43 protein-coding genes are annotated in these 55,764 nt (G+C 74.7%); 26 read left to right on the top strand and 17 right to left on the bottom strand.

The genetic code is table 11. From position 1 onward, the window contains the following. Positions 1-127: 127 nt before the first annotated feature. From ACFXHB_RS17410 to ACFXHB_RS17400, 3 genes are all read right to left on the bottom strand, one after another. Positions 128-829 carry a TIR domain-containing protein gene (locus tag ACFXHB_RS17410; RefSeq protein ID WP_380575139.1) on the bottom strand — a complete coding sequence of 234 codons (702 nt, stop codon included), beginning with the start codon at positions 827-829 and terminating at the stop codon, positions 128-130. Between the two features lie 82 nt (positions 830-911). Further along, positions 912-2,483, bottom strand: coding sequence for a hypothetical protein (locus ACFXHB_RS17405; RefSeq protein ID WP_380575138.1), 1,572 nt, complete (start codon positions 2,481-2,483; stop codon positions 912-914). Positions 2,484-2,603: 120 nt separating this feature from the next. Beyond that, on the bottom strand, positions 2,604-3,446 hold the full coding sequence (locus ACFXHB_RS17400) for a hypothetical protein (protein WP_380575137.1): 843 nt from the start codon (positions 3,444-3,446) through the stop codon (positions 2,604-2,606). Positions 3,447-3,833: 387 nt separating this feature from the next. Here ACFXHB_RS17400 and ACFXHB_RS17395 point away from each other — a divergent pair, with 387 nt between their 5' ends. Beyond that, positions 3,834-4,208: a hypothetical protein gene (locus ACFXHB_RS17395; protein ID WP_380575136.1), complete on the top strand. Its 375-nt coding sequence runs from the start codon at positions 3,834-3,836 to the stop codon at positions 4,206-4,208. Next, positions 4,165-5,040 (top strand): NB-ARC domain-containing protein, encoded by an 876-nt coding sequence (locus ACFXHB_RS17390; protein ID WP_380575144.1) that lies wholly within the window; start codon positions 4,165-4,167, stop codon positions 5,038-5,040. Before ACFXHB_RS17395 ends, ACFXHB_RS17390 begins: the two co-directional genes overlap by 44 nt. Positions 5,041-5,223: 183 nt before the next feature. Here ACFXHB_RS17390 and ACFXHB_RS17385 read toward each other — a convergent pair whose 3' ends face one another. Continuing rightward, positions 5,224-5,898 carry a TetR/AcrR family transcriptional regulator gene (locus tag ACFXHB_RS17385; RefSeq protein WP_380575134.1) on the bottom strand — a complete coding sequence of 225 codons (675 nt, stop codon included), beginning with the start codon at positions 5,896-5,898 and terminating at the stop codon, positions 5,224-5,226. A gap of 140 nt (positions 5,899-6,038) precedes the next feature. Between ACFXHB_RS17385 and ACFXHB_RS17380 the strand changes: the two genes are divergently transcribed. After that, on the top strand, positions 6,039-8,303 hold the full coding sequence (locus ACFXHB_RS17380) for an MMPL family transporter (protein WP_380575133.1): 2,265 nt from the start codon (positions 6,039-6,041) through the stop codon (positions 8,301-8,303). A gap of 178 nt (positions 8,304-8,481) precedes the next feature. On the opposite strand, the gene ACFXHB_RS17375 is transcribed toward ACFXHB_RS17380, so the two are convergent. Beyond that, entirely contained in the window at positions 8,482-9,819 is a 1,338-nt protein-coding gene (locus tag ACFXHB_RS17375; protein ID WP_380575132.1) for a GH1 family beta-glucosidase, read from the bottom strand. A 400-nt stretch (positions 9,820-10,219) separates the two neighbouring features. On the opposite strand from ACFXHB_RS17375, the gene ACFXHB_RS17370 reads away from it, so the two are divergent. Next, entirely contained in the window at positions 10,220-10,570 is a 351-nt protein-coding gene (locus tag ACFXHB_RS17370) for a hypothetical protein (protein ID WP_380575131.1), read from the top strand. A gap of 319 nt (positions 10,571-10,889) precedes the next feature. On the opposite strand, the gene ACFXHB_RS17365 is transcribed toward ACFXHB_RS17370, so the two are convergent. Both ACFXHB_RS17365 and ACFXHB_RS17360 read right to left on the bottom strand, forming a co-directional pair. Next, the gene (locus ACFXHB_RS17365) at positions 10,890-11,864 is read right to left on the bottom strand and encodes a quinone oxidoreductase family protein (RefSeq protein WP_380575130.1); all 975 of its coding nucleotides are present in this window, start codon (positions 11,862-11,864) and stop codon (positions 10,890-10,892) included. 105 nt (positions 11,865-11,969) lie between these two features. After that, positions 11,970-13,388, bottom strand: a complete 1,419-nt coding sequence (locus ACFXHB_RS17360; RefSeq protein ID WP_380575129.1) for an MFS transporter — start codon at positions 13,386-13,388, stop codon at positions 11,970-11,972. Positions 13,389-13,580: 192 nt separating this feature from the next. Between ACFXHB_RS17360 and ACFXHB_RS17355 the strand changes: the two genes are divergently transcribed. From ACFXHB_RS17355 to ACFXHB_RS17325, 7 genes are all read left to right on the top strand, one after another. Then, entirely contained in the window at positions 13,581-13,910 is a 330-nt protein-coding gene (locus ACFXHB_RS17355) for an ArsR/SmtB family transcription factor (protein ID WP_380575128.1), read from the top strand. Between the two features lie 873 nt (positions 13,911-14,783). Then, the gene (locus ACFXHB_RS17350; RefSeq protein WP_380575127.1) at positions 14,784-15,542 is read left to right on the top strand and encodes a hypothetical protein; all 759 of its coding nucleotides are present in this window, start codon (positions 14,784-14,786) and stop codon (positions 15,540-15,542) included. A gap of 563 nt (positions 15,543-16,105) precedes the next feature. Continuing rightward, positions 16,106-17,500, top strand: a complete 1,395-nt coding sequence (locus ACFXHB_RS17345; protein WP_380575126.1) for a fatty acid desaturase — start codon at positions 16,106-16,108, stop codon at positions 17,498-17,500. A 141-nt stretch (positions 17,501-17,641) separates the two neighbouring features. Then, a complete protein-coding gene (locus ACFXHB_RS17340; RefSeq protein WP_380575125.1) occupies positions 17,642-18,157 on the top strand; it encodes a cobalamin-dependent protein in 516 nt (171 codons plus the stop codon). Positions 18,158-18,162: 5 nt separating this feature from the next. Next, positions 18,163-19,686: a methylaspartate mutase gene (locus tag ACFXHB_RS17335; protein WP_380575124.1), complete on the top strand. Its 1,524-nt coding sequence runs from the start codon at positions 18,163-18,165 to the stop codon at positions 19,684-19,686. Further along, on the top strand, positions 19,683-21,623 hold the full coding sequence (locus ACFXHB_RS17330) for an FAD/NAD(P)-binding protein (RefSeq protein WP_380575123.1): 1,941 nt from the start codon (positions 19,683-19,685) through the stop codon (positions 21,621-21,623). Before ACFXHB_RS17335 ends, ACFXHB_RS17330 begins: the two co-directional genes overlap by 4 nt. An 82-nt stretch (positions 21,624-21,705) precedes the next feature. After that, complete coding sequence (locus ACFXHB_RS17325) at positions 21,706-22,707, top strand: methyltransferase (protein WP_380575122.1); 1,002 nt, start codon at positions 21,706-21,708, stop codon at positions 22,705-22,707. Between the two features lie 185 nt (positions 22,708-22,892). Here ACFXHB_RS17325 and ACFXHB_RS17320 read toward each other — a convergent pair whose 3' ends face one another. Further along, positions 22,893-23,426, bottom strand: a complete 534-nt coding sequence (locus tag ACFXHB_RS17320) for a winged helix-turn-helix transcriptional regulator (protein WP_380575120.1) — start codon at positions 23,424-23,426, stop codon at positions 22,893-22,895. Positions 23,427-23,547: 121 nt separating this feature from the next. On the opposite strand from ACFXHB_RS17320, the gene ACFXHB_RS17315 reads away from it, so the two are divergent. Together ACFXHB_RS17315 and ACFXHB_RS17310 are read left to right on the top strand one after the other, a co-directional pair. Continuing rightward, the gene (locus ACFXHB_RS17315; RefSeq protein WP_380575119.1) at positions 23,548-25,047 is read left to right on the top strand and encodes an MFS transporter; all 1,500 of its coding nucleotides are present in this window, start codon (positions 23,548-23,550) and stop codon (positions 25,045-25,047) included. Beyond that, the gene (locus tag ACFXHB_RS17310) at positions 25,040-25,480 is read left to right on the top strand and encodes a DUF427 domain-containing protein (protein ID WP_380575118.1); all 441 of its coding nucleotides are present in this window, start codon (positions 25,040-25,042) and stop codon (positions 25,478-25,480) included. Before ACFXHB_RS17315 ends, ACFXHB_RS17310 begins: the two co-directional genes overlap by 8 nt. A gap of 183 nt (positions 25,481-25,663) precedes the next feature. Here the strand turns inward: ACFXHB_RS17310 and ACFXHB_RS17305 are convergent, their stop codons facing one another. Then, positions 25,664-26,374, bottom strand: a complete 711-nt coding sequence (locus ACFXHB_RS17305) for a TetR/AcrR family transcriptional regulator (protein ID WP_380575117.1) — start codon at positions 26,372-26,374, stop codon at positions 25,664-25,666. A gap of 153 nt (positions 26,375-26,527) precedes the next feature. Here ACFXHB_RS17305 and ACFXHB_RS17300 point away from each other — a divergent pair, with 153 nt between their 5' ends. Beyond that, a complete protein-coding gene (locus tag ACFXHB_RS17300) occupies positions 26,528-28,264 on the top strand; it encodes an amidase (RefSeq protein WP_380575115.1) in 1,737 nt (578 codons plus the stop codon). Positions 28,265-28,436: 172 nt separating this feature from the next. Here the strand turns inward: ACFXHB_RS17300 and ACFXHB_RS17295 are convergent, their stop codons facing one another. Next, positions 28,437-28,862, bottom strand: a complete 426-nt coding sequence (locus ACFXHB_RS17295; RefSeq protein WP_380575114.1) for a hypothetical protein — start codon at positions 28,860-28,862, stop codon at positions 28,437-28,439. Between the two features lie 357 nt (positions 28,863-29,219). Between ACFXHB_RS17295 and ACFXHB_RS17290 the strand changes: the two genes are divergently transcribed. Continuing rightward, positions 29,220-32,285: a BTAD domain-containing putative transcriptional regulator gene (locus ACFXHB_RS17290; protein WP_380575113.1), complete on the top strand. Its 3,066-nt coding sequence runs from the start codon at positions 29,220-29,222 to the stop codon at positions 32,283-32,285. 111 nt (positions 32,286-32,396) lie between these two features. Here the strand turns inward: ACFXHB_RS17290 and ACFXHB_RS17285 are convergent, their stop codons facing one another. Next, positions 32,397-34,406 carry a serine/threonine protein kinase gene (locus tag ACFXHB_RS17285; protein WP_380575111.1) on the bottom strand — a complete coding sequence of 670 codons (2,010 nt, stop codon included), beginning with the start codon at positions 34,404-34,406 and terminating at the stop codon, positions 32,397-32,399. Positions 34,407-34,722: 316 nt separating this feature from the next. On the opposite strand from ACFXHB_RS17285, the gene ACFXHB_RS17280 reads away from it, so the two are divergent. The 3 genes from ACFXHB_RS17280 to ACFXHB_RS17270 all read left to right on the top strand — a co-directional run bounded on the left by ACFXHB_RS17280 (position 34,723) and on the right by ACFXHB_RS17270 (position 38,304). Then, entirely contained in the window at positions 34,723-36,081 is a 1,359-nt protein-coding gene (locus ACFXHB_RS17280) for a CAP domain-containing protein (RefSeq protein WP_380575110.1), read from the top strand. 270 nt (positions 36,082-36,351) lie between these two features. After that, entirely contained in the window at positions 36,352-37,227 is an 876-nt protein-coding gene (locus ACFXHB_RS17275; protein WP_380575108.1) for a universal stress protein, read from the top strand. 180 nt (positions 37,228-37,407) lie between these two features. Then, entirely contained in the window at positions 37,408-38,304 is an 897-nt protein-coding gene (locus ACFXHB_RS17270; RefSeq protein ID WP_380575106.1) for a universal stress protein, read from the top strand. 227 nt (positions 38,305-38,531) lie between these two features. On the opposite strand, the gene ACFXHB_RS17265 is transcribed toward ACFXHB_RS17270, so the two are convergent. The 4 genes from ACFXHB_RS17265 to ACFXHB_RS17250 all read right to left on the bottom strand — a co-directional run bounded on the left by ACFXHB_RS17265 (position 38,532) and on the right by ACFXHB_RS17250 (position 44,015). Next, positions 38,532-39,899: a hypothetical protein gene (locus ACFXHB_RS17265; protein WP_380575105.1), complete on the bottom strand. Its 1,368-nt coding sequence runs from the start codon at positions 39,897-39,899 to the stop codon at positions 38,532-38,534. Positions 39,900-40,344: 445 nt separating this feature from the next. Further along, on the bottom strand, positions 40,345-41,166 hold the full coding sequence (locus ACFXHB_RS17260) for an SDR family NAD(P)-dependent oxidoreductase (protein WP_380575104.1): 822 nt from the start codon (positions 41,164-41,166) through the stop codon (positions 40,345-40,347). Between the two features lie 441 nt (positions 41,167-41,607). Further along, on the bottom strand, positions 41,608-43,491 hold the full coding sequence (locus ACFXHB_RS17255; RefSeq protein ID WP_380575142.1) for an amino acid transporter: 1,884 nt from the start codon (positions 43,489-43,491) through the stop codon (positions 41,608-41,610). 233 nt (positions 43,492-43,724) lie between these two features. Continuing rightward, positions 43,725-44,015, bottom strand: coding sequence for a hypothetical protein (locus ACFXHB_RS17250; protein ID WP_380575103.1), 291 nt, complete (start codon positions 44,013-44,015; stop codon positions 43,725-43,727). 372 nt (positions 44,016-44,387) lie between these two features. On the opposite strand from ACFXHB_RS17250, the gene ACFXHB_RS17245 reads away from it, so the two are divergent. The 3 genes from ACFXHB_RS17245 to ACFXHB_RS17235 all read left to right on the top strand — a co-directional run bounded on the left by ACFXHB_RS17245 (position 44,388) and on the right by ACFXHB_RS17235 (position 46,071). Then, positions 44,388-45,065 (top strand): TetR/AcrR family transcriptional regulator, encoded by a 678-nt coding sequence (locus tag ACFXHB_RS17245; RefSeq protein WP_380575101.1) that lies wholly within the window; start codon positions 44,388-44,390, stop codon positions 45,063-45,065. 126 nt (positions 45,066-45,191) lie between these two features. After that, the gene (locus ACFXHB_RS17240; RefSeq protein WP_380575099.1) at positions 45,192-45,386 is read left to right on the top strand and encodes a DUF1918 domain-containing protein; all 195 of its coding nucleotides are present in this window, start codon (positions 45,192-45,194) and stop codon (positions 45,384-45,386) included. Positions 45,387-45,435: 49 nt separating this feature from the next. Next, positions 45,436-46,071, top strand: a complete 636-nt coding sequence (locus ACFXHB_RS17235) for a DedA family protein (RefSeq protein WP_380575098.1) — start codon at positions 45,436-45,438, stop codon at positions 46,069-46,071. A gap of 50 nt (positions 46,072-46,121) precedes the next feature. Here ACFXHB_RS17235 and ACFXHB_RS17230 read toward each other — a convergent pair whose 3' ends face one another. Further along, positions 46,122-46,865, bottom strand: a complete 744-nt coding sequence (locus tag ACFXHB_RS17230) for a PIG-L deacetylase family protein (RefSeq protein WP_380575097.1) — start codon at positions 46,863-46,865, stop codon at positions 46,122-46,124. A 206-nt stretch (positions 46,866-47,071) separates the two neighbouring features. Between ACFXHB_RS17230 and ACFXHB_RS17225 the strand changes: the two genes are divergently transcribed. The 3 genes from ACFXHB_RS17225 to ACFXHB_RS17215 all read left to right on the top strand — a co-directional run bounded on the left by ACFXHB_RS17225 (position 47,072) and on the right by ACFXHB_RS17215 (position 50,729). Then, on the top strand, positions 47,072-48,091 hold the full coding sequence (locus tag ACFXHB_RS17225; RefSeq protein ID WP_380575096.1) for an MDR family NADP-dependent oxidoreductase: 1,020 nt from the start codon (positions 47,072-47,074) through the stop codon (positions 48,089-48,091). 105 nt (positions 48,092-48,196) lie between these two features. After that, positions 48,197-48,616, top strand: a complete 420-nt coding sequence (locus tag ACFXHB_RS17220) for a MerR family transcriptional regulator (RefSeq protein ID WP_380575095.1) — start codon at positions 48,197-48,199, stop codon at positions 48,614-48,616. Positions 48,617-48,713: 97 nt separating this feature from the next. Beyond that, on the top strand, positions 48,714-50,729 hold the full coding sequence (locus ACFXHB_RS17215; protein ID WP_380575094.1) for an FUSC family protein: 2,016 nt from the start codon (positions 48,714-48,716) through the stop codon (positions 50,727-50,729). 240 nt (positions 50,730-50,969) lie between these two features. On the opposite strand, the gene ACFXHB_RS17210 is transcribed toward ACFXHB_RS17215, so the two are convergent. Then, positions 50,970-52,373 carry an amidase gene (locus ACFXHB_RS17210; RefSeq protein ID WP_380575093.1) on the bottom strand — a complete coding sequence of 468 codons (1,404 nt, stop codon included), beginning with the start codon at positions 52,371-52,373 and terminating at the stop codon, positions 50,970-50,972. Positions 52,374-52,614: 241 nt separating this feature from the next. Here ACFXHB_RS17210 and ACFXHB_RS17205 point away from each other — a divergent pair, with 241 nt between their 5' ends. Together ACFXHB_RS17205 and ACFXHB_RS17200 are read left to right on the top strand one after the other, a co-directional pair. Beyond that, positions 52,615-53,583 carry a carbohydrate kinase gene (locus tag ACFXHB_RS17205; protein WP_380575092.1) on the top strand — a complete coding sequence of 323 codons (969 nt, stop codon included), beginning with the start codon at positions 52,615-52,617 and terminating at the stop codon, positions 53,581-53,583. Positions 53,584-53,825: 242 nt separating this feature from the next. Then, positions 53,826-55,619: a beta-galactosidase family protein gene (locus ACFXHB_RS17200; RefSeq protein ID WP_380575091.1), complete on the top strand. Its 1,794-nt coding sequence runs from the start codon at positions 53,826-53,828 to the stop codon at positions 55,617-55,619. The last annotated feature ends 145 nt before the right edge of the window (positions 55,620-55,764 follow it).

The raw sequence follows: 55,764 nt of genomic DNA, 5'->3' as shown, positions 1-55,764 counted from the left end.
CCGGGCGCCGCCGACGCCCCGGCGCGCGCCCCCCCCGCGCTTCGCGCCGCGCCCCCCTACCCCCCCCCCCGCCCGGCGGGGGGGGGCGCACCGCGGCCGGGCCGGTCCGATCCGTCCGGTGCCCCGGTCAGCCCCTGCGGTGGTAGGAACCGAGGCCCTGGAACGGCTCGGTGTCCAGCCAGTCATGGCCCCGGTCGTCCACCGGGCAGCCGGCCACCTGCAGCCGCTGCGCGACCTTGCGCAGCGCGAAGGCGGGGTTCCCGTCCGCCGTGAACCGGATCACGTTGCGGCCCGCCAGGTCCGAGGCCGGCCGGATGTCCCCGAACTCGACGATCACCGTCCGTTCCGGAAAGGCCATCAGCACCATGCCCAGTTCGATCAGCACGTTCTGGCGCGGCTGGCCGGTGGGAGCCAGCTCGTGCGGCGGCTCGGCGGACCCCTTCAGGTCGTCGTGGAGCACGGCGACGTCGTCCGGGGTGAGCAGGACGAGCGCGGCCCCGGCCACCCTGGGCGCGTGGGCCACCACCTCGCCGATGAACGGGGAGGGGAGGCCGGTCGCCCCGACCAGGTGCTCCCACTCCAGGGGGTTCAGTCCCAGCCTGCGCAGCAGCCCGAACATCTCGCGCCGGACCTGCTCGTCGCGGCCGTGGACCACGAACACGTTGCGGCTCCGCTCCGGCGCGGCCGACGCCCGCGCGTCCGCCATCCGTTCGGCGGCCTGCCCAGGACCGCCGTGGTTGACGGTCTTGCCGGTGGAGAGGTCGATGTCGCCCTTGCCGAAGTGGTTGCCGTACACGGCTTCGCCACGCCCCGCTTCCTGGTCTGTCATGGGGTCGGGTGTCCTTGGTCCTCGGTGGTCGGATCGGTGGCCGTGGCCTCGGGCCTGTCCCGTGTCGACGCCGCCCGGGAGGTCACGTGTTGACCTGCTTGTCGCGCGAGAGATCGATGTCGCCGGTGCCGAAGTGGTTGCCGGCCAGCACGGTGCTCTGGTTGCGCCGGTGGTCCGCCAGGTCGACCTGGTGCTCCCGCAGGAAGCGCTCGACGAGGTGCAGGAGCCGACGCTCCACGATCCGGGTGTACTTGTCGGCGTCCGACTCCTGGAAGTAGTGGTGGTAGGAGTCGCTGCAGGCCAGCTCGCGGACGCTGGTGCGCGCGCCGCGGTTCACCGCGAGCGTGGCGTACCGGCCGAGGCGGAACTCGCTGTGGTCGGCGACCGCGACGATCTCGACCTCGAAGCGCCGCCCCTCCCGGTAGTGCCGGCGGAGCCGCGCGAGCCCCGACAGCAGCGGACCGAGGGGCAGCAGGATCCTCCAGGACCGGCTCAGCACGTGCCGCAGGGAGTCCCGAGCCGCCCGCGACAGCAGCGGTCCGTCCAACCGCTCCGGCAGCCGGTCGACCAGGTGGAACTCGGAGATCACCGGGGTGAGCACATGGCTGTGGAACTCGGTGTGCAGCGTGTTGCCGCGGATGTCGAATCCCACGAACACCGAGGTGACCAGCTCCTCCTCCCAGGAACCGATCCGGGCGCACAGATACTCACGGGACGCACCGTAGCCCTCCGCCCAGTGCTCGTCCCGGTCCTCGCCGATCACCGGCAGCGGGCTCCAGCCCTCCCCGGCGGACCGGTCGTGCACGGTGACCGCCCGGGCGTAGCTGCGGCGCTCCACGGTGAGGGTCGCGATCCGCTCGGACTCCCGCGCCTGGTCACGCAGTTCGGCGGTGATGTGCTGCTGGACGAACGCCGCCAGCTCCGCGACATCGAACGGCACGACGGGGCGGCGTCCGGTGACGACCGGTCCGGTGGGCGCCTCGACCGAAAGCGGATCCGTCCGGCCGAGGATCCGGGCGACCAGGTCCGCCGCGTCGTTCCCGTCCTCCGGGGCCCCGAGCAGCAACTGCGCGTTCGACCACCGGCTCAGCCGGGCGCCGGCCCCGACGAACGGGCGGTATCCGCCGAAGTAGGCGACACCGTCCCGGGCCGACTGCTCGCGGTCGATCTTCTCGACGAACTCGTCGTGCAGGAGGTCGGCCGACGGCCGACCACCGTCGAAGCCCCCGCCCGGCCCGCTCTCCTTGAGCCGGGTGATCAGGGTCTGCAGGGTGGCCACCCGCCGCAGGTAGTCGGCCGACCACCACAGCCAGAGGGCGAGCAGCAGCAGGGAGCCGGTCCCGATCACGCCGGTGCCGGAGAGGACCAGCAGGAGGACGCCCCCGACACCGAGGTAGACCCAGGCCTTGCGCTGCAGCGCGCGGGCCGCGAGGGCGTGCGCCAGCACCGGGACGGCGTCGTAGCCGAACGAGGGGGCGACCGCCCGGGCCCGGTTGGTCAGCAGCTCCCGGATGACCGCGCCGCGGTACTCCGGGGACAGGTAGGTGCCCGCCGCGAGCAACCGGGTGGCCCGGCTGCGGGGGTCCACTCCCGGGGGATCGGTGTGCCCGTCCGGGCCGGGCGGCGCGGTGAGGGAGGCGCCGTGGATGGTCATCCGTGGTTCAGAGCTCCTGTCGTGGAGTGGGTCCGGTAGTACTGCCGCGCCCGGTGTCACGGAAGGCGTCCCGGACGGTGCGGCCGGAAACGGCGCCTTCGCGCCCGTGCCGAGCCACCGTCATGCCGTGCGGGTGACGGTGGCCTTGGTGATGGCGCCGTCGAGGACGGTGTAGACGCCGCGGAAACGCCGGACCGTGCCGTCCGTCTGCCGGGCCTCCAACGTCGCGGTGACCGCGGCACCCTCGACCGAGAGCACGGACACCGTGGTGGAGGTGGTTCCGGAGAAGCCGGCGACGAAGGTGTCGTAGTCGCCGGCGAGGTTGCGCCCGCCGAGTTGCCAGGCCGTGCGGAACGCACCGGTGTTGACCGCCGTGTAGTAGTCGTGCAGCACCACGTCGGGCTGGGCGACTCCGGCCGTCGTCGCCGTCGCAGCCGTCGTCGCCGTCGCAGCCGTCGTCGCCGTCGCAGCCGTCGTCGCCGTCGTCGCCGTCGTCGCCGCGGTCGTTGCCGCGCTCCCGGTCGCCGTACCGGCCGTCGTCGCCGTCGCGGAGCCGGACGGCGACGGGCCGAACCAGGACGAGGACGGCGAGGCCGACGCCACCGGCGTCCGGCCGGACGACGGCGTGTAGGTGGCGGAGCGCGAGGGTGTCCAGGTGGGCGTGGAAGCCGTCCACGAGGGCGTCACCGCCGGCGGTGGCTCGTTCCATCCCCCGCCCCGGGAACCGGTGAAGAGGCTCTCGTCGATGCCACCCTCGTCGTCCGACCCGAAGTCGATGCCGCCGCCCAGTCCGAGCAGCAGCACCAGCACCGCCAGCGAACCCCCCACGACGGCGAACACCCCGGTCCGGACGCTGCCGGGCGGGGGCAGCAGCGACGGTGGCTGGTGCACGGGCCGGGCGCCGCCCGGAACACGGACCCGGCTGTCGGGCGGGACCGGCGGCTCCGGAATCTTGTCGTTCAACGCGGACCTCCTGTGCGGTCGCCGACGGACTCGGGCGTGGGACCCGGCGCATCCGGCCACCCGGCCCGACCACCGTGCCCCGGCCCCGGGTCCGCGGACCCACCGGTCACCGCCCCTCGGGTCGATCCGACCAGCCCCCCTGCTTCCGCGGCCACAACCGGAGCTCTTCCGATCCGCTTCCGATGCGCCGTCCGACCGGGTCACGGGGTCCGCCGGCGCCTCCGTGACGAACGGCGGCACAGCGCCGTCGAGCACCCTGCCTCCCGCCCGGTAGCCGCCGTCCGGCACCGCCGCCGCGTACGGTGCGGCGCGCCCGTACCGGAACGACTTCCGACTCCGCTGGTCGACTTCACCGGCCGGCGGAGCGCTGCCGCAGAGCTGACCGCCGTGCTCACCCGGCCCGACCCGGGCGCCGTGGTCATCGCGGCGGTCAACGGGATCGGTGGTTCCGGAAAGACCGGTCTGGCCCTGCGCGTCGCCCACGCCCTGCGCGAGCGGTTCCCCGACGGCCGACTGCACCTGGACCTGTGTGGCGCCCAGGCCGACCCGCTCGACCCGGCCGAGGCCCTCGGCCTGCTGCTGGCCTCGCTCGGCGTCGCCGAGCGGGAGATCCCGGCGGACCCGGCCGAGCGCGCCGCGCGCTACCGCACCACCGTGGCCGGCCGCCGCCTGCTGGTGCTGTTCGACAACGCGGCCTCCGCCGAGCAGATCGCCCCTCCTGCTGCCCGGAGCTCGGACCTGCGCGGTCCTGGTCACCAGTAGGGTCTGGCCGACCGGCCTCCCGGGCGCCCACCACCTCCACCTCGACGCGATGGAGCCGGCCGAGGCGCTGGACCTGCTCGCCACCGTCGCCGGCCGCGCACGGACGGAGGCCGAGCCCGAGGCCGCCACCGCGATCGTCACGGCCTGCGGCCTGCTGCCGCTGGCCGTACGGGTGGCCGGCTCCAGGCTCGCGGCCGACCCCGCGCAGTCCCTGGCCGGCCTGGCCTCCGCCCTGGCCGACGAGCGGACCCGCCTCGCCGAACTCACCCACCACCACACGTCGGTCGAGCCCGTCCTGGCGCTCTCCTACGCCCGGCTCGACAACGAACGGGCCGGCGCCCTCCGGCAGCTCGCCCTCCCGGACACGCCCGTGCTCGGCCTGGGCCCGGCCGCGACGCTGCTCGACCGGGCCCGCGAGGCCGGTGAGCGGTGTGCCGAGCTGACCGGCGGTGAGGCCTCCATCTCCTCGTCCGTCGGGAGCTACTACCTGGCCCGGATCCTCCATCTCTGCGGCGACCTCGCGCGGGCCCTGGAGCGGGCGGAAGGCGCCCTGGCCCGGTTCCGTTCCTTCGGCGTGCCCGCCTTCCATGCCGCGACCGGCGGCCTGATCGCCCGGATCCACCACTCGGCCGGGCGGCAGATCATCATCTGGGACTACACCACCGGCAGCCGGGCACTCTCCACCTCGTTCCCCTGCCGCTCCGGCCAGTACTCCTACACCTACACCCTCACCAACCCGACCCCGGGCCACGACTACAAGGCCGAGGCCCGCTTCTACTGGCAGCCCGGCAGCGGCTACGACTACCAGCTCAGCCCCGACCTCTGGTACTGAGCCACCGGGTGCGAGGTGACACGGCCCTCACCCCCGTGGGCCCCTCACCCCCGTGGGCCCGTCACCCCCGTGGGCCCTGCGCCCGCACCGCGTCCCGCTCCCGACACGCTCGGGGGCGGGACGCCCTGGCGTCCGGTCAGGCGCGCGGCTCCTCCGACCGCGCGCTGGCCGCGCGGGCATCGATCACCGCCCGTCCACAGCCGGCGACAGGCCCGCGGTGCGTGCGGCGACGCCCGCCTGGACCGCGAAGAGGCGGTCCCGCGCGTGCTGGTCGAGCGTGTGGAAGTGGCCGTGCACCTCCAGGGTGACGAAGCCGTGCACGGTGGCCCAGGCCAGCATCAGGGCTTCCGCCCCGTCCGGCACCAGCGGGCTGCCGAACAAGCCGCGTTCGGCCGTGTCGGCGACGAGTTCGACCATGTGCTCCATCGCCCGCCGGCCGGCCACCACGGTCGGTCCGTCCGGTGGGGCCGCGTAGCCGGGTACGGGGGAGCCGAAGATGAGGGCGAAGCCCTCCGGATTCCGCTGCGCCCAGGCGCGGTAGGCCGTGCAGGTGGCCACGAAGCGGCCGTCCAGGTCGTCCGGCGGCACGGTCTCGCGGGTCGCCGTCAACGCGTCCGACAGACTGTCGTACGAGTCGGCGACCAGGGCGGTGAGCAGCTCGTCCCGGTCGGCGAAGTAGCGGTAGAGCGCGGGCGGGGTCATCCCCATGGTGCGGGCGATGTCGGCGAAGCGGAGGTTCGCGGCGCCACGCTCGACGATCAGGCCCAGGGCCGCGCGCTTGATCTCCTCCACGGTGTCGGCGCGCAGCCGCTCGCGGCGGCTCCGCCCCCCGCTCTCCTCGGTCGACCCACCCGTCATCGCATCTCCATCCGCCCGCCGCGCCAGTCACCGCGTTGACAATCCGTACCCGTCGAGGGAAACGTTACGCTTCATAAGGCGCGTTATGAAGCGTAACGCTTTGCCTGGGGTGGAGCCCCTGACAACGCACGGAGGACCACATGTCCCACATGTCCCAGGGACTGCGCGAGGACCGGCGGACAGCCGCCGGGGGGAACGGGCCGCACCGGCCCGGCCCACTGGGCCGAATAGCCGGGTGGAGCTTCCGGAACCGGGGCCGCACGGTGCTGCTCTGGCTGCTCGCCGCCGGCGCGGCCCTCGGCCTCTCGGCCGGCCTGGGCGCCAAGTACAGCGCCGACTACACCGCGCCCGGCTCGGACTCCAAGCAGGCCCAGCAGCAGCTGACCCGGGACTTCCCCGGGCTGGGCGGTGAATCGATCAACCTGGTGCTGACCTCTGACAGCACCGTGACCGACACCGCTACCCGCGACCGGGTCAAGGACCTGCTCGCCCGGATGGCCGAGGTGCCGCACGTCAGCGGCATCGACGACCCGTACGGCCCGCGCGGCAAGGTGTCGGCCGACGGCCGCACCGCCCTCGGGCAGATCCACCTGGACGTCGCCGTCGCCCCCGACATGCCGAAGGCGGACACCCATCGGTTGCTCGACCTCGCCCGCCCCGTCGACGGCGGCCTGCGCGTCCACCTCGGCGGCATGACGGTCCAGCAGGCCGAGCAGGGCGCGATCGGCTCGGAGGGCATCGGCATCGCGGCCGCCGCCCTGATCCTGGTGATCACCTTCGGCTCGGTCGTGGCCGCCGGCCTGCCGATGCTCACCGCGCTCGGCGGACTCGCGGTCAGCAGCGCCCTGCTGCCGGTCCTCGCCGCGATCATGCCGGTCCCGGACTGGTCGACCTCGCTCGCCGCGATGCTGGGCATCGGCATCGGCATCGACTACGCGCTGCTGCTGGTCACCCGGTTCCGCGAGTGGCGCGCCGAGGGGCTCGAACCCGAAGCCGCCACGGTCGCCGCGCTGGACACCGCGGGCCGCGCGGTCGTGGTCGCCGGAATGACCGTGGTGGTCAGCATGCTCGGGCTGTTCGCGATGGGCCTGTCGTTCATGCGCGGCGCCGCGGTGTCGGCGATCCTCTCCGTCCTCGTCGTGATCGCCGCGTCCGCCACGCTCTTCCCGGCCCTGCTCGGCTACCTCGGCCGACACATCGAGCGCCTCCGGCTGCCCCTGCCCCGGCGCCGCACCCCCCGGGGCGAGAGCCCGGTGGGCGCCGGCTGGCTGCGCTGGAGCAGGCTCGTCGAGCGTCACCGCGTCCTCGGTGCCGTCACCGGGGTCGTCGTCCTGCTGGCGCTCGCGACGCCGTTCCTGGGCGTGCGCTTCGGCTTCCCCGACGCGGGCAACGACCCCGCCGGGCGCTCGAACCGGCTGGCGTACGACGCGGTGGCCGCCGGCTTCGGGCCGGGCAGCAACGGACCACTGGTCCTGGTCGCCGAGTTGGCGCCGGGCACCCCCGCCGACGCGACGGCCTCGCTGTCCACCGCGCTGAAGGCGGTGCCCGGCGTCACGGCGGTGACCCCTCCGGTGCCCGGCTCCGACGGCCGCTCGCTGCTGCTCACCGTCGTCCCGGACAGCGGTCCGCAGTCCGACGCCACCAAGACCCTGGTCCGCGACCTCCGTGATCACGTCATCCCGGGTGCGGTCGGCCCCGGCGTCCGGGTGCACGTCGGCGGGGCGACGGCCGCCGCGATCGACAGCACCGACAACATCGCCCGCCGCATCCCGCTGCTCGTCGGCGGCGTGGTCACGGTGTCGATGCTCCTGCTCCTGGTGTCCTTCCGCAGCCTCGCCGTCGCCCTCAAGGCCGCGGTGATGAACCTGCTCTCCGTCGGCGCCGCGTACGGCGTGGTCGCCCTCGTCCTCGAAGGCGGCACCGCCGGCCGACTGATCGGCATCGACAGCCCCACCCCGCTGCCGGCCTTCGTCCCGGTGCTGACCTTCGCCGTCCTGTTCGGCCTCTCGATGGACTACGAGGTCTTCCTGGTGAGTCGGATGCGCGAGGCCTGGCTGCGCACCAACGACAACGCGGAGTCAATCGTCCGCGGGCTGGCGGGCACCGCGCGGGTGATCACTGCGGCGGCGGCCATCATGGTCGCCGTGTTCGCTGCCTTCGTCCCGTCGCCCGACCTGCCGATCAAGGTCATCGGCGTCGGCATGGGCTCGGCCATCCTGATCGACGCCACGCTGGTCCGACTGCTGCTCGTACCGGCCGTGATGCACCTGCTCGGCCGCGGCAACTGGTGGCTGCCCGGCTGGCTGGACCGCCGTCTGCCCCACCTCCACGTCGAAGGACACACCGAGTACTACCAGCCGAAGCCCGCCCCCGAGGCGCCCCGCTCCCCGGCGGTGGTCGGCTGATGACACCGGCGGACCGCAGGCGTCCCACGACACCTGCGGTCCGCCGGCCACGGCGGAAGGCGGCGAGCGGCACCAGCGTCCAGGCGGCCTCGCCGGCCACGACGACCGCGGCGGGCACCCACACACGGTGATCACCGACGAAGGACGGAACGACGACCGGCGCGGTCGCCCGGCGCGCTCACCCCGCGAACCTCGCCCGGTGGGCGGCGATCAGATCCCGGTACCAGGCGTACGACGCCCTGGGCGTGCGCCGCTGCGTCCCGAAGTCGACGTGGACGAGGCCGAAGCGCTGGTGGTAGCCCTCGGCCCACTCGAAGTTGTCCAGGAGTGACCAGGTGAAGTAACCGCGAACGTCGACGCCTTGGGCGACGGCGGTGGCGAGGGCGTCGAGGTGGCCGGCCAGGTAGTCGACGCGGAAGGTGTCATCGAGGTCCTCGGCGGTGGAGCAGCCGTTCTCGGTGATGGTGACGGGCGGGAGGGCGGCGCCGTAGCGGTCGCGCAGGCCGACGAGGAGTCCGCGCAGGCCGTCCGGGACGACGGGCCAGTCGAAGGCGGTGCGCGGGACGCCTTCGATCGGGGCCTCGCTGAAGGGGAGGCCGGGGTCGGTGGGGGCGGCGATGCGGGTGGGGTTGTAGTAGTTGACACCGAGGCCGTCGAGCGGGGTGGCGCCGATCAGCTTGAGGTCGCCGTCCCGGACGCTGCCGCCGAGGTCGTCCGCGACACCGAAGGCCGACAGGTCGGGATAGCGGCCGAGGAGCAGGGGGTCGGTGAACAGACGGTTGTGGAGGGCGTCGTAGGCCTGGGCGGCGGCCACGTCGGCGTCAGAGGACGAGGCGGCCCGCACCGGCGTGAGGTTGTTGGCGATCATCACCTCCAGGCCGCGCTCGCGCAGTGCGGCGGCCGCCAGGCCGTGGGCGAGGAGTTGGTGGTGGGCGGCGGGCAGGGCGTCGAGCATCAGGGCGTGGCCGGGGGCGTGGATGCCGAGGGCGTAGCCGTAGACCATGTGCACGAACGGCTCGTTGAGGGTGATCCAGGCGGGGACGCGGTCGCCCAGGCGGTCGGCGACGATGGCGGTGTAGTCGGCGAAGCGGTTGGCGGTGTCGCGGTCGAGCCAGCCGCCGCGGTCTTCGAGGGCCTGCGGGAGGTCCCAGTGGAAGAGGGTGGGCAGCGGGGTGATGCCGGCTTCGAGGAGCGCGTCGACCAGACGGTCGTAGAAGGCGAGCCCGGCGGGGTTCACGGGGCCCGCGCCGGTGGGCTGCACGCGGGTCCAGGCGAGGGAGAAGCGGTAGCCGTCCAGCCCGAGGCCGCGCATCAGCTCGATGTCCTCGGGATACCGGTGGTAGTGGTCGCAGGCCACCGCGCCGGTGTGACCGTCCCGGACGGCGCCCGGCCGGGCGGCGAAGACGTCCCAGACGGACGGGCCGCGGCCGCCCTCGGTGACGGCACCCTCGATCTGGTAGGCGGCGGTGGAAACACCCCAGCGAAAGCCCGCCGGGAGGTCGAAACGGTTCGGCATGGCAGCCTCCCGAACAGAGATATGAGGACTGCTCATGTTACTGACGCGATGCCGGACCGCCAGGGGCAACCACGGACTTCGGTCTGCGGCCTCCCCGCCCACACTCCATCTCGACCGCCAGACCGACTCGGCGCTCGACAATGTCAACAGGCGTGCACGCCAGGTCATTCAAGGCCACACTCGCCACGCCTCCGGTGCCCGGCCGACCCGGCGGCCCTCCCGCCGAGGCCGAACTGGCCCCACTGGTCTGCCGGCAGCGGGACGACGAGGCCCGTGTCCGCAATCCGGCGGCTCCACCACCGTCCCGGAATCGGCGCAACGCTACGGAGAGTGGGGCTGGCTCACTTGCCTGACGAGCCCACAGTCCCGCTGCCGCTGCCCGACACCCATACTGACCACCATGCAGTTCACCTCCGACGGCACCGAAGGCCCACGGTTCGACCAGAACGGGTACGACCTGGACCTTGGCAACAATGTCTACGGCTTCCTCCCGTCAGCGGTGAGTGCCCTGGACATCGCACAGTCCTTCTTTGCGGCCGGCTGGCGAGTCCGCAGGTCCAGCTGGACCGAGTTCGAGGTCCAGCACACCTGTGCCGAGCTGGAGCTGTTCTCCGAGAAACCCGTGAGGTTCGGGGGTGTCGTCGTTCCCGAGCGGATTGACGATCTCCTCTCCGCATTCACCGCTCTCGGACTGTCGTACACCGTCGAGCTGTACGACCAGGACGGCAACGAGACGATCTACCGGGCGTGAGTCCATCGGCCACGAGTGCGACAGCCCCGCTCCGGTGGGCAGCGGTGGCAAGCACCCCGGCGGAAGCCCACCGGGAGGTCGGAACACCCCGGCCCGGCCTGCTCCGTCCTCGCGGGGGCGATGGCCAGAGGCCCACAGACATGAGGAGCGCTCATGGCGCGGGAGCAAAGCCGCCGTCCCGCGATCGGCTCGCGGGACGGCGGCGCCGAGTACCCGGCGTGGACGACCACCGCCACCGGCCGAGTCCGGCTGTGGCGCAGCTACTCCTCAGGGAGTCCGCGCCGCCCGGAGCCCGGGGGCCGAGGTGCCCGTACCGCGGTCAGAGGGACGGGAGCAGGAGGAGCTTGCCGGTGGTGGTGCCCGACTGGAGGGCGGTGTGGGCGTCGGCCGCGTCGGCAAGGGGGTACCGGGCGGCGATGGTGAGGGTGAGGAGGCCCTGGCGGAGCCAGTCGAAGACCTCCGCCGCGCGGGCACGCAGTTCGGCGGGGTCGGTGGCGTGGTCGACCAGGGTGGGGCGGGTCAGGTAGACGGAGCCGTGGCCGGCGAGGGACTGGGGGTCGAGGGCGGGGGCGGGGCCGGAGGCGGCGCCGGCCAGGACGAAGGTGGCGCGGCGGGCCAGGCAGGTCAGACCAGCCTCGAAGGTGTCGCGGCCGATGCCGTCGAAGACGACGTCCACACCGTGGCCGCCGGTCAGTTCGCGCGCCCGGGCGGCGAAGTCCTCGTCGGCGCGGACGATCACCTCCTCGGCGCCGGCCGCGGTGGCGGCGGCGGCCTTGGCCGGGCTGGAGACCGTACCGATCACCCGGACGCCGGCGGCGGCGAGCAGGCGCGTCAGGTGGGCGCCCAGGCCGCCGGCGGCGGAGTGGACCAGGGCGGTGGCCCCCTTGCGGGTGGGCCAGGTGGTGGTCGTGAGGTAGTGGGCGGTGAGGCCCTGGAGGAGGACGGCCGCGGCGTCGGTGTCGGGGATGTCGTCGGGCACCGGCACGGTGGCGCCCGCCCGCACGACGACGAGTTCGGCGTAGCTCGCGGGGGCCGCCCACCAGGCGACGCGGTCGCCGACGGCGGGGGAGGTGACGCCGGGACCGGTGGCGACGACGGTGCCGGCGCCCTCGCAGCCGGGGACGAAGGGGGCGGTGGCGCCAGTGCGCCCTTCGCGTTCGTAGACGTCCTTGAAGTTGACGCCGATGACGCCGGTGCGGACCAGGACTTCGCCGGGGCCCGGGACCGGGTCGGGGAGTTCAACGGAGGTGAGGGCCTCGGGGCCGCCGGGCTGGTGGACCACCACTGCGCGCATGGGTGTTCGTTCTCCTCGGAAGGTCGGAAGGTCGGAAGGGAGGGGTGGGAGGGACGAGAGGAAGGGAGGGGCGGGAGGCGCGAGCCGCCGGAAGCCGGCTTGAGGTCAGCGCACGCTGCGGTGCACCGCCCAGGTGACGGCCAGGAAGCCGGCCGCGACGAGTGCCAGGCAGACCCGCAGGCCACCGGCGCCGCTCCCGGCCAGGACCGGGCCGAACAGGGCGATCGCGACCGCTCCGCCGATCTGGCGGAAGGCGTTGAGGGAGCCGGAGGCGAGGCCGGACCGGTCGGGGGGCAGGGAGCGCAGCGCCAGGGTGGGCAGGGAGGGGCCCATCAGGCCGGCGCCGAGTCCGAGCAGGCAGCTGCCGGCGGTGAACAGCCACCAGTCGGGGGTGGCGGCCAGCGGCAGGAGGGCGAGGGCGCCGGCGGCGGCCGTGGCGGCGCCGGTGATCACCAGGGCCCGCACCCCGGTGCGCTGGACGGCGCGGGCCAGGACGAAGGAGGCCAGGCTCCAGCAGAGCGCGAAGGGGACGAAGGCGAGGCCGGCGCCGAGCGCGTCACGCCCCCAGTGCCGCTGCAGGTGAAGGGAGATCGCGAACTGAGCGCCGTAGGCGCCGAACTGGTAGAGCGCGCCGACGGTGAGGGCAGGGGTGAAACCGGGGCGACGGAAGGTGTCCAGGGGCAGGACGGGGTGGGTGGCGAATCGTTCGGCGGCGACGAAGGCGACGGCGGCGGCGAGCGTGGTGGCGGCGAGCACCAGGGTCAGTGGCGCGCTCCAGCCCAGGGCCCCGGCCTGGACCAGGGTGCCGATGCCGGACCCGACCAGGGCCGCGGTGGCGAGCTGGCCGAGCACGTCCAGTCGGACGGCGCGCACCGGCGAGGGGGCCACCTTGCGCCGGCAGACCACGGCGGCGGCCAGTCCGATGGGGACGTTGACCAGGAAGATCGCCCGCCAGCCGACGCCGGCGGTCAGCGCACCGCCCGCCACCGGTCCGGCCACCAGGGCCAGCGAGCTGACGCCGCCCCAGACAGTGAAGGCCCGGGCACGGGCCGCGCTGTCGGGGTACATGTGGGCGATGACGGCCAGCGAGGCCGGCAGCAGACCGCCGGCGGCCACGCCCTGGACGACGCGGGCGGCGATCAGGGCCCCGATGCCGGGCCCGGCCGCGCAGGCCGCGGAGGCGGCGACGAAGAGCAGCAGGCTGGCCTGGAAGAGGCGACGGGCACCGAGCTTGTCGGCGAGGGCGCCGCCGCCGAGCAGGCAGGCGGCCATCGCGACGGTGTAGGCGTTGACCGTCCACTCCAACGTGGCCAGCGAGCCGCCGAATTCGGCGCTGAGGTCGGGCAGGGCGACGTTGAGCGCGCTTCCGTCGAGCAGGACCATGAAGAAGCCGAGGCAGACCGAACCGAGGGCGCCCGCGCCGGGCCCGGAGGTGCCGGCCGTCCCGCCGACACCGGAAAAGGGGGCGCCTGCGCCGCGACGTGGGGACCGGGCGCGCCCGGGGGTCTCGATGGCTTCACTCATCAGGCAGCCCCCGTTCAGATGGAAGTCGTCGACCCAGGTCCGCGAAGGGCCTTCGCGGTCTATAGTGTTCGATGGAGGTCGATCACCATGAATGAAAGTCGCATCCGTGACAGTTCGTCAAGTGCCTTGACTCCGACGGGTGACAGCCGCTCCCGGCGTGCTCGTGGCCTGGAGCACACGGACCCGGCGGAGGTGACGCTGCACGAGGTGCTGCAGGTGCTCGCCGATCCGGTGCGACGCGCGATCGTGCGCGAGCTGGCCGGCAGTGCGGACTGGAGCCGCGCCTGCGGCACCTTCGAGCTGGGCGTCAGCAAGGCCACTCGCAGTCACCACTTCACGGCGTTGCGCCAGAGCGGCCTGGTCGAGCAGCGCGACACCGGCGCCCGGCGGTACAACCGGCTGCGCCGGGCCGAGTTCGACGCACAGTTCCCCGGCCTGCTCGCCCTCGTCCTCGCGGAGGACGCGACCGGCTCCGGCAGACCCTCCGGAGACGCCGACTGCGGTCCGGTCATTGCCAGTTGACAAAACCTGTCATAGCTTTGTCACAACGACGGACGCACGGGGGCGGCCACCGGTAGCACCGGACCCTCCCGCGGGGTCACGGCGGGCCTTCGCCCGACCCGGGATCCTTCCAGGTCACCGAAGCCCGACCGCCGACCGCCGGCTGTCCCCGCGGACGCCCGCGGGGCCGCGCCGCGCAAGCCCGAGCCCCTTCGGCGAACGGAGCCGGAACGCGAGTGACCCATACGTCTGACGGTGCCGGAATCGTGGGTTCCTCCTCACGGGAAGCGCGCGGCGACGGAGCAGTGGCGGTGACCAGGAGCGGTGACGGTGACCAGTAACGGCAGCGGTGAGCAGTGACGGTGCCGGCAAGCAGTAACGGCAACGGTGAGCAGTGACGGGAGCGGTGACGGAGGTGAAGAGGTGACGGCAGTGGAGCAACCGGCGTCGAGCCGCCGACTGAGGCGGCTCCGCCCGGTACGCGGCGCCCGGCGGACGGAACCGGCCGTCGGCCCGGTGTCGACCGGCCGCGTCTCAGGTCCGGAGACGGACCACCGCCTCCCCTTGCCCCGAACGCTCCAGCACCTCGCCGCCGACCCGGCCGGGCCACCGACCGCGCCACCGGCACCCGGACAGCCCGAGGCCGCCTCGCCGCCGACCGGCAGCACCGCCCCGCACGCGCGCGGACCGGAACCGGACGCGCCGTCGGCCCAGGCGGCCACGGCCCCCCGGCGCGACGGCCACGAGCCACCGGCGATCACACCGGCGGCCGAGGCCCCCCACGACGCGCCCGCCGGCGGGAGCCGGGACCTGCCGTGGCGGCTCCCCAAGGCGTACGGGACGACGGGTAGGACGACGCACCGAACGGAGGACGACGGCACCGCGTGCGCGCAGGTGCCGAGCGAACCGGCCGAGCACGACGCCGACCGGGCGGACACCGGCGCCGCGCGGGCCGTGCCGCCGGCGGCACCTTGGGCGATGGAGCGCACGGTCAGGCAGCTGCCGGCGGGAGTCGGGAACCGGCAGGAGGCCATGCGGGTGCCACAGCGGGCATCCGCGGCCGAGCAGGTGCGGGGGTCGACGGCGCCGGAGCGGGTCGGGACGCAGGACGGCACGCGGCATCCGTTCTCCGGACGGGTGCGGGAACTGTGCTCTCGTGCCGATCAGTTGAGTCCCGGGCCGACGATGTCGGCGCACCGGTCGGCCACGGACGCGCCGCGCCGACACGGCTGGCCCACCGAGGAGGTCGGCGCGCCGATCACCGAGGCGCAGCGGGCGCCGTACCCGGTGGGCGGCACCGGTCGGGAGGCGTTCCGACCGTTCCTGCGGGCTTGGCCGTGCTGGGCCGGGGTGGAAGGGGATCACGACCGCGCGCCGTCCTACGCCGACGAGGCGCGGAGCAGGAACCTGCCGACTCTTCATGACCGCCGGCGTGCGCAGATGTCGTACGGCCGCTGTCTGCCGGCGCTGGACGCGACGGCGCGGGGCCGGACAGCCCCGCGAGCGACGGAAGCGGATGCGGGGACCAAGGCGGAGACGGGTACGGGGACGGAAGCGGAGGCGAATGGGGCGGCGAAAGCGAAGGACGCGGGGTATCTGGATCTGGTGACCGGCGCGCGGAAGACGTCGGCCTCGGCCCTGAAGCCGGCCTGACCACAGGGCTGTCGCGTGCGCTGCAACTGTGACTCCCTTCCCCCACGGGAACCCCTCGACGGGACCCCCTCGCGTACCTCCAGGCATCCGGATGGACCCTGCCGCGTTCCCTCGGTCGCCGGCAGAGTCACTTCCTGACTGCCAGTCAGGTTCGTTCACCAGTTCTGGGGAGCGTAACCCATTCGCGTTCGTACTGACCAGAGCTGACGGGATGTCACTCGCCACTCGGCTGCCGCTTGACTTGATCCGATAGGCGTGGTTAGCGTGAAGCCGCACTGACCGCAGGCGACATGACAAGGTTGCGCCACTATGGCGCCGCGCCGCCCGCCGCTCGCCGCCCGGGACGTCCACCCTCGGGCCGCCCCTTGTTCTTCCCGGACCATCCGGCCTGAGCGGCCGTGGTCCGGGCATTCCCTCGCGCCATCCCGTTGTCCAGACCTGTGTGCTGTTCGAACAGCGGTGTCACGACCCTCGCCCCGCTCCGCTCCGCCCTGCCCGCTTACACCGCGGCGCCGGGGCGGGCGACGCGTCGTGCTGCCGCCCAGCAGGAAGGCACGCCCGCCATGAGACCTGGCAACACCGCGTCGCACTCTCCGACGACGCACGACACCGCTTCGGACGCTTCCGCCGCCGTACGCGACGCCGCACCGCACACCACCACCGCCACAACGAACCCGACCACCACCACAGCCGGCCCGACCACCACCACGACGAACCCGGCCGCCACCACGAACCCGGCCGCCGCAACCGGCCCGGCCGGCGCACCGCACCCGCCCGACGACGAGACGGCCGCCGACCCGGTCCGGGAGAGCATGCGGCGCCTGCCCGGCCCGCTCCAGCTACCGCTCACCTTCCTGACCGGGCGCCCGCTGGCCGGTCAGCGTCCCGTCGCCCTGTCACCCGGCTTCCACCTGGCCACCGCCTCGCTGTCCGTCCTGGCCGGCGCGGCCGTGTCCACCATCGGCTTCGTCCTGGGCTCCTGGTTCCTGTTCCTGCTGCTGCCCGGCTGGGCGATGACCCTGCACGGCCAGCGGAACCTGCGGATGATGGTCTACCACCAGTGCTCGCACCGGAACATGTTCGGGCGCCGCCGGCTGGACACCGCCGTCGGCCACGCGATCTCGGCCCTCCTGGTGATCCAGAACTTCGAGCGCTACAGCCGCGAGCATGTCGCCGACCACCATGCCGTCCACCACATGACGTTGCGCGACCCCACGGTCCAGGCCTTCCTGATCAGCCTCGACCTGCACCCGGGCATGACGCGGCGCCGGATGTGGCGACGGGTGCTGCTCAAGACCCTCTCCCCCCGCTTCCACCTGGCCTTCGCGATCTCCCGGGTGCGTTCCTTCTGGCACGACAGCGCCGCCGCCGAGAAGGCCATCGCCCTCGCGCTGTACGGCGGCGGCGGGGTGGCGGCCGTGCTGCTGGGGGCCTGGCCGGCCGTCCTGGTGGTCTGGTTCGTACCGATCGGCGTGCTCTACCAGATCAGCAACACCCTGCGGCTGTGCGTCAAGCACACCTTCCCCGCACCCGGCACCACGGTGCGCCGCGGCCGCGAGTACTTCGGGAGCCTGACCAACGCGATCTTCATCGGCGAGGCGGCACCGGCCCCGGGCCTGCCCGCCGCCACCGCCCCGCTGCGCTGGCTGCGCTGGAGTGCCCGCATGGCGCTGGTGCACTTCCCGACCCGCTACCTGGTGCTGACCGGCGACACCGTCGTGCACGACTTCCACCACCGCTACCCCGCCAGCCGGCAGTGGCACGACTACATCTTCGCCCGTCAGCAGGACCTCGTGGACGGCCACCGCAACTGGCCCTCCTACACGGCCGAGTGGGGCCTGGTCGCCGCGATCAACCGGGTCTTCGACTCGCTCTCGGCGGCCGACCCCGAGGAGTTCGACGTCGCCCGCATCCGCTCGGTCAGCAAGCGCGAGCTGTTCGCCGCCTTCGACGACTGACCGTTCGCCCGGACGACCGACCGACCCCCTTCGACGGGGCCGGCCACCGTCCCCACCCGACGGACCGTCAGCCGGACTCCTGTGCCACCCCGTACCACCACACCCCGTACCCGCCCGTACTCCACGGATAGGCGGTTTCCCATGCCCACGCCCACGTCCACATCGACGCCCGCGTCCACACCCCTGGCCGCACCCACCCCGCCCGCCGGCGCACCCGAACGGGACGGCCGGCTGGTGATCCTCGGCGTCGCGGCCAGCGACAGCCACGCAGTCGCCAACCACCTGATCGCCCACGCGCTGCGCGCCGACGGCTTCACCGTCGTCAACCTCGGCACCTGCACACCGGTCGCCGAGTTCGCCGACGCGTGCGAGCGCCACCCGCAGGCCGAGGCCGTCCTGATCGGCAGCCTCAACGGGCAGATCCACGAGGACCTGTACGACCTCGCCGACGCCAAGCGGTCCGGGCGCATCCACTGCCCGGTCCTGGTCGGCGGCAACCTCTCGGTCGGCAGCGTCAAGGACGAGGCCTCCGTCACCCGCCTCTACGACCTGGGCGTCGACCGTGTGCTCGCCAGCGCCGCCGACCTGGTCCCCACCCTCGACGCCCTGCACGTCCCCGCCGCGCCCGACTGCGTCCCGGCCGCCGCCGCCCGGTGACCCCCGTGCCCACCGCCCCCGCCCCGCCCACGCTCAAGGAGTCGGCGGCCTACATCACCCAACTCGGCAAGCCCACCGCCGCCGAGGTGCTGGCCCGCGCCCGGGAGAGCGGACGCACCGCCCTGCAGCCGCGCTGCGGGGTCGGCGGGCACCGCGAGATGGCCCTGCTGCTCAAGGAGTTGGAGACCGAGGGCCGCCCCGACCTGCTCACCCTCACCATCGACTCGCACACCCGGCTGCGCCGCTTCGAGCACGCCGCCCGAGCCCTGCGCACCGACCACCGCACCCTCAACGGCTACCCGCTGGTCACCCACGGCTGGCAGCGCGGACGGGAACTGAACGAACTGGTCGCCGTCCCACTGGAGATCCGGCACGGCTCCCCCGATCCGCGCGAACTCTTCGCCACCGCCGTGGCCTGCGGCATCACCTCCTTCGAGGGCGGCGGCATCTCCTACAACCTGCCGTACTCCAAGGACGTGCCGCTCGCCGACTCGCTGGCGGCCTGGTCCGAGGTGGACCACCTCTGCGGTGAACTCGCGGGCCTGGGCGTGGTCATGGACCGGGAGCTGTTCGGTACCCTCACCGCCGTCCTCGTCCCGCCGTCCATCAGCCTGGCCGTCAGCGTGCTGGAGGCCGTCGCCGCGGCCGCCGCCGGCGTGCGCTGCATCAGCGTCTCCTACCCGCAGAGCGGGCACCTCGCCCAGGACATCGCCGCCCTGCGCGCCGTCCCCGTCCTGGCCGCCCGCTACCTGCCCGCCGGCACCGAGGTCCACGCCGTGCTGCACGAGTTCATGGGCGTCTTCCCCCGCCGGCGCCACCACGCCGACGACCTCATCTTCTACGGCGCCCTCACCGCCCGCCTGGGCGGCGCCTCCAAGCTCATCACCAAGACCCACCAGGAGGCCCACGGCATCCCCGACGCCGCCGCCAACGCCGCCGGACTGCGCCTGGCCGCCGTCGCCCGCTCCCCCTTGCTCGACTTCATCGCCGTCGACGAGGACGCCGTCGCCGAGGAACTGGAGTGGATCCTGCGCGAGACCGCCGAGATCGTCGAACCCGTCCTCGCCGCCCCGCGGTTGGACACCGCGATCGTCACCGCCTTCGCGGCCGGCCGCCTCGACATCCCCTTCAGCGCCAGCCGGCACGCCCGCTCCGAGGTCATCCCCCGGCGCGACGGCGACGGCGCCGTGCGCTACCACTCCCCCGGCCGCCTGCCGCTCTCCGGCGCCAGCGTCGCACGCAACCGCCGCCTGCTCGACGGCCCCACCCGCTCCGGCGGCGGCACCACCGGAACGACCGGCACTACCGGAACGACCGGCACCACCGGCCTGCCCGGCGCGGACCTCTTCCAGGCCCTGCGCCGCGACATCGACTACTTCCCCCTGCTGTTCGGCGAACTCCCCCAGGACACCACCACCCCGGGAAGCACCAGCGCCCCCGGGAGCACCACCACCCCGGGAAGCACGACCCCCGGAAGCACCACCGCCGGCAGCGCCACCTCCACCCCGGGAAAGGAACCCGCCCTGTGACCACCAGCCAAGCCATCCTCCGCGTCGGGATCGTGGGCGCCGGCCCGCGCGGCGTCGTCGCCCTGGAGCGGCTGTGCGCCAACGCCGCGCTGGTGGCGCCCGCGATCCCCGTCGAGGTCCACCTCGTCGACCCGTACCCGGCCGGCGGCGGCCGCGTCTGGCGACGCGACCAGGACCGGTCCCTGCTCATGAACACCGTCGCCTCCGACGTCACCGTCTTCACCGACGAGTCCGTCCCCTGCGAAGGCCCGATCCTGCCCGGCCCCACCCAGTACCAGTTCGCCCGCATGGTCTCCGACGGGCGCGTCACCGACGTCACCGACGCCGAACGCCAGGAGGCCACCGGCATGCTGCCCTGGTCCTACGGCAGCCGTGCCTTCAACGGCGCCTACCTGCGCTGGGCCCTTCAGGAGATCATCCGCAACGCCCCCGCCCAGGTCTCCGTCCACGTCCACGCCACCCGCGCCACCGCCGTCGACGACACCGACCGCGGCACCCAACTCCTGCTGCTGGACGGCGAGGAGGAGCCCCTGGAGTGCGACGCCGTCATCCTCGCCCAGGGCCACTTCGAGGTCTCCCCCACCAAGGGCCAGCAGCATCTGAAGGAGTTCGCCGACCGCCACGGCCTGCTCTACCGCGAACCCCTCAGCCCCGCCGAGTGCGACCTCGACGCCTTCCCCGCCGGTCGGCCCCTGATCCTGCGCGGCCTGGGCCTCAGCTTCTACGACTACGCCACCCTCTTCACCCAGGGCCGCGGCGGACGCTTCGAACGCGACGGGGACGGCCTGTTGCACTACCACCCCTCCGGCCGCGAACCGCAGTTGTACGCCGGCTCCGGACGCGGGGTGCCCTACCTCGCCCGCGCCGAGGTGCACCTGGAGGTGGTCCCCCGCTACCAGCCGCGCTTCCTGACCGCCGAGGTCATCGCGCGCCTGCGCCGCACCGCCGGCCAGGGCGAGCTCGACTTCCGCGCCGACCTGTGGCCCTACATCGCCAAGGAGGTCGGCTTCGTCTACTACCGCAGCCGCCTCGCCGACGCCCCCGAGGCCGAGCGGGAGAACTTCCTGGCCGCCTACGCCGACCTGGACTGGGACACCCCGGCCATGCGGCAGCTGATCACCGACCGCTTCGAGGACCCCGACCAGCACTGGGACTGGGACCAGGTCGACCGGCCCAGCCTGGAGCGCCGCTTCGCCGACCGCGCCGCCTACCGGGACTGGATCGCCGGCCGCCTGGGCTGGGACCTCGAACAGTCCGCCGCGGGTCCCGCCCGCAGCCCCTTCAAGGCGACCGCCGCGATCATGCGCGACCTGCGCGACGAGATCCGCCAGGTGATATCCCATCAGGGCCTGCGCGGCGGCTCCTACCGCGACCACGTCGACCGTTGGTTCAGCGGCCTCAACAACTACATCGCCAGCGGACCCCCCACCGCCCGCGTCGAGGAGCTCGACGCCCTGGTGCGGGCCGGCACCGTCCACCTGGTCGGTCCGAGCATGCGCGTCGAGGCCGACGAGGCCACCGGGCGCTTCCTCGTCTCCTCCCCCTTGGTCGACGAGGCGCCGCTGGAGGCCGAGGCGCTGGTGGAGGCCCACCTCGCCCTCACCGACGTGCGCCGCGCCACGGACCCGCTGCTGCGCCACATCCTCGACTCGGGAGCGGCCCGCCCCCACGTCATCCCCGACGCCCACGGCGAGCCCTACACCACCGGCGGCCTCGACGTCGCCGAGGTGTCCTTCCGCCTGCTCGACACCCGGGGCGCCGCCCACCGCGGTCGCTTCTCCTACGGCCCCCCGGTCGAATCCGTCCAATGGGTCACCGCCATCGGCGCCCGGCCCCACGTCGGCTCCCGCACCCTCATCCAGGGCGACGCGATCGCCCGCGGCTGCCTGCACACCGGCGTGGAGAACCTGCGCCGGCGCGCCCTGGCCCTCGCCTGACCGCACACGGCTTCGGCCCCCGCACCCCGACACAAGCCCGACGCAAGCCCGACGCACCCCCGATCGCAGGAGAGTCCCCACGATGACCGACACCGCCGCCCGCCGCATGATGGACCTGCTCATCGGCCCCTGGGCCACCCAGGCCGTCCACACCGCCGCCACCCTGGGCCTGGCCGACCTGCTGGCCGCCGAGCCCGCCACCGCCGCCGAACTCGCCGACCGCACCGGGACCCACCAGCCCTCCCTCACCCGGCTGCTGCGCTTCCTCGTCGAGCTCGACGTGCTGGCCACCGACCCCGACGGCCGCTACCGGACCACCGAGCTGGGCCGCACCCTGCGCACCGAGGAGCACGGCTCGATGCGCGACCTCGCCCTGCTCTACGGCGACGAGTTCTACGCCGGCTGGGGCCGGTTGCTGCACACCGTGCGCACCGGCGAGAACGCCTTCGAACACGTCCACGGCGCCGCCATGTACCCCTACTTCTCCCGCACTCCGGAGCTCACCGCCCGCTTCGACCGCGCGATGGCCGCCAGCTCCTCCTTCTTCGAACCTGTCCCCGCCCTGTACGACTTCTCCCGCGCCGGTACCGTCGTCGACATCGCCGGCGGCAACGGCGCCCTGCTCACCACGGTGCTGCGCGCCCACCCCGGGCTGTCCGGCGTCCTGTTCGACACCGCGCACGTCGTCGACGCCGCCCGCACCGACCTCGCCCGGTCCCCCGACGCCGGACGCATCGGGTACGAGAGCGGCGACTACTACGAGAAGGTCCCGGCCGGCGGTGACGTCTACCTGCTCTCCCGCGTCCTGCACGGACGCGACGACGAGGCGTGCGTCCGGGTGCTGGAGCGCATCCGCGAGGCCGTCCCCGCCGACGGTGCCCTGCTGATCATCGAACGCGTCATCCCCGAGGACGGCACCCCGTCGCTGGCCGCCTGGTTCGACGTCCACATGCTCACCATCGCCGGCGGCTTCGAGCGCACCAGCGCCGAGTACGCCGGTCTGCTGGAGCGCGCCGGCTTCACCCTCGCGGCGGTCCACGACCTGCCGCTGGACAGCAAGCTGCTGGTCGCCGAACCCCGCTGACCGCGCACCCCGGCCCTGACCGCGCACCCGCGGTCGGGGCCGCGCGGCACCCGGCCCGCCTGCCCGCCCCCACCTGCCTGCCTGCCCCGCCCCCGGGCCGGGCGGGCGGGCCGGGCCGTCCGGCTGTCCGGCTGTCCCGCTGTCCGGCGTCGATCGGGTCGGTCCGTCCGCCCCTCGCCGGCGGGTCAGTCCGCGTCGGGCGACACCAGCGTCAGCAGCCGGTGCGGCCGGGCCAGCGCGCGCGAGACCGGGTCCTGCCGCAGCCGGCCCTGCGCGCTCGGGCCCGGCTGCATCGTGATGTTCTCCGGTGCCACCGCCCCGCCGCACAACGGGCAGGCGCCCACCGGGTCGAGCCGCGTCCCGCAGGCCGCGTGGCTGAAGACCGTGCGCGGCCCGCCGGTGGAGGCGTTGCGCTCCCCCCACTGCGCCAGGCCGTAGATCGGCTGCCACAGCTCTCGCCCGGCCGACGTCAGGACGTAGCCGTGACGCACCGGCGAGCTCTGGTAGGGCTCCTTGCGGAGCACGCCCGCGGCCACCAGTGCCTGCAGGCGACTGGTGAGGACGGCGCGCGGGATGTCGAGATGAGCGAGGAAGTCGTTGAAGCGGTGGACCCCGTAGAAGGCGTCGCGGACGATCAGCAGACTCCAGCGCTCGCCGACCACCTCCAGCGCCCGGGCGAGCGAGCAGTCCTGCTGTGCGTAATCGGTTCCCAGCGCCATGCGGGCCAGTCTAGCCGAAGGTTCCTTCACCGAACCCGGCGTGATAGATTCAGTTGAGTTCAATGAACAGACCTTAGGTCGGAGACCCTCTCCCCCTCCCCTCGCAGCGAGGACCACCCCGATGACGCCCAGCCCGCCGCCCCAGGGGCGCCGCCCCGCCCTCACCCTCTCGATCGCCGCGTTCGGCACGCTCCTCGTCCTGGTCGACTACACCTCCCCGCTCACCACCCTGTCGCCCACCGCCGCCGACCTCGGCCTCGGCCCCTCCGCCCAGACCTGGGTGCTCACCGGCACCCTGGTCGGCCTGGCCGCCCTGCTCCTCACCATGGGCAGCGCCGCCGACGACTACGGGCGCAAACGGGTCTTCGGCGCCGGGGCGGTGCTGCTCCTGGTCTCCACCGCCGTCTCCGCGGCCGCCACCGGCCCCACCATGTTCCTGATCGGCCGTGTCCTCCAGGGCTGCGCCGCGGCCGCCGTCCTCGCCCCCACCCTCGGCCTGATCGGCCACGTCTACCCGGTCGGCCCCGGCCGGGTGCGGGCGCTCGGGATGTGGGGCGCCTCGGTGGGCCTGGGCATCGCCGTCGGCCCGGTCTACGCGGCGCTGCTGGAGCGCGCCGGCGGCTGGCGCTCCGTCTACTGGGTGCTCTCCGCGCTGTCCGCCCTGCTGATCGCGCTCACCGTGTACGGCCTGCAGGAGTCCCGCAACGACCGGCCCCGCAAGCTCGACCTGCTGGGCGTCGCCACCCTCGCCGCCGGTGCCTCCTGCCTGATCGCCGGGCTCGCCGAGGGCCGGCACGGCTGGGGTCGCGCCCCCGTCCTGCTCCTGCTCGGCCTCGGTGTGCTGCTGCTCGCGCTGTTCGTCCTCGTCGAGGCCAGGATCGCCGAACCGATGCTCGACCTCGCGCTGTTCCGCAGCCCCGGCTTCATCGCCTCCAGCGGCGGCGCCCTGTTCACCGGCCTGGCCATCGTCGGCCTGATGAGCTACCTGCCGATGGCCCTCCAGAAGTCCGCCGGGGAAACCCCCCTGGTGGCCTCCCTGGTGCTCGCGATCTGGTCCGGCCTGTCCGTCGTCTCCGCCCTCCAGGCCCGCCGCCTCGCGACCCGGGTGTCCGCCACCACCCAGGTCGCCGCCTCCCTGCTGCTGTGCGGCATCGGCGAGGCCGCCCTCTACGGCATGAGCCCCGACGGCTCCTGGGCGCACTTCGCCCCCGGCCTCGTCCTCGCCGGCATCGGCAGCGGTGTCCTCAACGCGGCACTCGCCCGCCTGGCCGTCAGCAGCGTGCCCGCCGACCGGGCGGCCATGGGGTCGGGTGCCAACAACACCGCCCGCTACCTGGGTTCGGCGCTCGGCGTCGCCATCACGCTGACCGTCGCCGGCCAGGCCACCGACGACCGCGGGCCGCGCTACGCGATGGCCGCCGGGACCGACCACGCCGTCCTGGTGGCCGCGGCGCTGTGCGCGGTCGGGGCGGGCGTGGCGCTGTGGGCGCGCATCGCCGAGGGCCGCACCCCGGCCGCCGCCCCACCGCCGTCGGGCGGCGGCGCGGGTGGTGCGGGCGGCACGGACGCGACCGGCAGCGCGGCGGCCAGCGCCCAGCGCCCGGCGGTGTCCCGTGGCTGACCGGCGACCCGACCACGACGCCCGGACCGAAGCGCCGCTCCCCGCCGCCACCTTCGACGCCCCCTCCGACAACCCTGTGCGCCACGTCAACGGCGGCATCCTGCTGGAGCCCGGACGCGGCCGGATCATCGTGCGCGCCGGCGGCGTCGTGCTCGCCGACTGCCAGCGGCCGATCGTGGTCCTGGAGGGCCGCCACCCCGTCCGCTACTACATCCCGGCCGAGGACGTGCGCCGCGAACTGCTCGTCCCCTCCTGGGAGACCACCTACTGCCCGCACAAGGGCAACGCGGTGCACTTCGCGCTCGCCCCGGACGGCGAGGGCGGCGCCGTCGCCTGGTCCTACCCCGTCCCGCTGCCCGGCATGGAGGCCCTGGCCGGGCTGATCGCCTTCTACCAGGAACGCGTCGACATCGACGTCGATCCCTCGCACTGACCACCCGGTCACGCCCGATGCCGTCAGGCCCGCCCCCACCCGGGGACCGGGCCTGACGGCATCTCACGTCCCCACCGGGGCGGACCGCCGGGACGTCCCGCCGGGACGTCCCGCCGGATCGCACCGGCGATCGGCGACCGGCCGGTTTCGCGGCAGCCCCCCGAACGGCCTCGGGCCGCGCCGTCAGGCCCGAGCGGTCGGCCGCAGTTCGCGTTCGAGGGCGGCCAGCGCGAACGCGTTCGCGGAGGCGTGCTGCCAGCGCGGCCGTCCGAACATCACGTCCCCGGAGAGCCCGTTGAGCATGGCCACCGCCCTGATGACGAACTCGGGAGGGTCCACGTCGGCGAACACTCCCAGGGCCCTGCCCTCGACGAGGATGGCTTCCAGGCGCTCCTCCCAGACCTCGGAGAGCTCGGTGAGCACGCGCCGGCCGACGTCGTCGTGGCGCTGGGCCAGGACCTGCGTCCACAGGGCGTAGCGTTCGTCGCCCTGATGCCGGGGCAGGTAGAAGCGGACGAAGAGCGCCAGCTTCTCGGCGGGAGTGGCCGCCTCGTCCGCCGCCTGCTGGAACCGGGCCCCGAGGTCCGCCTCGCTCCAGGCGAGGACTTCGAGCAGGAGGCGGTCCTTCTTGCCGAAGTGGTAGAGGATGTGCCCGGTGCTCATCCCGGCCCGCGCGGCGATGTCCGACATCCGCACGGCCGCGGCGCCCTTCTCGGCGATGGCGTCGATGGCGGCCAGCATCGCCCGGCCGCGCGCCTCGTCGCCGCTGGGCCGGCGCTTGCGGTCGGCCGGGGCCGGCGCGGCCGGCGGGGCGGTTCCCGGCTCGGCGCCCGCCGCGGGGGCGCTCTCGGACGGAAGGAGGCGCCGCGGCCGCGTGGGCTCGGACTCTGGCATCGGCACGGCCTCACCTCGGTTCTGGGAATCTAGACCAGTAGTCTAGACTGAAAATCTAGTCAGCGCGACCGAAGGCGTGCCGGCCGCGTGTGCGCGATCGGCCGGGACGCCCAGCCGTTCGCCTGTCCGCCCCAACCCTCAGGAGACACCCGCATGACGCGCGGATTCGACGTTGTGGAGACCTGTATCGCCGACCTGCGCGCGGCGCTGGAGAAGGGCGAGGCCACGGCGGTCGGGCTGCTCGACGCCTACCTCGCGCGCATCGACGCCTACGACCGGGCCGGCACCCCCACCGCGCTCAACGCGATGGTCGTGATGAACCCGGACGCCCGCGCCGAGGCGGAGGCCTCCGACGCACGCCGCGCGCGCGGCGAGACGCTCGGCCCGCTGGACGGCATCCCCTACACCGCGAAGGACAGCTACCTCGCCAAGGGCCTGACCGCCGCGGCCGGCTCGCCCGCGTTCGAGCACCTCGTCGCCCAGCGCGACGCCTTCGCGATCGAGCGGCTGCGCGCGGGCGGGGCCGTCCTCATCGGCCTCACCAACATGCCGCCGATGGCGAACGGCGGCATGCAGCGCGGCGTGTACGGCCGCGCGGAGAGCCCCTACAGCGCCGACTGGCTCACCAGCGCCTACGGCTCCGGCTCCTCCAACGGCTCGGGCACCGCGACGGCGGCCTCGTTCGGCGCCTTCGGCCTCGGCGAGGAGACCTGGTCCTCGGGCCGGGCACCCGCATCGAACAACGCGCTGTGCGCCTACACCCCCAGCCGCGGCGTGATCTCGGTGCGCGGCAACTGGCCGCTCGTCCCGACCATGGACGTCGTGGTCCCGCACACCCGCACCATGGCCGACCTGTTCGAACTGCTCGACGTCATCGTCGCCGACGACCCGGAGACCCGCGGCGACCTGTGGCGCGCACAGCCGTGGGTGCCGCTGCCCGCGCCCTCGCGGGTCCGCCCCGCCTCCTACCCGGCGCTCGCGCCCGCCGACACCGCGTCGGCGCACGCCGCGCTCGCCGGCAAGCGCGTCGGCGTCCCCGCGATGTACGTCAACGCCGACCCCGACGCCGGCACCAACCCCGACGGCGGCATCGGCGGCCAGACCGGCCGGCGGATCGACACCCGCGCCTCGGTGATCGCCCTGTGGGAGGCCGCGCGCCGCGACCTGGAGGCCGCCGGCGCCGAGGTCGTCGAGGTCGACTTCCCCGTCGTGTCGAACTACGAGTCCGACCGCCCCGGCGCACCCTCGCTGTTCACCCGCGGCCTGGTCGGGAAGGACTTCCTCACGGTCGAGATCGAGGACCTGTCCGCCTGGGCGTGGGACGACTTCCTGCGCGCCAACGGCGACCCGGCGCTCTCCACCCTGGCCGAGGTCGACGGCGCCGCCATCTGGCCCAAGCAGCAGGGCGAACTCCCGGACCGCTACGCCGGCTTCGACGACACCATCGGCGACTACCCCCGCCTGGTGCGCGAGCGCCCGTACGCCTCCTTCACCGACCTGCCGCACCTCGAAGCGGGACTGCGCGGCCTTGAGGAGACCCGCCGGGTCGACCTGGAGGTGTGGATGGACGAACTGGGCCTGGACGCCGTCGTGTTCCCCTCCGTCGCGGACGTGGGGCCGGCGGACATGGACGTCAACGAGGCGTCCGCCGACCTCGGCTGGCGCAACGGCGTCTGGGTCGCCAACGGCAACCTGGTGCCCCGCCACCTCGGCATCCCCACGGTGACCGTCCCCATGGGCACCATGACCGACACCGGCATGCCCGTCGGACTGACCTTCGCCGGCCGCGCCTACGACGACAACGCCCTGCTGACCCTCGGCGCGGCCTTCGAGGCCACCGGAAACCGACGCACGGAGCCTTCGCGCACCCCGCGCCTGTCGGCGCGCTGAGCCCAGCACGTGGCGGCGGGGTGGGGCTCTTCCCGCCCCGCCGCTCGCGTCCCGGCCGGGCCGGGCCGGGCCGCGACGGGCCGGGCCCGTCCCGGGACGCTCAGGACGACGAGCGGGCCGAGGGAGTCCCGGAGCGGTCGGCGACCGGTTCACCGGGACTCCCCCACCACGATCAGAACTTGTGCCAGCCGTTCCAGTTCCCGTTCTGGTCACGGTCGCGGGACCACATCTGGTTGTAGTCGCTGCCGCGCGCGGTGATGGTGAAGGCGCCGCCGACGGTCTGGCGGGTGATCTCGACCTTGCCGGTGAAGTAGCCGCCCATGGAGGTCCAGGAGCTCAGCTTGCCCGAGCTGCCGGTCGTCCACCGCGTCCACACCGCGTGGTCGGTCCCGATCACGAAGATCTCGCTGGTGCCGTCCCGGAAGGTGAAGTAGGTCGCGCCGCCACCGTAGTCGCCGCCGCACAGGAACGTGCCGCCGAACTGGTTGTTGCTGCACTGCGAGGGGACGTCGATGTCACCCGCCGACGCGGGGGCCGCGCTCAGCCCGATTCCGGCGAGGACGGCGGCGGCCACCACGGCGGCCTTCATCTTGTGCATGTCTGCTCCTGACTGGGTGAGGACCGGGCCGCACCGGCCACCGCCCGGGGCACCCGGGCCACAGCCCACCCGGCGCCGCCCGGCGGGCCCTCACCGGTACCAACGGGAGCGGCGCCCCATCGAGTTCACCACCCGCCCGATGCCCCGTCCCGCCGGGCACCACCCACCCGGGCACCGGCACGCGGGTGGGACGCGGTCGCACCGAACCGGATCGGCTCCGTCCCAACCGTGCCCGGGCCCCGCCGGCGCCGCCGGCACGATCCGTCGGCGAACCATGCCCGAACGCGGCCCGAACAGGGCGATTACCGATCGGTATCATGCCACCGGGGGCGTGTCGTCGGGCGGAGGGGGAGTCGGTTGACAGACGAGGGCGGGACGGGCGGGACGGGCGGGACGGGCGGGACGGGCGGCACCGCGGGGGCGCTGCGGTTCGCGGTGCTCGGGCCGGTGCGCGGATGGCGCGGAGACGTGGAGCTCCCGCTCGGTTCGCCGCAGCAGCGGAGCCTGCTGCTGGCCCTGCTGTTCCGGTCGGGCCGGCACGTCTCGGGGGCCCAGCTGATCGACGACCTGTGGGGCGACGAGCCACCCGCCCGGGCCACCGGGGTCATCCGGACGTACGTGCACCGGCTGCGGCGGGTGCTCGGGGCCGAGGCGCTGACCTCGGCCGGCGGCGGGTACCTGCTCGCTGTCGGCGGGGGTCTCGACACCGGGCGGTGCGAGGCGCTGCTGGGCGAGGCCCGGGCGCTGCGCGCGGACGGGCGCCACCCGGAGGCGGCCGCCGCGCTGCGGGCGGCACTGGCCCTGTGGCGCGGCGAGCCGGTCTCCGGGCTGCCCGGCCCCTACGCACAGCGCCAACGCCGGGAGTGGGACGAACGGCGGCTCGCCGTCACGGAGTCCCTCCTGGAGGCCGAGGTCGACGGCGGCCGGTGGGCCGAGTCGGTCGCCGGGCTGCGCGCCGCCGTCGAGGAGCACCCGCTGCGCGAGCGGCTCTCGGAGCTGCTGATGCTCGCGCTCTTCCGCTCCGGGCGGCAGGCCGAGGCGCTCGCGGCGTACCGGGCGGCGGACCGCCGGCTCCGCGCCGAGCTGGGTGTCGGCGCCGGGCCGGGTCTGCGCGAGCTGCAGGCCCGGATCCTCTCGGCGGACGCGACCTTGGCGGCACCGGCCGGGCGCGCGACCGCTCCGACGCCCCCGGAACCGACCGCTCCCGCCGTCGGGCCGGATCCGGCATCCACTCTCGTTCCGGCCCAACTCCCGGCCACCACAGCCGATTTCACCGGGCGGCAGGCGGAGGCCGAGGCCCTGCGGGCCGCTCTGCGGGAGCCCGGCAGTGTGCCCGTCGCAGCCGTCGCGGGCATGGGCGGGGTCGGCAAGACCGCACTCGCCGTCCACGTCGCGCACGGCCTGGCCGCCGAGTTCCCGGACGGTCAGCTCTACCTCGATCTGCACGGCGCGGACGGCCGCCCGACCCGTCCCGAGGAGGCGTTGGCGGTCTTCCTGCGCTCCTTCGGCGTCGTGGGCGAGGCGATCCCGGCGGGCCTCGCCGAACGGTCGGCCCGCTACCGCTCGTTGCTCTCCGGCCGCCGGGTCCTCGTACTGCTCGACAACGCGCGCGACGCCGAGCAGGTCCGGCCGCTGCTGCCGGGCAGCGCGGGCTGCTCCGTCCTGGTCACCAGCCGGACCAGGCTCGGCGCGCTGCCCAACGCCCGCTTCGCCGAACTGCCGGTCCTCCCGGCCGAGGAGGCCGTCACCCTGCTCACCCGGGTGGTCGGCGCCGAACGGGTGGCGGCCGAGGAGGAGGCGGCCCGCGAACTCGTCCGGCTCTGCGGCCGACTGCCGCTGGCGGTACGGATCCTCGCCGCCCGGCTGGCCTGCCGGCCGGGCTGGACCATCGCCCGACTGCTGGCGAAGCTCACCGCCGACCGGTACCGGCTGGACGCGCTGCGCAGCGGGGACCTCGCCGTCGAGTCCTCGTTCCGGTTCGGCTACGACCAGCTGGGCTCCGAACAGGCCCGCGCCTTCCGGCTGCTGGCCGTCCCGGAGGTGCCCGAGCTGTCCCCGGCCGCGGTCGCCGCCGTGCTCGACCTACCGGAGCCGGCCGCCGTGGAACTCGCCGAGTGCCTGGTCGACTGCTCGATGCTGGAGGTCTCGGCGCACCCCGACCACTACCGCTACCACGACCTGCTGCGGGCCTTCGCCCAGCGGGCCGGCCAGGAGGTCGGTGGGCGGGCCGGCCGACGGATCGGCCCGGAGGGGGCCGAGGAGGATGCCGCGGAGGACCGGGAGACGGAAGCCGACGAGTCGGCGGACGCGCTGGCCCGACTGGCGGACCACTACCACGCGCGGGTCTCGGCCGCGCTCGGCGCGTCGGCCGCGCGGCCCGGACTCGCCGTCGGTGAGTACCTGGGCGTCGGTGCGCTGGTGAGCCAGTGCGCCAAGCTCCCGGGCCGCCCCGCCGGTACCGTCGGGGCCCTCGACCGGCTCGCCGAACTGCTGCTGGGCTGCTGCCTGTTGGCCGACTCCGGCCAGGTCACCCGCTCGCTCGGTCATGCCGCCAACGCCCTGCTGCGCGCCGCGCTGGAGCAGGGCGACCGGACGGCGGAGGCCCGGGCCCGGCTGGTGCTCGGCCGGCTGCTGACCGAGGTCGGCTCCGCGCCCGCGGCGCTCGCCGAGCTGCTCCGGGCCCGGGACCTGTGCACCGCGCACGGGCTGTCGCAGCCGCTGCTGGCGCTCGCGCACGGCTCACTGGCCGCCTGTTTCGTCCAGATCGGCCGCCCCGACGAGGCGGTGACCGGCTTCTCGGCCGCCGTCTCGGTCTGGCAGCGGGTCGGTGACCGGCGCGCGCTGGCCGCCGAACTCATCGACCTCGCCGGGGCGTTCGCCCGGCAGGGCCGCTTCGACGCGGCGAACCGGGTGGTCGACCAGGCATTGCTGGTCAGCCATGAACTGGCCGACCGCGCGCTGGAGGCACGCGCCCGCGACTCGCTGGGGACGATCGCCCACGACCGCGGCGACCACGACCGGGCGGTCGCCCACCAGCGGGCCGCGCTCGCCCTGACCGACCCGGACGACCACCGCCGGACCGGCCGCGTCCTGCTGCGGCTCGCCGAGTCGCTACGCGCGGCCGGGCCCGGTGCGGAGGCGGTCGACGCGGCGGGGCGCGCGGTCGACGCGCTGACCCGGGACGGCGACCACCGGGGCCGCGGCCTCGCCCTGGCCACCCTCGGCGACGCCCTGGCGGACCGCCGCTTCGGCGGCCCGGGCCCGGCCGGTGACCTGGCCCGGGCCCGCTCCTGCTGGGCCGAGGCCCACGGCATCCTGGCCCCGATCGGCTCACCCGAGGCCGACCGCCTCCTGCCGCTGCTCGGCGGCGACCACCCCGGCGGCCCGCCCCGGCAACGCTGGCCCTCCTGGCTCCCCGCCTGAGCCGACGCCGGGCCCCCGGGCGGGGCTGGCGACCGGCGCCCCCGCCTGGGCGAACAGTCGGCCCCCGGGCGCGGGGCCGGGGCCGGGGGCCAGGGGCGGCCGCTCACGCGATCAGGCGGCGGTGACCGTCCAGGTCTGCTCGGACGAGCCGTCGCAGAGGCGGATCGCGGCGGGCACCGAGGGACCGGCGGCCGACAGGCAGCGCAGGGAGTCCTTGGTGATGACGATCATGTACCCCCCGGCCACCGGAACGAACGACCAGATCTGGTTCGCGCTGTAGGGCGGCGAGCGCCACAGCTGCGCCCGGGAGTACGTCTCCTCCAGGTCCAGCACCCGCGTGAACCGGGTGGCGCCATTGGCCAGGAAGTACCCGCCGCCCTGGTGCGGGTTCAAGGTCCAGACGGCGGCGGGGCCGCCGTCGTCGCTGGTCGTGACCACGGGGTTGCCGTCCTGGTCGAGGGCCCCCTGGTCGTACAGGACGGACCCGCCGTTGCTCAGCCTGGCCCGCGACGGCAGCGGGCCGACGGGCTGCGTCGGCGGCTTGATGGGCGGAGTGGTGTAGTACGGCGGGGGCGGGGGCGGAGGCGGGGAGGGCGAGGCGTAGGTGTAGGCCGGGGAGGGCGAGGGCGAGGGCTTCGCGGGCGGCGCCGTCGTGGGGTAGACCGGCGGGACCGGCGCCGCGGAGGTCTCCGGTACCGGCGAGGGCGCCGGGGCTCCGGGCGCCGACGAGGCCGCCGCGGGTGGCCCGCCGGCCGACGGTCGTGCGGGGGTTCCCGCCGCACCGCCCTGGTTCTCCGGGGTGCCCACGGCCCCGCTCCCGGCCGCTGAGCCCGGCCCCGTGCCCGAACCCGCGCCCGGCCCCGCGCCTCCCGGCGTGGTCGGTGCGGGCGCCCCGGGGGTCGTCGCCGCTCCCGGCGAGGACGCTCCCGGCGAGGACGGCACCCCCGACTCGGGGCTCTGGGGGCCCGGGGCGGAGAGCGGGACGGCCAGGCCGGGCGGAGGCACCGACGTCTCGCCGACGGCCGGCCCGCCGTCCGCGGCGGCGCGGTCCCCGTGCGGGCGCAGCACCGTGGCCGTACCGGCGGTGATCGCACAGCAGAGCAGGACCGCCCCCGCCACGATCAGGGGCCGTCGGCGGCGGCCGCCGAGGGCGGTCCGCCACCGGGCCGGCGGGCGGCGCGCGGCCGCCCCGGGGACGACCACCGGGCGCGCCGGCGCCACGACCACCGCACGCCCGGCAGTACCCGGCGGCGGGCCGTCGACCGGTTCGCCGTCGGCGGCGGCCCGGGCAGCCGCCGCCATGGTGGCGGCGTCCGGCCAGCGCTCGGCCGGGTCCTTCGCCATCGCCCGTTCGACCAGGGCCCGGACCGGGGCCGGGACGTCCGCCGGCAGTGGTGGCGCGGGCTCGGTCAGGTGCTTGAGGATCACCTCCAGCGCGGTCTCCCCGTGGAAGGGCAGCCGCCCGGACAGGCACTCGTAGAGGACGACACCGAGTGAGTACAGGTCCGCCGAGGCGCCGACGGTGCCGGTGGAGGCCTGCTCCGGCGCCTGGTACGCGGCGGTGCCGAGCACCATCCCGGGTACGGTGAGCCGGGTGTCGCAGCCGGGGCGGGCGATGCCGAAGTCGGCGATGACCACGCGCTCCTCGCGGACCATCAGGTTGGCCGGCTTGATGTCCCGGTGGACGACGCCGGCCTCGTGCGCCGCCTGGAGCGCCGCCAGCACCTGGAGCGCCATCCCCAGCGTCTCCCGGGCGCCGAGCAGACCGCGCCGGTCCAGGATCTCGCTCAGCGGCTCGCCGTCGATCAACTCCATGACCAGGTAGGCGATCGGACGGCCGGTGTTCCCCCAGGCCGTGGTCCAGGACCGGCCGCCGTCCGTACGGCCGGAGCCGAAGTCGTGCACGCCGACGATGCCCGGGTGCCGCAGCCGGGCCATCACCCGGGCCTCCTCGTGGAACCGTTCGGCGAAGCCGGGCTCGTCCAGCAGGGCGGGTTTCAGGACCTTGACGGCCACCCGGCGACCGAGCACCTCGTCCTCGGCGAGCCAGACATCGCCCATCGACCCGCCACCGAGCCACTCGTCCAACCGATAGCGGTCCCCGAGCGTGGTGCCACGCATGATCCTCCCCGACCCCGTTCGTCCGCGCGCCCGCCGCCATGGGCCCGGGCCGGGCCCTCGGTCGCGTCGACGACCTTCTCACCTGCGAATAAACGCCGACTTGCCGAACAGCGCACACCACACTCCGCCTACCGGACGCGGCCCACCCCTCCGCCCCGGCCGTCCGTTCGGCCGACGGTCCGTCCGCGTCCGCGGTGATGGGCCGTCGACACCGTGTGCGGCGCCGCCGGGTGGCCCGGGCCGCAGACCGGTTCCACGGGAGTCGCCCCGAGAGGAGAACTCCCGGACGAGCACCCGCCGTACGGCCGCCGCCACCGTGCTGTCCGCCGCGGCCTTCGTGTCCGAGACGGCCTTCGGCGCCGGGACGGCGAGCGCGGCCGAGCCGCCGCCCTCCCACGGCATCGAGTACCGGATCTCCGACCACGCGGGCGGCGCCCTCCCGTGGGACGGGCGGAACGCCGGCTCCACCGGGGTGGTGCGCCACGGGAACGCGTCCTCGTGGGACCCGCCCTCCCGCCGCGCCCCGGCGCCTCCGGTGTCGCCGGGGCGCGGCGGCGTGTCCGGACCGGCGGGGCTCTCACCGCACGGCCCCGGCGGGCGGACCGCGGGCGTCAACGCGGCGCTGATCGATCATCGACAACCCACTGGTGTGCTGTCGGTGTCCGCGGCCGCAGTCGCGCCCGCGGTCCACCGACAGCAGGAGAGCCCCGTGTCCCACCCCTCCACCCGAAACCTCCGCCCCCGCGCCCGGTGGGCGGGGGCGGTGCTCGCCGCCTCCGCGATATCGGTCAGCAGCCTCACGCTGCTCGCCCCTCCGGCGAGCGCCGCGCCGACCACCACCACACCGGCCAACAGCGCCACGGCGGCGAACAGCACCCCGGCGAACGCCACGGCGGACGTGGTCGAGCAGATGATCACGATCCGGGACCACCAGAACCAGCACGCGCTGGCCAGTGCCGACGGCGAGGCCTCCCGGATCATCGCCCGCAACTACCAGGACGCCTCCACCTCGTTCTGGATCTCCAACAAGCCGGGCGGGCGGGTGGACTTCGCCCGCAACGTCAACGGCACGGAGCGCGTCCTGGAGATGGACCTCAACGACGGCCGGTCCACCCAGTTCATCCACTGGTGGGCGGGCGACAACCAGCAGTGGACCCTGGAGTCCGCCGCCGAGGGCGGCACCTACCTCCACAACGCCCGCGACAACCGCTGTCTGACCTACCACGGCCTCGACCGGGAGGTCACGGTCGAGAACTGCGACGGCGGCATGTCCCAGCGGTTCGACCTGAGCGGGCCGGGCACGGGGACCGGCACGGGCACCTCCGTCGAGCAGCGCTTCGTCGACCGGCTCAACGCCGTGCGCGCCCAGAACGGCAAGGCGCCGGTACGCCTCGACCGGACGCTCGGCCAGGCCGCCAAGTGCAACGCCGACCAGATGAACCAGCGCCGCGTCTCGGGCCACTTCTGCGACTCGGCGGGCATCGCGCGGGGACTCGGCTACGCCTGGCGGGGGTTCGGTGAGATCGCCTTCTACGGCCCCACCGACATCGACGCCGCCGTCGACGGCTGGATCAGGTCGCCCCAGCACCTGGGGATCATGCTCGGCAACTACACCGAGGTCGGTCTGGCCCGGACGGGCGCCGCCTCCTGGAACGCCGACTTCGGCACCCGCTGACCGCCGGGGCCGCACCGCCACCCCACCCCCGGCGGGGCGGCCCGCACCACCCCCACCGCCGTGCGGCCGACGCACGGCGACCGCACGGCGAGCGCGCGGCCACGCCCGGTACCACCGGGTCCGCCCGACCGCTCGCCCTGCTGTCGGGCGGGCAGCGGGCATAGCCTGGACCTGGACCCAAGCCCGGACGCGGTGGCCGGCACGAGCGCCTGGCCGCCCCGCGATGCCGACCCGCCCCGCGATGCCGCCCGGAGTCAGGAGGAGCCGGCCATGAGTAACCCTGTCGTCGTGGGCGTCGCCGCCTCGCAGTCGAGCCTGGAGGCCGTCGAGTGGGCGTCGGACGAGGCCTGGTTGCGGGACGCGCCGCTGCGCCTGGTGCACGCCTGGTTCGGTGAGGCGGCGCACGCTCCCGCGGGCCAGGAGACGCGGCTCAGCAAGGACGCCGGCGCCGGGCTGCTGGAGGCGGCGCGCGACCGGGCCCTGGTCCGGCGCCCCGGCCTCGCCGTCGCCACCGAGCTGGTGAACGACCATCCCAGGCAGGCGCTGGCCGCGGCGGCCGACGGCGCGCTGCTCGTGGTGGTCGGCACACGGGGGTCGGGAGGCTTTCCCCGCCTGCTGCTCGGCTCGACCAGCCTGCAGACCGCCGCTCACGCCGCCTGCCCGGTCGTCGTGGTGCGCCCCCGCGAGGCCGAGGCCGGTGCCGGTGCCGAGGCCGGGACCGGTGGCGGTGTGCTGGTGGGCGTCCGGGGCCGGGGTCGCGACGACGAGGTCCTGGCCTACGCCTTCGACACCGCCCGGCGGCGCGACCTTCCCCTGCACGCCGTCCACGCCTGGGCCTACCCGCTGGTCACCGGGCCCGATCACGACCTCCCACTGGTCTACGAGGAGGCGGACATCGCCGACGAGCACGAGCGGCTCCTGGCCGAGGTGCTGGCCGGCCGGCGTGCGGAGTACCCGGAGGTGACCGTCACGACGACCGCGGTGCGGTCCAACGCGGCCCGGGAGCTGGTCGCCGGGTCGCAGTCGCACCAGCTGGTCGTCGTCGGGCGGCACGGCGAGCCGCACGGCCCGCTCGGCCGGCTGGGCTCGACCAGCCAGGCGGTCGTCCAGCACGCCGGCTGCCCGGTCGTCGTCGTGCCGGTCTGAGCCCCGGCGCGGCCGTCACCCGGCCCGCCGCCCGTCACGACCCGTCACGACCCGTCACGGTCATCACGGCCCGGACTGCGGGCCCGGGCAGGACCCGCCCTGCCCGTCCTGCCCGTCCACACGGAACGTGGTGCCATGGGAGGGACGACACGCAAGCGGGTCGGACCGGGAGGAGAAGCCATGACACCCCTCGGCAGCAACCGTCCGGTGGTCCTCGGTGTGGACGCGCTCGCCCCGGAGGCGACGCCGGTGGCCTGGGCCGCCGACGAGGCGGACCGCCGCGGACGGCCACTGCGCCTGGTCCACGCCCTCCCGCCGACCTCCCAGGACGCCCGCGTCTTCGGGGCGGAGCGCTACCGCGAGGAGCTGCGCGAACGCGGCCGGCAGGCCCTGGACGAAGCCGCCGACGCCGCCCGCCGACGTCACCCGGGCCTGTCCGTGACCACCGCCGTCGCGGCGGACATCGCCGCCCCGGCACTCTGCCGGGAGTCCACCGACGCCGAGCTCGTGGTGCTCGGCTCCCGCCGGCTGAACCGGCTGGAGGAGGTGCTGAGCGCCTCCTCGGTGGCCGTCCCGGTGAGTGCCCAGGCCCACTGCCCGGTGATCGTCGTCCTCGAAGCCGAGCCCGGCGCCGGGGCGGAGCCGACCGCGCCGGAGGAACCGTACGTCGTGGTCGGCGTGGACGGCAGCCCGTCGTCCGCCGCGGCGGTGGCCTTCGCCCTCGATTTCGCCGCGCGGCGCGGGGCCGCGCTGCGCGCCGTCCGGGTCCGGCGGTCCCGGCTGACCGCCCGGGTCGACGAGGACGCGGCCGTGGCGGACCTGCGGCGACTGCTGGACGAGGCCACGGCCGGCCGCCCGGCGGGGCACCCCGCCGTCACGGTCACGCACGGTGTGCTCCTCGGCCACCCCGTCGAGGAGCTCGCCAAGGTCTCCGAGCACGCGCTCGGCGTCGTGGTGGGGCGCCGGGGGCGCGGCGGGTTCACCGGTATGCGGCTCGGGTCCGTCCCGCACGGCCTGCTGCACCGCGCCCACTGCCCGGTCGTCACCGTGCCCCTCCCGCCGGCCGGCGGGGACTGAGCGCGGCGGCGCCCGCGCGAGCGCCGTGGGCGGCGATCGCCGCCTGCTCGTCGGCGATGTCGGACAGCACCGACCTCGGCGGCGCGACGCTCTCCGGCGAACCGGCACCCTCATGCTCCCCCTGCGAACCGGCCATCGCCGATCCCCCCTTCCCCGTCGCCGCTTCCTCGCCACCAGTCACTTCTGCTCCCTCGCCCTCTCCGCGACCGCCACCGCCACCACCCTCGTCACGCGAACTCCCGCAGCCGCGGCCGGACCCCCAGCGCCGTGAGCGCCGACGCCACTGCCAGGAGCCCCGATCCGAGAGCGGCGGAGGAGGTGTCGAGATCGTCGTCGGTGGCCGCGACCGCACGGTCGAGCGCGTTCCGGTTGATCGCCTGGACGTCGTCGAGCGCCGTGCCGAGGATGCCGAAGTCGGCGTTGGACTGTCCGGCGGCGAGGCCCGTGTTGAAGGCCACCGCCTCCTTCAGCCTTCCCTGTCCGTAGAGTTCGCGGATCGTGCGGTCGTCCCGCTGGTAGGCCTGGAACGCCGCCAGCACCCGCTCTGCCGCGTCCTGCTCGCCGGCGAAGGTGACATTGCGCGACTCGTCCCCCAGGAACCCGCCGAACGGAACCCTGGCGTGGTCGGCCCGGTGCGCGTCCGCCAGGGCGGCGAGTCCGGCGTTGTAGGTCGGGAGGGTGGCGCCGTCGACCCGGGCGAAGGACTGCGTCTTGTCGAAGAAGCTCTGCTCGTACGCGGCCGCCCGGGCCGGATCGGTCAGGTAGCGGCTCTCGTCCGCGTTCAGGTCGTACGCCACCGCGCGGGCCCGGCCGAGCGCGATCACCGAGTCGTAGGAGTCGCTCTTGGCGACGACCAACTGGTGCTCCGCCCGGGCCGCGAGGGTCGAACCGGCCGCGAGCCCGAGGAGCACCAGCAGCGTGGCGGCGACCAACGGGACGTTCAGCAGACGACGGTAACGATTCGTCAGGACGATCTGCAGGGCGACCAGGGCGGCGAGCGCGAGCAGGCCGGCGACCAGGATCCACCACCGTCCGGCACCCAGATCGCCCCGCTGCGCCACGTACGTCCGCCGCACGGTCTCCGAGTTGGCCGCCGTGACCTCGTCCACGGCGGGCAGCAGTCGCTGCCGCAGCAGGTCGGTCGCCTCCCGGTACGCCGCGAGCGCCTCGGCCGCCGGCCGGCCGGCCGGCGCGTGGGCCTGCTCCCCCAGGAGCTGGGCCCGGGCCACCCGGCCCTCGTAGCGGCCGAGCTCGCCGATCACCGTCTGCACCGCCCGTTGACCGGCCGGATCGCCCACCACCGCCTCGGCCACCCGCTGAAGGTCGCTGTCCGCCTGGGCGCGACGCCGCTCGTAGGTGTCCAGGGTCTGCCCGCGCAGGTTGGCGAAGTCCGGATCGGCACCGAACAGGAGCAGATTGGCCGCCTGGGCGTCCATGTCGTTCAGCGCGAAGTACAGGTCCGCGGAGCGCACCACCTGGGGTGCGGCGCGGCGGCCGATCGCGTCGGTCCCCTCCCGGGCACCGGCCAGGACGGTGGCGTCGACGGCGCCGGCCACCACCAGCGCCGCCAGGCAGAGTCCGGTGAGACCGCGCACCAGGCGCGGTGTATTCCACCACGACCGGTGGAACAGGCCTCGGGACGCCCCCGCCCGGGAGAGCCGGTGACGGGGGGCGCGCGGCGCGGGTGTCGGATCGACCGGCTCGAAGCCCGCCACCCCCGGCGAGCCCGTCCCCACGACAACCGATCTGCCCGACATACCCGTTGGCATCGCCGTGCGCCCCCCTACCCTGTTCTCACCGGCCGCCGAACGGCCCCGGAGGAACTGCCGGGGCTGGGATTCGGCACGGTGCGCCGTCCAGTCGTCGACCTGCTGGCGAACCGTTTCCTCACCGCTGACGCTAGGCCCGACCGGATCCCGGCCGGCCGGTCCCCAACGCCTCCTTGACGCCCCGCCGAAGGATCTTGACGCACCATTGGCGGGGCGCACGAGCGGCTCGGGAGAGCGGGCTCACAACAAGCAGCGGGCTCGGACAGCAGGCTCAGGCGGCCTGGCCGACGAGTTGGTCGGCCAGCTTGACGAGCCGCTTCTGCGACCGCTCCTCCTGCGCGACCGCGGCCGTCGGAGCGAGCTCACCGCCGTCGTAGTACTCGCCGTTGAGCAGCGACACCTGCGGCAGGCACAGGCGCACCACGGCGGCCGCGCCCTCGGCCGCCGGGCCGCCGACCCGGCCGTACAGCGGCAGCAGCGCAGTCTCGCACAGCCCCGGATGCAGACTCACCGCCGTGATGCCGGAGCCGGCCGGAGCCATGTCGGCGGTGGCCATGGTCAGCGCGAGCTGCGACTGCGCGTACGCCGCGACCCGCGAGTACCGCTTGACCCGGTGCGGGTCGGACCAGTTCATCGAGGCCGTGCGGTGCAGGGACGAGGAGACGTTGATGACCCGGGCGTCCCCGGCGGCCGAGAGCGGGGCGCGCAGCAGCCTGGTGAGCAGGTGCGCGGCGAGGAAGTTGACCTGGAGCGAGATCTCGTTGCCGTCGCCGGTGAGGGTGCAGCGCTCGGGTGCCGGTACGGCGGCGTTGTTGACCAGCAGGTCCAGCGCCGGGTAGCGCTCCACGACCGCGCCGGCCAGCCCGGCGACCTCCGAGAGTCGGGTGAAGTCGGCCGCCAGGGCGACGAGTCGGTCCCGCCTGGCACCGGCGGCGACCAGCCGGTCGACGGCGTCACCGGCCTCGGCGGGGGTACGGGCGTGCACCAGGACGGTGGCCCCGAGCCCGGCCAGCAGGCGGGCGCTCTCCCAGCCGATGCCGGAGGAGGCTCCGGTGACCAGGGCGGTGCGGGCGGACAGAACAGCGTCGGACATGACCCATCCAAGGGTGGCGGGCATCGCCGGGGTGCCGGACGGCGTGCCGGAACACGCGGCCGGGGGCCGGCGGTGCGGAGAGGGTGGAACGGTGAGAGGCACGTCCGCCTCCCCGGACCAGGCGGTGGGGGGAGGGGGACGGGCACGACGCGACGCGCCGGCCGCCGGCGGAGCGGGGAGGCTCGGACCTACCGGACGGCGGCGGCGACCGCGGCAGCGACGACTCGCGACCGCGGATGCGGCGGGCGGTCGTGGTGGCGCGTCGAGCGGTTCATGCCCCCATCCAACCACCCCGCCGCTCCCGGGCAAGCCGCTCCCGCCGGCCCTGACGGGCCCCTGACGCCTCCCTGACGCCTCTTTGACGGATCGTCAGCACCGGTACGGTCCCGCGCGCGCCGGGTCCCCCTCGCACCGCCTCCCGCCGCCCCCGCGCGCACCCCCTCACCCGACGTGCACGCGCGGGCGGCGGCTCCGGTCCGGCTCCGCCTCGCGCAGCACCTCCCGGGTCACCGGCGCGACCTCGCCGTGGCCGAACAGGAAGAACCGCAAGAACTGGGCGAACGGATTGCCCTCGGTCCACTCGAAGTAGATGTGCGGCTGCTGCCCCGTCCGGTCCCGAATCTGGATCAGCAGCGCCGCCAGGGCGTTCGGCACGCTGGAGCTCTCCAGCGACAGCACCCGGTAGCGGTCGTGCATCACCTCGCCGTGGACCGTCAGCACGGTCTCGAACTCCGAGGGGTCGAGCACGGTGACCTCCACGAACACCAGGTCGTCCTCGGCCGGGATGTCGTTGTCCGCGCGGATCTGGCGCTTCTTCTCCTGGTACTCCGCCAGGTCCCGGCTGTTCGGCTCGTTGGCGATCAGCCGCAGCGGACGGTGCGTGTAGTCGCGGACGAACCGCTCGGCGGCCTCGTCGAACACGACGTCCGTCACCCGCAGTTCGAAGGCCCGCTTCAGCCGGGAGAGCAGCGACACCAGGACGATGCCGGCGATGAAGCAGGCGCCGATCTTCACACCGTCCGGCCGCTCGGCGATGTTGACCGCCGTGGTGTAGACGAAGACCCCGGCGATCACCGCGAAGCCGATCGTCCAGTTGCGCTGCCGGGCCTTGCGCGCGGCGATGGTGACGGCGATCGCGGCGGAGCTGATCAGGACCAGCACACCGGTGGCGTAGGCGCCGCCCTGGGCGTCCACGCTCGCGTCGAAGAGCCAGGTCACCAGGAAGGCGATCAGGGTGAGCACGATGACCATCGGCCGCACCGCCCGTGCCCAGGCCGGCGCCATCCCGTAGCGGGGCAGGTAGCGCGGCATCAGGTTGAGCATGCCCGCCATCGCCGACGCGCCGGCGAACCAGAGGATGAGGATCGTGGAGAGGTCGTAGACGCTGCCGAAGGTGTTGCCCAGGTACTCGTGCGCCAGATAGGCGAGGGCGCGCCCGTTGGCCGCCCCGCCCGGCTCGAACGCCGACTTCGGGATCAGCAGCGTGGTGATGAAACTGGTGGTGATCAGGAAGACGCTCATGATCAGCGCCGCGGTGGTGAGGAGCTTGCGGGCTCCGCGGATCCGGCCGGTCGGCTTCTCCTCGGTGTCCTCCGGATCGCCTTCGATGTGCGGCATCACCGCGACACCGGTCTCGAAGCCGGACAGGCCCAGCGCGAGCTTGGGGAAGGTGATCAGCGCGACGCCGATCATCGCGACCACGTTGCCGTGCTCGGCGGTCAGCGCGCTCGACCAGTCGGTGACCAGGTCCGGAGACCGCAGGACCTCCCAGAGCCCGGTGGCGACGACCACCACGTTCAGCGTCAGGTAGATCGCGACCAGGACGACGGCCAGGCCGATCGCCTCGCTGAAGCCCTTGAGGAAGACCCCGCCCAGCAGGGCGACCAGGATCAGTGTGATCAACACCTGTTTTCCGGAGAGGGCACTGCTGAGATGCGGGTTCTCCACCAGGTGCGCGGTGGCGTCGGCGGCCGACAGCGTGATGGTGATCATGAAGTCGGTGGCGGCGAACCCCAGCAGCGCCAGGACGAACAGCTTGCCCTTCCAGAACGACAGCAGCCGCTCCAGCATCGCGATCGAGCCCTCGCCGTGCGGCGACTCGTGCGCCACCCGCCGGTACACCGGCAGCGCGCCGAACAGGGTGACCAGCACCAGCACGATCGTTGCCACCGGCGACAGCAGACCGGCCGCCAGCGCGGCGATGCCCGGCTGGTACCCGAGCGTCGAGAAGTAGTCCAGGCCGGTCAGGCACATCACCCGCCACCAGCGGGCCCCCTTGTGCTCGACGGGCGCCTGCGCGTGCGGTCCGGGGTACTGCTTGGCCATGTCGGCCAGCCCGTCCAGCAACCACGCGCGCAAGCGCTGCCGCCCCGACGGCGCGGCCCCCGGAACGGCTGAACCCGACGAAACCACGCCGCACCCCTGTCCACGGACTCGCGCCACCTCACCGTCGGAGCGACGGCAGGGCGACAGGGTATGCAGCGCAGATGATCAGACCGCGCAGCGCCGGGGGAATGTCGCCGCAATGGCGGAACGCTCTCCCCCGGCCGCAGGCACGCTCACCGGTCGGACTCCCAGCGGGCTTCGAGCCGCCGGACGCCGTCCGGGCCCGTCACGGACCGCCAGGCCGCACGCATCCCGCTCCTCCTGCCGGCGGCGCCGGACGCGCCGGCGCCCGTCGCCCCGCCCGCGGCCCGGAGCACGCTGCTGTCGAGCGGGCTGTCGACCAGCCTACGGACCACCCCCGCCAGAGCCGCCCCCGCCGCCGCCCGGACACGGGAGCGGCCGGGGGAGCCGGCACGGGAACCGACGGGGAACGGCGGGCGCTGGAAGGCGCCGGGAACGGCCACGTGGACCTCACCTCCGGTAGAGCATCGCGCGATGCGGCCGGCCGACGGGCCCGGGCCGGCTCCGGGAACACCGGGGCGGTCACCCCGGTCCGGATCCCTCCGGGCCCGTCGGCCCGGGACATCCGAGGCCAGGGCCGCGCGGGCGGCTGCCGGCCGCCCCTGACACGTCCTTGACTCCGCCGGGGCGCCCCCTGACGGGGCACTGACACCCGAGCCGGCGGCACGCCGCCGGACCCGCGCGGCCGCACCGCAGTGCCCCGTCGCCGCCGCGCCCGCGCGCCCCACCCGGGCCCGCCGCGCGGACCGCGGCGGGCGGGCAGGGCTCGGACCGGTGATTCGCCCGTGGAACGCCCGATGCGGCACAGTGGCCCCATGAGCGCGGACACGAGGAGTCACCGGGTGGCCGGGCAGAACGGGCCCGGTCGGCGACGGCCGGTGCAGCAGCGCAGCCAGGAGCGCTACCAGCGGCTCCTGGACGCCTGCGCGGGGCTGCTCGACGAGGCCGGCGCCACCGCGCTCACCACCAAGGAGGTCGCGCACCGCGCCCAGGTGCCGATCGGCACGCTGTACCAGTTCTTCGCCGGCAAGGAGGACCTGCTGGCCGCGCTCGCCGGGCGCAACCTCGACCGGTACCTGGAGCGCCTCGACCGCCGGCTGCTCGACGAGGCGCCGACCGGCACCGCCGGGTTCACCGACCTCGCGGTGGACGAGTTCGTCGCGATGAAACGGGCGGTGCCCGGCTTCGGTCAGGTGGACTTCGGGCTGGCCGGCGCGGCCGTGCCCGCCGGGCTCCGGGACGACCTGCACCTGCTCGACACCGATCTCGACAACAACGCCGCCGTCGCGCTGCGGCTGCAGGCACTCGGCGGAGAACTGTTCGCGACGACCGACCCCGCGGCGCTCACGCTCGCCCTGCGGGTGGCCCTGGAGGCCGCGGACGCCGTGCTCAAGCTCGCCTTCCGCAGCGCTCCGGACGGCGACCCGGCGCTGATCGCCGAGTGCAAGCGGCTGGTCCGCTGCTACCTCGCCGAACAGCTCGGCCCCCGCTGACCGCGCCCGCCGACCGGTCCCGGCAAGCCCCGACCCGCCACCGAGCCGTTGCGGGCCCGCCCGCGGCGCAGCACAGTGGAAGCAGGACGGCCGGCGGCGCGGCCGGCGCTACCCGAGGAGCAGACCATGCACGCAGCGGTAGGTGACCAGCTCCACATCCACAGCAGGTCGGTGGGCATGGTCGACCAGAAGGGCGAGATCATCGAGGTGCGCGGCGCGGAGGGCGAGCCGCCGTACATGGTCCGCTTCGAGGACGGCCACACGGGCCTGATCTACCCGGGCCCCGACTGCAACATCGAACGCCGCGAGGCGCTCCACTGACCCATCCGGCCACCACCCCGGGCCCGACCGGCACGGGGTGGTGAGTCACGTGTCCGAGCCCGCCCTGCCCGGCCCGCTCGCCGGGCTGGCACCGCTGCTCGACCAGTACGGCTACCCGGCCGTGGCACTGTTCGTCCTGCTGGACAACTGCGGCGTCCCCGCCCCCGGCCAGACCATCCTGGTGCTGGCCGCCGTCTACGCCGGAACCGGGCACCTCGGCTTCGCCGGCGTGGTCGCGATCGCCTTCGCGGCCGCGGTCCTCGGCAACAGCCTCGGCTACCTGATCGGCAGCACCGGCGGCCGCGCCTTCGTCCAACGGTGGGGCCGCTACGTGCTGCTCACCGCGGCCCGGATGCGGCGCGCCGACCTCTTCTTCGCCCGGCACGGCGGCAAGGTCGTCACCGTCGCGCGCTTCGTGGACGGGCTGCGCCAGACCAACGGCATCATCGCCGGCACCACCGAGATGCCCTGGCGGCGGTTCCAGCCGTTCAACGTGCTCGGCGCGGCGCTCTGGGTGGGGGTCTGGTCCGCCTTCGGCTACCTGGCCGGGGCCAACATCGGCGCGGTGTACCGGACGGCGGTGCGCTACCAGCTGTGGCTGCTGATCGCCCTCGGCGTGCTCTGCGCGGCGCTCGCCGCCCGGCAGCTGCTGCGCCACCGGCGGCGCCGCCGCGAGCACCCCTGAGCCCCCGGCCACCCGGCCACCCGGCCACCCGGCCACCCGGCCAGCGTCCCTCAGTGCAGCGGGAAGACCTCGAACGGAACGGCGAACCGCGTACCGAGCCGGCTGCCGGCACCCCGGGCGAAGCCCTCCAGGAACTCCCGGGGCTCGGCCATCGCACCCCCCAGCCCGGCCAGGTACGCCTTGTGCTCGGCCAGCGACGCGACGCCCTTGTCGAAGTGCTCGGTGGTGTCGACCGCGTGCCGGGCCTCGGGCGAGGCGACCGCCCAGACCGCCCGCACCCCGCCCCACGGCTCGTAGCCCTCCGCCGACAGCTCGCGGAACACCCAGCGGTTGGCGGCGTCCCGGACCGCGTCGAGGGTGGCCCGGCCGACCGCGATGTGGTCGGCCTGGTTGAGGAACATCCCGCCGTAGGTCTCACGGAAGTTGCTGGTGATGACGATGTCCGGACGGTGGCGGCGGACCACCCGGGCGATGTCACGGCGCAGTGGCAGCCCGTACTCCAGCACGCCGTCCGGGTGGCCGAGGAACTCGACGGTGTCGACGCCGACCACGGCGGCCGAGGCGATCTGCTCGGCCTCGCGCAGCGGGCCGCAGTCCTCCGGGCTCATCGTGTCGATCCCGGCCTCGCCGCTGGTGACCATCGCATAGACCACCTTCTTGCCCTGGGCCGTCCAACGGGCGACGGCGGCGGCGCCGCCGTACTCCATGTCGTCGGGGTGGGCGACGACGGCCAGCACGGTCTGCCAGTCCTCGTCGACGGGCTCGAACGGCTCGGGTGCCTGCTGGTCACTCATGGTGGTGCCGCCTCTCGGTGTCGCGCTCCGCACGGTCGTGCGGTCGTACGGTCGTACCGGTGGCGACTCTAGAAGATCATCGGGCCGATCGAGCGTCAGACACCTCTCCACCACGGCTGCTTGACCCTGACGCGCGGGTCAGGGGTTAGCGTCCCGGCACCCGCGGCGGAACAGACCGCTGCCCCCGGCACCGACGGAGAACCCCGATGCCCCTCCCCACCACCGCCCGCGAGGTCCGACTGACCGCCGCCCCCGGCGGGCTGCCCGCCCCGGAGCACTTCGCCCTGGTCGAGACCGCGCTGCCCGCCCCCGGACCGGGGCAGGTCCTGGTCCGCAACCGGGCCTTCCTGGTCTTCCCCGGCCTGCGCACGCTGATCGGGGGCGAGACGGCCGGCCTGCCGCTGCCGCCGATCCGGCCGGGCCAGGCGCTGTTCGGCCCGGCGCTCGGCGAGGTGCTGGCCGCCCCGGCGGACAGCCCGCTGCGGCCCGGCGCGCTGGTCACGCACCTGCACGGGTGGCGGGACCACGCGGTCGGCGACGCCGCCGACTTCACCCCGGTGGACGCCTCGCTGCCGGATCCGGTCGCCCTCCTCTCCCCCGGCTCGGCGGCGTACGGCGGGCTGACCCGGTCGGCCGGGGTCCGGGCGGGCGACATCGTCCTGGTCACCGGCGCGGCGGGCGCGGTCGGTACGGTGGCCGGGCAGGTCGCCCGGTTGCTGGGCGCCGCCCGGGTGATCGGCACCACCGGTTCGCCGGCGAAGGCGGCCCGGCTGACGGCCGAACTCGGCTTCGACGCGGTGCTGGTCCGCGGCGCCGGGCCGATCCGCGAGCAGCTGGCCGAGGCCGCGCCGGACGGCGTCGACGTGCTGCTGGACACCGTCGGCGGCGAGCAGCTCACCGCCGCCGTCGACGCGGCCCGGCCCGGCGCGCGGTTCGCCCTGGTCGGGGCGCTGGCCGGACAGCTGGCTCCGGACCGGCTCGGCGGCAGCTCCCCGGCCGTGGTCGACACCTTCCGACTGCTGAGCCGGGGCGTCACCTTGCGCGGGTTCCGCGGCGTGGACCACCCCGACCTGGAGGCGGAGTGGCGGCTGCGGTTCGGCGACTGGCTGCGTGCCGGGCGGATCACCTTCCCGTGGACGGCCGTGGCGGGCCTCGACCAAGCCCCGCTGGCATTGCCGCAGCTGATCGAAGGCCGTACCTTCGGGGCCACGATCGTCGAGGTCTGAGGAACGTCGGCACGGTGGGAGCGCCGACGGGGCCGTGTCGCCCGCTCCGCCGGCTCGACGGCAGGACGGCGCGTCGACGAGACGGGCCGGGAGAGCGGGGGCCTGATGCGGATCGGCGACGCGGCGGCAGCGGCGGGCACCACGCCCCGGGCACTGCGCTTCTACGAGCAGCGCGGGCTGCTGCCGCCACCGGCGCGGTCGGCGACCGGCCAGCGCGAGTACGGGCCGACGGAGGTGGCGCTGGTGCGGGCGATCCGCGCCCTGCTGTCGCTCGGCCTCACCGTCGAGGACCTGCGCAGCCGCGCCCACCGGCTCCCGCTGCTGACCGGCGACGAGCCGCCCCCCTGTGACTCCGCCGGCGACTCGGGCCCCGAGACCTTCGGCCCGGTGGTCGACCGGCGGCTGGCCGCCCTGGACGCCGAGATCGCCCACCTGACCGCGCTGCGCGACAACCTGGCGCGGGCCCGCCGGCCGTCCCCCGGCCCCACTGCGGCCGACCCGCCCCCGAGCCCGAGCCCGACCTGACCGGGCCGACCCGACCGCCCCGACCAAGCCGGCCCCGCACACGCCGACGCGCCCCCGGCGCCGGGCCCGCTCCGCCCCGGCGCCGTACGTTTCTCCCATGGCACGGAGCTCACGAGCCGGCCGGCTCGCACCCCCCAGCTGGCTCACCGCGGGCCTGCGCCCGCACCCCGCGCCGATCCCCTGGGCCGCCGTCGCCCGTGCCTCGGTCGCCCTCTCCGCCCCGCTCGCCGTCGGCTTCGCCACCGGGCGGCCCGAGTACGGCGCCCTCGCCTCCATGGGCGCGCTCTCCGGCGTCATCGGCGACACCGCCGACGCCTACCGGATGCGGGTCTACAACATCGCCGTCCCCCAGCTCTTCGGAGCCGTGGGCGTCACCCTCGGCACCCTGGTGTACGGGGAGGGCTGGCTCGCGGTCGTCGTACTCACCCTGATCGCCCTGGTCTCCGGCATGATCTCCTCGATCGGCGCGGTCGCCTCGGTGTCGGGGCTGCTGCTCCTGCTCAACGCCGTCGTCGGTGCCGGCCTGCCGATGCCCGCGCCCTGGTGGAAGCCACCGCTGCTGCTGCTCCTCGGTGGCCTGGTGGTGCTCCTCCTCACCCTGTTCGCCTGGCCGCTGCGCGGTGGCGTCCCCGAGCGGGCGGCGGTGGCCGCGACGTACCGGACGGTCGGCGACTTCCTCCGGGCCGCGGGCACCCCCGCGCACGACGAGCGGCGGCTGGCCGTCACCCAGTCGCTCAACCGGTCGTACGACCTGCTGCTCGCCCACCGCACCCGCCGGCACGGCCGCTCCCCCGGGCTCACCAGGCTGCTCGCCCAGCTCAACGCCGTGATCCCGATCGTGGAGGCCGCCTCGGCCGCCAAGCTGCGCCCGGCCTCCCTCGGCCCGCTGCCCGACGTGTACCCGGCGGCGGCCCGGGAACTGGCCGACACCGTCGAACGCGGGCGCCCCGGCGTGCCCCGCGCGCTCGACCTGCCCGCGCCGACCGGCCCGTCGGAGCGGGCCATCGACCAGGCGCTGCGCTACGCGGCCGATGTCGCCGGAGAGCCCGCGCCCGACCCGTTCGGGGGGATCGACCGGCTCGGCCGCCCGGCCGTCCTCCACGTCCGGGCCCGGCGCACGGCCCGGGCCGCCCTGCTCTCCGGGGCGTCCTGGCGGTACGGCCTGCGGCTGGCGCTCTGCATCGGCCTCGCCCAGACGCTGGTCTCGGTGATCGCGGTACCCCGCTCGTACTGGGTCGCCCTCACCGTCACCTTCGTCATGAAGCCCGACTTCGGCTCCGTCTTCTCCCGCGCCGTGCTGCGGGCGTTCGGTACGGCGATCGGCCTGCTGATCGCGATCCCGGTCCTCGCCGAGGTACCGCGCGGCTGGTGGGACGTGCCGACGATCGCGGTGCTCGCGATGCTGATCCCGGCCTTCTCCGCGAAGGGCTACGCCTTCCAGACCGCCGCCATCACCCCGGTCATCCTGCTGCTGTCCGACCTGCTCAACCACCAGGGCTTCCGGCTGGTGGCACCCCGGCTCTACGACTCGCTGATCGGCTGCGGGGTCTCGCTGGTCGCCGGCTACCTGCTGTGGCTGGAGTCCTGGCACACCCGGATCGGCGACCGGCTCGCGGACGCGGCGGCGGACACGGCCGCCTACGTCGCGCTGGCCTTCGACCCGGAGCCCGGCCGGGACCAGTCGGCCCGGCTCCGCCACCGGCGCAGGCTCTACCGCGACCTGTCCGCCGTGCGGTCGGAGTTCCAGCGCGCGCTCACCGAGCCGCCGCCCACCGGAGCCCGGGCCGCCGCGTGGTGGCCGCTGGTCATCGCCGTCGAACGGATCGTGGAGGCCACCACCGCGACCCGGGTCCGGATCGACCACGGGGTGCCCCCGCCTCCCGCCGCCGAGGTCGCCGCCATCAAGCTTGAGCTCGACGAGCTGGCCGAGGCCCTGCGGGCGGGCGCGACGGACCCGGCGCCGGCGCCGCGCCCGCCCGCCGCCCCGCCCGGGCCCTCCGAGACGGATCCCTCGGGCACCGCGGACGCCGGCACGGAGGAGGACGGGGTGCTGGCTCCGCTGCGCCGCGAGGTGCGGGCGGCACGGGCGATCGCCGCCCCGGGCCCGCGCTGAGCACCCGGCCGGCCGTGCGCCGGGAGCGAGGGGCTCGGCTCGCTCCCGGATCGGCGCTCACTTCCCGGTCGGCGCCCTGTGCCCGATCAGTGCTAGAGGGACGGTCGATGCTCGGTCACATGCCGGTGCTCGATTCCCGATCAAAGCTCGCCGCCCACCTGTCGGCGCTCTGTTCCGGAGCAACGCCGGCCCACGGCTCCGCGCCGGCCCACGAACCGACGCCGGCCCCCGGCTCCGCCCTCAGTCCTGGATCCGCTGCCAGGGCCGGTCCGCTTCCAGGGCGAACGCGAGCTCCAGCAGCAGCCGCTCACGGCCGTGCGCGGCCGAGAGGTGCACTCCGATCGGCAGCCCGTTCCCGGCCGACTCGGCCGGCAGCGAGATCCCCGGACCGCCCGTCACGTTGTTCACCGGGGTGAAGGCCACATAGCGGCCCAGCCGGTCCAGCAGCTCGTCGAAGGCCACGTTCGGGCTCAGGTGCCCGATCGGTGGTGCCACGTGCGCCAGGACCGGCGAGAGGATCACGTCGTGCTCGCGGAAGAGTCCGCCGTACGCCGCCTCGGCCTGCCTCAAACGGCGCAGCACACCGGGCGTACGGTGGAATTCGCGGTGGAAGCGCCGCCGCAGACCCGTGGTCAGGCCGTCCAGCTTCCGCGCCTGGAAGCCCGGGTCCAGCAGCAGGCGGCCGGTGCTGGCGATCATGAAAGCGATACACCCCCAGTAGAGCGTGAAGTCCCGGGAGAAGTCCTCGCCGAACGGCAGCGTCGCCGGGGTGACCTTGTGCCCCATCGCCTCCAGCCGCGCGGCCGTCCGCTCGACCGCCTGCCGGGTCGGCCCGTCGGTGACGGCGAGCGGGGAGTCCGCCACCAGTCCGATCCGCAGCGGCCGGTCGCCCGGCCCCTCCACCAGGCCCAGCGGCGGCATCGCCGGGTTGCGGTGGTGGAGTTCGGCGGCGGCGAAGAAGGCGGCCGTGTCCCGCACGGAGCGCGTCACCACGCCGTCGGTGACGAGGTCGATCGGCAGTCGGCGGCCCTGGTCGTTGGCCACCAGCCGGCCGCGTGTCGGCTTCAGGCCGACCAGACCGCAGCAGGCCGCCGGTATGCGGATCGAGCCACCGCCGTCGTTGGCGTGGGCGATCGGCACGACGCCGGCCGCCACCAGCGCGGCCGCTCCGCCGGAGGACGCCCCCGGCGAGTGCGAGGTCCGCCACGGATTGCGCACCGGCCGCGCCTCGGCGAACTCGGTCGAGGCGTTGAGGCCGAACTCCGGCATCCTGGTCTTGCCCAGCACCGCCAGACCGGTACTCAGGAACTGCTCGGCGAAGCCGGCGTCGCGCCGCGCCGGCTTGGCGCGGAACGCCGAACTGCCCTGCCCGGTGGGCATCCCCCTCAGGTCCACGTTGTCCTTGAGGTAGCTCGGGACCCCGAACAACGGGGCCCCGTCACCGGCCGGGGCGCTTCGCGGCTGCCCGTAGGAGGCGAACGCGACGGGCGCGAGCGCCGCGTCGACCCGCTCGGCACGCGCCGCCGCGGCGGCGGCCAGCTCACCGGGCGCGACCTTGCCGGACCGTACGAGCGCCGCCAGTGCGACCGCGTCGTGCTCCCCCAACGCATCGTCCCCGAACGCGTGGACCCGCTCCTCGGACATCCGAACTCCCCATCCCTACCGGTCGGTAATACCACGAGAGTTCCGCAGTCTAGGCGCGCTCCGCCCGCCCGGACACCCCACCGGACGGCAGTCGGGCGGCCCTTGGCCGGACGGCCCGCGCCGGGCGCTCCCGCCCCCACGGCGCCCCCAGTACCCTGAGGTGGCCCCGGAGCACCGTCGCGGTGTCACCCGAGGCGCCCGCAGCACACCCGAAGCGAGCCCTCCCCCGAAAGCGGTCGTGATGAGCCGACTCCCGATCGCCGTGCTCGGCGAGTGCGTCGCCGACGCGTTCACCGGCTCCTCCGCCGACCGGCGCCCCGGCGAACTCACGCTGCGGGTGCTGCCCGGCGGCGGCCCCGCCAACACCGCCGTCGCGCTGGCCCGACTGGGCACCCCGACCCGCTTCCTCGGCCGGATCTCCGCCGACCCCTTCGGCGAACTGTTCCGGCAGCACCTCGTCTCGTCCGGCGTCGATCTCGCCGGCTGCGTACGGGCCGCCGAGCCCAGCACCCTGGCCCTCGCCACCCTCGACGAACAGGGCCAGGCCCGCTACTCGTTCCACGCCGAGGGCACCGCCGACTGGGCCTGGACGCGGGCCGAACTCGCCGCCCTCCCCCTGGCCGGCGCGAGCTGCCTGCACACCGGTTCGCTCGCCCTGGTGCGTGAACCCGGCGGTCCCCGGATCGAGGAGCTGCTGACCCGGGTGCCGGGCCGCCCGACCGTGTCGATCGACCCCAACGTGCGTCCGCTGCTGGTCGATCCGGCGCTCTACCGGTCCCGGCTCCCGCGCTGGTGCGCGGCCGCCGACATCCTGCGGCTGAGCGCGGACGACCTCGACCTGCTGCTGCCCGGGGTCTCCCCCGAACACGCCTGCGACACCTGGCACCTGGCCGGTGTCCGACTGGTCGTGATCACCCTGGGCAGCCGCGGCGCGCTCGCCTCCCTGGACGGCGAGCGGGTGACCGTCCCCGCCCCGGAGACCGTGGTGGTCGACACCGTCGGCGCCGGCGACGCCTTCACCGGCGGACTGCTGCACCATCTCGGCGGGATCGGCCGCCTCGGTGACCGGCTCGACGGGCTCACCCCGGACGAGGTGCACGACGCCTGCCGCTTCGCCGCCCGGGTGGCCGCCCTGACCTGCTCGGTCGCCGGCCCCAACCCGCCCTGGCCGGCCGCCCTCCGGGTCGCGCACCGCCCGACCGCGCCGTAGACCACCCCCGCCGGCCCGCCCCACAGCCGACCCTCCCCCGTGACGACACCTCCCCCGTAACGATGCCTCCCCGCAGCAACGCCTCCCCGTGGCAACGCCACCCCCGAGGCCCTTCGCCCGCGGGCCACCCCGGCGGACCTCCCCGAGTAGGCTCCGAAGATCGGCAGTCCACCGACCGTCTGCCCACCCACCCTCGTCCGGCACGACGCGATCCACCGCGTCAGCACCGAAGGCAGGCCCGCATGCTCGACTACGACGACACCGGATTCCGCCGCGCCGGCGCACCGCACCGGATCATCTCCGGCGCCCTGCACTACTTCCGCGTCCACCCCGACCTCTGGGACGACCGGCTGCGCCGACTGCGCGCGATGGGCGCCAACACCGTCGACACCTACATCCCCTGGAACTTCCACGAACTGCCCTCCGGTGAGGTCGACTTCACCGGCTGGCGGGATATCGCCCGGTTCGCGGCACTGGCTCAGGAGAACGGCCTGGACGTGATCCTGCGCCCCGGCCCGTACATCTGCGCGGAGTGGGAGTTCGGCGGCTTCCCCGCCCGGCTGCTCGCCGTCGACGGCCTGCGGCTGCGCTGCGCCGACCCGGCCTTCCTGGCCGAGGTGGACGGCTGGTTCGACGCCGTCGTGCCCGAGATCCTGCCGCTGCTGGCGAGCCGCGGCGGGCCGGTGGTCGCCGTCCAGATCGAGAACGAGTACGGCAGTTACGGCAATGACGCGGCCTACCTGGGCCACCTGCGCGACGGGCTGCTCGGCCGGGGCGTGGACTGCCTGCTCTTCACCGCGGACGGCGCCGAGGAGTTCATGCAGCAGGGCGGCGCCGTCCCCGGCCACCTGGCCACCGCCACCTTCGGGTCGCGGCCCGCCGAGCGGTTCGCCGTCCTGCGCCGCCACCAGCCCAAGGGCCCGCTGACGGCGATGGAGTTCTGGATCGGTTGGTTCGACCAGCTCGGCGGGCCGCACCACGTGCGGGACGCCGAGGAATCCGCCCGGGCCCTCGACGACCTCCTCGCGACCGGCGCCTCGGTCAACCTCTACATGGCGCACGGCGGCACCAACTTCGGCTTCTGGGCGGGCGCCAACCACGCCGGCACCCACCCGTACGAGGCCGGCTTCCAACCCACCACCACCAGCTACGACTACGACGCGCCGATCGGGGAGGCGGGCGAACTGACCGAGAAGTTCCACGCGTTCCGCGCGGTCATCGCCAAGTACGCCCCGCTGCCCGACGTGGCGCTGCCGGAGCCCGCCCCGCGGGTCGCCCCGCGCCGGCTCGGGAGCGCGACCGGCCGCGTCCGGCTGCTGGCCGCTCTCGACACGCTGTCCGCGCCGGTCCGCAGCGCGGCGCCGGAGCCGATGGAGAAGGTCGGCCAGTCCCTCGGCCTGATCCACTACCGCACCCGGGTCCCGGGCCCCCGTCCCGCCCTGCCGCTGCGGATCGACGGCATCGGCGACCGCGCCCAGGTGTTCGCCGACGGAGTGCCGCTCGGCGTGCTGGACCGCAACGCGCCCGGCGAGACGCTGTCACTGGAGACCGGGCCGGCCGGGGTGACGCTGGACATCCTGGTGGAGGCGCTGGGCCGGGTGAACTACGGCCCGCAGCTCGACGACCGCAAGGGCATCGGCCGCGGCGTCTCGCACGAACGGCAGCGCCTCTTCGACTGGGAGATCCGCCCGCTCCCGCTCACCGACCCGGGCCCGCTCGCCTTCGGCCGGGACGCCGCACCGGCGGCCGACGGCGACCCGGTGTTCCACCGGTTCGAGGCGACGCTCGACACCCCCGCCGACGCCTTCGTCGCCCTCCCGGGCTGGGGCCGGGGCCTGCTCTGGCTGAACGGCTTCCTGCTCGGCCGCTACACCCGGCAGGGCCCGCAGCGCACCCTGTACGCGCCGGCCCCGCTCTGGCGACCGGGCCACAACGAGCTGGTGGTACTCGAATTGGAGACCCACGCCGACGCGATCGAGCTGCGCGACACCCCTGACCTGGGCACCACCGCCGCCGCTCCCAGCGTGGACTACTGAGCCGCCCGGCCATCGACCGCACCGCCGAGCCGAACCCACCACTGAGCCGAACCCACTCCCGAGCCGGGCGGGGCCGGTAACCCCCCGGAACGGCCCGGGCCGTCAATACGGGCTGGTGGTTATGTGAAAGTAAAAAATTTTGTAA

The organism is Kitasatospora sp. NPDC059327, assembly GCF_042752535.1.
Classification (GTDB): domain Bacteria; phylum Actinomycetota; class Actinomycetes; order Streptomycetales; family Streptomycetaceae; genus Kitasatospora.
This window is presented reverse-complemented; position numbering and strand designations above follow the sequence as displayed.

Excerpts from the sequence above, each read along its gene's own strand:
- ACFXHB_RS17385 (WP_380575134.1), bottom strand. The coding sequence starts at position 5,898 with ATGACGGGTGGGTCGACCGAGGAGAGCGGGGGGCGGAGCCGCCGCGAG.
- ACFXHB_RS17240 (WP_380575099.1), top strand. The coding sequence starts at position 45,192 with ATGCACGCAGCGGTAGGTGACCAGCTCCACATCCACAGCAGGTCGGTG.
- ACFXHB_RS17225 (WP_380575096.1), top strand. The coding sequence starts at position 47,072 with ATGCCCCTCCCCACCACCGCCCGCGAGGTCCGACTGACCGCCGCCCCC.
- ACFXHB_RS17405 (WP_380575138.1), bottom strand. The coding sequence starts at position 2,483 with ATGACCATCCACGGCGCCTCCCTCACCGCGCCGCCCGGCCCGGACGGG.
- ACFXHB_RS17295 (WP_380575114.1), bottom strand. The coding sequence starts at position 28,862 with ATGCACAAGATGAAGGCCGCCGTGGTGGCCGCCGCCGTCCTCGCCGGA.
- ACFXHB_RS17270 (WP_380575106.1), top strand. The coding sequence starts at position 37,408 with ATGACACCCCTCGGCAGCAACCGTCCGGTGGTCCTCGGTGTGGACGCG.
- ACFXHB_RS17205 (WP_380575092.1), top strand. The coding sequence starts at position 52,615 with ATGAGCCGACTCCCGATCGCCGTGCTCGGCGAGTGCGTCGCCGACGCG.
- ACFXHB_RS17305 (WP_380575117.1), bottom strand. The coding sequence starts at position 26,374 with ATGCCAGAGTCCGAGCCCACGCGGCCGCGGCGCCTCCTTCCGTCCGAG.
- ACFXHB_RS17360 (WP_380575129.1), bottom strand. The coding sequence starts at position 13,388 with ATGAGTGAAGCCATCGAGACCCCCGGGCGCGCCCGGTCCCCACGTCGC.
- ACFXHB_RS17340 (WP_380575125.1), top strand. The coding sequence starts at position 17,642 with ATGCCCACGCCCACGTCCACATCGACGCCCGCGTCCACACCCCTGGCC.
- ACFXHB_RS17210 (WP_380575093.1), bottom strand. The coding sequence starts at position 52,373 with ATGTCCGAGGAGCGGGTCCACGCGTTCGGGGACGATGCGTTGGGGGAG.
- ACFXHB_RS17285 (WP_380575111.1), bottom strand. The coding sequence starts at position 34,406 with ATGCGTGGCACCACGCTCGGGGACCGCTATCGGTTGGACGAGTGGCTC.
- ACFXHB_RS17320 (WP_380575120.1), bottom strand. The coding sequence starts at position 23,426 with ATGGCGCTGGGAACCGATTACGCACAGCAGGACTGCTCGCTCGCCCGG.
- ACFXHB_RS17380 (WP_380575133.1), top strand. The coding sequence starts at position 6,039 with ATGTCCCACATGTCCCAGGGACTGCGCGAGGACCGGCGGACAGCCGCC.
- ACFXHB_RS17370 (WP_380575131.1), top strand. The coding sequence starts at position 10,220 with ATGCAGTTCACCTCCGACGGCACCGAAGGCCCACGGTTCGACCAGAAC.
- ACFXHB_RS17200 (WP_380575091.1), top strand. The coding sequence starts at position 53,826 with ATGCTCGACTACGACGACACCGGATTCCGCCGCGCCGGCGCACCGCAC.
- ACFXHB_RS17275 (WP_380575108.1), top strand. The coding sequence starts at position 36,352 with ATGAGTAACCCTGTCGTCGTGGGCGTCGCCGCCTCGCAGTCGAGCCTG.
- ACFXHB_RS17375 (WP_380575132.1), bottom strand. The coding sequence starts at position 9,819 with ATGCCGAACCGTTTCGACCTCCCGGCGGGCTTTCGCTGGGGTGTTTCC.
- ACFXHB_RS17215 (WP_380575094.1), top strand. The coding sequence starts at position 48,714 with ATGGCACGGAGCTCACGAGCCGGCCGGCTCGCACCCCCCAGCTGGCTC.
- ACFXHB_RS17410 (WP_380575139.1), bottom strand. The coding sequence starts at position 829 with ATGACAGACCAGGAAGCGGGGCGTGGCGAAGCCGTGTACGGCAACCAC.
- ACFXHB_RS17345 (WP_380575126.1), top strand. The coding sequence starts at position 16,106 with ATGAGACCTGGCAACACCGCGTCGCACTCTCCGACGACGCACGACACC.
- ACFXHB_RS17260 (WP_380575104.1), bottom strand. The coding sequence starts at position 41,166 with ATGTCCGACGCTGTTCTGTCCGCCCGCACCGCCCTGGTCACCGGAGCC.
- ACFXHB_RS17255 (WP_380575142.1), bottom strand. The coding sequence starts at position 43,491 with ATGGCCAAGCAGTACCCCGGACCGCACGCGCAGGCGCCCGTCGAGCAC.
- ACFXHB_RS17300 (WP_380575115.1), top strand. The coding sequence starts at position 26,528 with ATGACGCGCGGATTCGACGTTGTGGAGACCTGTATCGCCGACCTGCGC.
- ACFXHB_RS17365 (WP_380575130.1), bottom strand. The coding sequence starts at position 11,864 with ATGCGCGCAGTGGTGGTCCACCAGCCCGGCGGCCCCGAGGCCCTCACC.
- ACFXHB_RS17325 (WP_380575122.1), top strand. The coding sequence starts at position 21,706 with ATGACCGACACCGCCGCCCGCCGCATGATGGACCTGCTCATCGGCCCC.
- ACFXHB_RS17245 (WP_380575101.1), top strand. The coding sequence starts at position 44,388 with ATGAGCGCGGACACGAGGAGTCACCGGGTGGCCGGGCAGAACGGGCCC.
- ACFXHB_RS17220 (WP_380575095.1), top strand. The coding sequence starts at position 48,197 with ATGCGGATCGGCGACGCGGCGGCAGCGGCGGGCACCACGCCCCGGGCA.
- ACFXHB_RS17230 (WP_380575097.1), bottom strand. The coding sequence starts at position 46,865 with ATGAGTGACCAGCAGGCACCCGAGCCGTTCGAGCCCGTCGACGAGGAC.
- ACFXHB_RS17315 (WP_380575119.1), top strand. The coding sequence starts at position 23,548 with ATGACGCCCAGCCCGCCGCCCCAGGGGCGCCGCCCCGCCCTCACCCTC.